Below are 56,660 nucleotides of genomic sequence, written 5' to 3'. Positions count from 1 at the left end.
AGGGTGCGCCGACGGACCCGTCCCAGTCGGGGGCATGGCCATTAGCCAGGCCATGCACCGACCAGACGGATTCGGCAGGCACGATATAGGCGCGATCCCAGGGCGAACCGGTCATTGGCATCCGCCCCACGATCTGATATTCGAAGCCCCCGTGCGCTCCCTCAGCCGCATCGCCCCGCCCGTGCTGGGGCGCAAAACGATCGCCGACGCCAAGCGGCGTTCGTGCGCCCGCGATGGCCTCGGTCTCGGTGGCGAAGACACGGCCATCGGCCAGCCCTTCAGAGAGATACTCAACGAAGGCGGGCGTCGACCCCACGACAGGCGCGTTCTCATAGCTATCGCCAAAGGCCAACGGTGCCACGAGGTCGGCATTGGGATGTTCGGCCACCCGTGCATAGGTCGGCCCATCGATCAGCGGAATCGACGAAGGCTGCAGATAGACAGCGGCCAACATGGCGGTGATCTCGCTCCCCGGCGCGGCGATGATGACTTCAAACTTATCGGCGGCACGCGCACTGCCCTCGCGCAGGCCGCGTTCCTGCGCGATCAACCCGACGCCGATCCCGATGGAGATCGCGATCAGCGCGGTAAACACGACGCTCACCCAGACCTGCCGCCGTAGCAGCGCTGACAGGAGCGGACCCACAGCGAAACCGCGCAGCACCAGCGCCCCGATCACGACCACCGGCAGCAACGCCACCACCAGAAGCAGCGTGTCCTCCATCCACAGCGGCAGACCGGACAGTAAGCCGGCGATGAGGTCAGGCATCGTGCAATTCCTCAGGCGCTTCGACGCGGCCGTCGACCACGTCGATGATGTGATCGGCGCGCTCGTGCAGCGCGGGATCGTGACTGACGGCCACCAGTGTCCGCCCGTCTTCGCGCGCCAGCCGCATCAGGTCGTCCGCCAGCGCATCGGCATTGGGTCGGTCGAGGCTGGCAGTGGGCTCGTCCGCCAATATCACGGGGGCGGCCCCCGCCAGCGCCCGGACAACCGCAATCCGCTGACGCTCACCGCCCGAAAACGTATCGGACCGCCGCGCAGCGCTTTCACTCAGGCCAAGACGGGCGAGCAGGCCGTTAGCGCTTTCGCGGATTCGACGCCGGTCGCGGCGGGGCGCGTAGAGGGCGGTGATCGCCGCGTTGCCCAGCGCCGAAAGTTCCTCGAACAGCAGATGTTCCTGGAAAATGAAGCCAACGCTCGCGCGCCGGAAGGCGGCCCGGCCGCGGTCATCGCGTCCGGCAATGTCCGTATTGCCCCACCAGATGCGACCCTGCGCCGGGGCGATGATCCCGGCCATGGCATATAGCAGCGTCGACTTGCCGGCCCCCGAGGGCCCGCGCACCACCACGGCCGCGCCGGCTGGCACCTCCAGCTGCGGCACAGACAGAATGCGGCGGCCGCCCTGGCCCATGACTTCCAGCCCGGATATAGCCAGTGAGATACCGGTCATCCGTAACTGAACCGCGCGTTTTCAATCCGCACCATGCTCAGGAACCCGGTCTCGGGGTCACGCTTAGGGCCGAGCGCCAGTTCCCCGGTCACCTCGATGCCCCGGTTGAAGGGCACGACGTCGAAGCCGCGGCGGGTGTAGACGGCGAGGATGTCATCCGGCCACTCAGCCTCTGTCTCACAGAACGGGCAGACCGACATGGGCTTTTTGGTCAACACGAAGAATTCGATATCCGCCTTGAGTGGCGGCGCCATGAACCCCTCAACCTTGACCGTTGTGCCCTGCAGCTCTTTGGCGAGTGCACTGAAATCCTGGTTCGCGTCGTAGAGCTCGCGTAGCTTGAGAATGTCTTTTGCGTTGGCGTTATGAGCCAGGCCCGCGACAAAACCGGCTGCGAGCCCGATGACAACGCGACGGCGTGTGAAACTGGTCATCGTAATTGCCTCTCGGTTTTTCCCAGGGCCAGAATGGCGGAGGGGGACGCAGCCGTCCCCCTCCGCATCCTCCTGGTCGCCGCGTCACTCAGCGGTGAACGCGTGGTGCATCACGTGGAAGATGTAGTTCTGCTCGAGGGTGCCCTCAAACAGGTGGGCGAAAGGCCCCTTGGCGTAGACGGCGACGTCCTCGGCCGAGTGGCTTTCCGACGACCTCGGCACCAACGCCTGCTGGACGTAGTCGATGTCCTGCGCTTCCTCGTTGGTCACCACCGGACGCGAACCGAAGTACTCGCCACCGGGCTGCTCGAGCAGGACCGAGCTGGAGCCATTGGTGTACATACCAACGGTGTAGGGCTTGCCATCCGCACCAAGCAGCGGCTCATCCGTGTGCTCGACACCCTGGTTGTTGATCCCCATGCACAGGCCAAGAATATCCGAGCCGCGCCCGCAGTAGCCGTTCAGCGCGAAGGAATGCTCATGGTCGGCGGTGACGATGAGCAGCGTATCCTCATCGTTGGTCATCTCGTCGACCATCTCGATGGTGCGGACGAACTCGGCGCCGTCGGTCACGGTTCGGGCCAAGTTGTTGCCATGGTGGGCGTGGTCGACACGGCCCGCCTCGACCTGCATGAAGAAGCCGTCATCACCGGCCTTCGCCTGCAAATTGCGGAGCGCGATCTCGGTCATTTCCGAAAGCGATGGCTCGTCGCCGCGATCGGCTTCGTAGGACATGTGGCTGTCCTCGAAGATGCCGAGGATCGGCGTGGAACCGTCTGTTGGCAGCTGACCAGCCGTATCGGTGTTCCAGGCGTAGGCAACGCCATTTTCCTGAGCCTCCGCGATGAGATTGCGGCCATCCTCGCGGTTGCCCGAATCGCCCTCGTTATCGGTCATGTCGCCGGTGATGAAGTTGCGACGACCGCCGCCCATCGCGACGTCGACACGGCCCTCGTACATCGCGTCGACCAGCTGCTCGGCGATGGTCTTCTGGGTATCGCAACCCTCGGGCAGGGTCGCGGCGAAATTACGGTCGACACTGTGGGCATAGGCGGCACCCGGCGTCGCGTGGGTGATGCGTGCGGTCGAGACGATGCCGACTTCCTTGCCCATCTCGGTGAAGACCTCGGAAGCATTGGCCACCTCGTTACCCGGGAGGGTCGAGCAATCGCCGCGGTCGACGTTGGCATTAACGCCCAGAACACCGATGTCAGTCTTCACGCCGCTCATCATGGCGGTGCCGGTGCCCGCCGAATCGGGCGTCTGCGAGTTGACGTTGTAGGTCTTGACCAGGCCCAGGGACGGAAAGGTTTCGTGATGCATCACATGGTCGTCGCCGAAACCGCCGGCCTTCTGGCCCATGAACATGCGCGTCGCGTAGTTGGTGCCGACGCCGTTGCCATCAGCGATCAGAATCACGACGTTCTTGGCGGTGTTGGTATTGGGGGCCTTGGCCAGTTCGGCCTGCAGGCGCTCCTGCCCGGCGGTGAACCAGTCACTGTTGGCCTGCGGTAGATCCTGGGCCATCGCAGCGGTCCCGATGAAACCGGCGGCGATGGCAAGCATTGAACGTTTCATATGGCCTCCTGAATAACTTGAGCACTTGAACCTACCCGCGCCGGATTACAACGCCTTTACAGCGAACCCGCGATTCTGGTTCTCCGATGCTTGGGCGTTACACTGGCGTAACAGCCACAAGGGAAATCCATGCCGGCACGACAAGCCTCACCAACACGTCGCGAACCCCGGCTGCCGGCCACGCCATGATTGTCCCGGCGCTACCGGCTGCCGTGCTCGGCCTGGTCACCTTTGCCGCCGTCGCCCTGATCTATCATCACCACCTGCGCGACCGGCTCCATAGCGATAACAAGCGCTCGATTGCGCTGGGCGCCATGCTGGGTGCAGGCACTGTCCTGCTGATGGTCCAACCGGTGGAAGTCCGGCCCGGCGTGCTGATCGATGCCCGCATCCTGCTAATGGGATTCGCCGGGTTGCTGGGCGGCTGGCGGGGTGCCGGCGCGGCGCTGGTCGTGACACTGCCCGCGCGGATCATGCTCGGTGGCACCGGCATGTTCGTGGGTATGGCGACCCTCACGCTCGCCGCACTCGTCGGACTGATCTGGCGGGTCATCGAGTCGCGGATCGACCTGCGGCCACCGTGGAATTATTTTGGCTTTGGCGCATTCCTGTCACTGGCGCTTGTGACGATCCTCCTGTTCCCGGCCGAAGCCCGCGCCGACGCGCTGGCGACCGTCCCGGCGCTGATCGGGGTCAACCTCGTCGGGGCCGCTCTGGCGCGCTGGATGGAGGTGGGCGTCGGCCAGTCCATCCAGCAGAAGGAGCGCCTCAGGCGCCTGTCCATGACCGACACGCTGACCGGCGTCGGCAGCCGCCTCAGCCTGACCGAGGCCGTCGAGGCCCGCCTCGCCAACGCGCAGCAGAGCGGCCAGTCGTTCGCCCTCATTTCGATGGACATCGACAATCTGAAAAACATCAACGGCACGCTCGGCTATGCCGCGGGGGATGCCGTACTGCGCTCGCTGGCGCGGCGCCTGTCATCGGCCACCCGGCCGTCCGAGGTCATGGCCCGTGTGGCCGGGGACGAATTCGTGATCGTGCTGCCGCCGGCCGGCCGGGCCGATGTCATGTCCCGGGCGGATGAGTTGCTCAAGGCGGCCAGGGAACCCCACGGCATCGACTCCTACGTGGTGTTGACCACGGTGAGTGCCGGCGTGGTGTGGGCGCCCGGCGATGGGGTGACGCCGCGGGAGCTGATCCAGAACGCGGAGATCGCCGTGGAGTCGGCCAAGCATCAGGGGCGCAATCAGGCAATCAGCTTCGATACGCAGATGCGCGACATCTTCAGCCGCCGGGCTGGACTGACCCAGGCCCTGCACCGCGAGCTTGATACGCCCACCGGCCTCTCGCTCGCCTACCAGCCCCAGTGCCGGCTCAGCGATGGCCGCCTGTGGGGGGCCGAGGTGCTGTTGCGCTGGGACCACCCCGAGTTCGGCCGCATCAGCCCCGGTGAATTCGTCCCCGTCGCCGAGGCCGCCGGACTGGTGCGCAAGCTCGATGGCTGGGTGTTTGACCAGGCGGCGGCGCAGCTCGCCGCCTGGCAGCGTCAGGGCCACGATCTGAAGCTCTCGGTCAATCTCTCGGTCCTCAGCCTGATGATGGAGGGCACGGCCCGGGAGATCCTCGACCGGCTCGCAGCCCATGACGCCGATCCGTCCATGATGACCGTGGAGATCACCGAGTCCGAGGCGCTCGAGGACTCGGAAACGGGCCTCGAGAACCTGCAGATTCTGGATGCCGCGGGCATCTCGCTGGCCCTGGACGACTTTGGCACCGGCCACTCATCGCTGCGGTATGTGCAGAACCTGCCGCTCAGCACCCTGAAGATCGATAAGAGTTTCATCGGCGCGATCGACGGCGACGCCGCGAAGGCGCGCGCCATCCTGCGCGCCACGCTTGAGCTGGCGCGCCAGCTCGACCTGACGGTGGTGGCCGAGGGGGTCGAGACCCAGTCGCAGTTCGACTGGCTGCGTGACCGCCGCTGCCAGGTGGCGCAGGGATTCCTGCTGGCCCGGCCGATGATCGCCAGCGACTTCCAGACCGACTGGCTGGAACAACGCCTCGAGGCGACATGAGCGGCGTCATCCGTTGCATCGCACTCGCCTTGGGCGCTGTCATCGCGCAGACCACGGATGCCGACATGCGCCTGACGCCCGAGGCCATCATTGACTGGCAGGCGCATTCGTTCGCCGGCGAAACCGACTATGCGCTGACAGAAACCCGTCATGGCACAGCGGTGCGGGCGGTCTGCGAAAACGGTACGGCCTCGGGCCTTGTCTACACGGACGGCGTCGACCTGAGTGAAACCCCGGTCATTGAGTGGCGCTGGCGGGTGGTTGATGCGGTGGAAACCGGCGATCCGCGCCGCAAGTCCGGCGACGACTATGCCGCCCGACTCTACGCCGTCGACGAACATGCCATCCTTCGCTGGCGGACCCGCGCCATCAACTATGTCAGCAGCACCCGCGCCCGGCCCGACGCACAGTGGCCCAACGCCTTCGCCGGCCAGGCGCAGATGGTGGTCGTCGACTCACTCGATGGCTCGCGCACCGGCGAGGACGGCTGGCGCGTCCACCGCCGCAACCTTCGCGAGGATTTCCAACAGCTGCATGGTCGTTCCGTCAAGCGTATTAATGCACTGGCACTGATGACCGACTGTGATAACACTGGAAACCGCGCGGAAGCGCTTTACGGCACCATCCGACTACTACCGGAGTCATGAATCATGCGTAACGCCCACGATCTGGTGATCATCGGCGGCGGCGTCGGTGGACTGGTCACCGCCAGCGTCGCCGGCCAACTGGGGCTGGATGTGGTGCTGATCGAGCGCGAACCCGCACTCGGCGGTGACTGCCTGCACGCGGGCTGCGTGCCCAGCAAGGCCCTGATCCGCAGCGCCTCCATCGCCCACGCCGTGCGTCACGCGGAGGCGTTCGGCATCAAGGCGACAGCGTCATCCACCGATCTGAGCGCGGTCATGGATCGGGTGCGCAGCGTCATCGACCGCATCCAGCAACATGACGACCCGGCGCGCTTCCGCGGTTACGGGGTCGATGTGCGCTTCGGTGAGGCGGCCTTTCGCGATCGGCAGACCGTCGTCGTCAAGGGCCAGGCGGTCCGCGGCCGTCGATTCGTGATCGCCACCGGCTCGAGCCCCGCGATTCCTCCCATCCCCGGGCTGGAGACAATCGACTACCTGACCCATCACAATGTGTTTGATGTCCGTGATCTGCCCCAACGTCTCGCCGTGATCGGCGGCGGGCCCATCGGCACCGAACTCGCGCAGGCCTTCGCCCGACTCGGCAGCCGGGTGACCCTGATCGAGGCCGGTCCCCGTATCCTGCCCCGTGACGAGCCGGCGCTTGCCGATAAGCTGGGCGCCCACCTGCGCGACGAGGGGGCCGACCTGCGTCTGGAAACCAACGTGACCGGGGCGCGGCGGGATCAGGACGGCGGCGCGCTGCTCGACCTCGTGGCCGATACCGGGCCCGAGACACTGGCTTTTGATCGGGTGCTCGTGGCCACCGGGCGACGCGCGAATACCGCGTCCCTCAACCCTGAGGCGGCGGGCCTCGCGATCAACGCCGATGGCACCCTCGAAGTGGATCGACGCCTGCGGACGCGCCAGCGACACATCTACGCCATCGGCGACTGCGCCGGGCCCTACCCGTTCACCCATATGGCCGAGTACCAGGCCGGGATCATCATCAGCAACGCGATCTTTCGGCTGCCACGAAAGGTCGATTACACCGCTGTGCCGTGGGTGACCTATACCGACCCGGCGCTCGCTCAGGTCGGGATGACCCGGGCCGCGGCCGATGCCGCGGGCCTGCGCTACGAGCGCGCCTGTTTTGCCTTGGCCGATGTCGATCGCGCCATCGCCGATGGTGAATCCACCGGTGAACTGCAGCTGCTGATCCATCGCGGGCGGATCATCGGCGCCAGCCTGCTCGCTCCCCACGCCGGCGAGATCATCCACGAGCTGGGCCTCGCCATTGCCGAGAAGGTGCCGCTGCGGCGTCTCGCCGGGATGGTGCATGCCTATCCCACGCTGGCCCAGATCATCAAACGCGCGGCGGGCGCTTACTACGCCCCGTCATTGTTTTCGCCGCGCACCCGGCGGGCGGTGCGATGGATTCACCGGGTGCTGCCATGACCCGGCGCTGGCTTCTGGTGGGTGCGGTCGTCGCGGCTATCGCCATCGGGCTGAGCGTCCGCGACCAGATCAGTCGCGAGGCCATTGCGGCCTGGGTCAATGGAATGGGGCCCTGGGCGGGCCTCGGTTTTGTCGCCGCCTATGCGCTGGGGACCGTCGCGTTTCTGCCGGGCCTGGTTTTTACCATCAGTGGCGGCGCGCTGTTCGGGCCGCTCTGGGGCACGCTCTACAGCCTGATGGGTGCCACTGTCGGGGCAACCCTCGCCTTTGCGGCCGCCCGTCACGGCCTGGGGCCTGCCATCGAGCGGCGCAGCGGCGCCCGGCTCAACCGCCTGCAGGCCGGGATTGATCGGGAGGGCTGGCGTTTTGTGGCGCTCATGCGGCTGGTGCCGCTGGTCCCCTTCAACCTCCTCAACTATATGCTCGGGCTGACCCGCATCAGGCTGCGCGTCTATGTTTTGACCTCAATGGTCGCGATGGCCCCCGGCGCGCTGGCCTATGTATGGATCGGGCATGCCGGCCGCCAGGCACTGATTGGGGGTGGCAATGTCGTGCAGGCAGCGCTGATCGCCATCGCGCTGGTCGCGGGACTGGCCTTCGTTCCCCGCCTGGTGCGCAGCCTGCGGGGCGGCCTGCCCGACGTTGATGATCCACCATCGAATGATTCGCACTGACCGGGAGCATCACTGATGAGCACACAGAAAGTCACCTTCACCGGCCATGACGGTACCCGCCTGAACGCCCGGCTCGACTGGCCGGATGGACCGGTGCGGGCGGTGGCGCTGTTCGCGCACTGCTTTACCTGCTCCAAGGACATCCCCGCCGCGCGACGCATCGCCGGTCGCCTCGCCGCCCAGGGCATCGCGGTACTGCGCTTTGATTTCACCGGCCTCGGCCACTCCGACGGGGAGTTCGAGAACACCAACTTCACCTCCAATGTCGACGACCTGCGCTATGCCGCCGACTACCTCCGCGAGGCGGTGGGTGTCCCGCAGCTGCTCATCGGCCATTCACTGGGCGGCGCCGCCGTGATCAAGGCCGCTCCACAGATCGAAGGCGTACGCGCGGTGGTCACCATTGGCGCGCCGGCCGATCCCAGCCATGTCTCCAGACTTTTCGCCGAGCAGCTCGAGACCATCCGCGAGACCGGCGAAGCCGAAGTCGACCTGGCGGGGCGCGCGTTCACCATCCGGCGGCAGTTTCTCGATGACATCACCGAGGCGAAGATCGACGATGCGCTCAAGCATCTGGACGCGGCCCTGCTGGTACTGCACTCCCCCCGTGACACCACGGTGGGCATCCGCAATGCCGCGGAGATCTTCCAGGGCGCGATGCATCCGAAAAGCTTCATCACACTGGATCATGCCGACCATCTGATCACCGACGCCAACGACGCGGAATACGCCGCCGATGTCATCGGGGCCTGGGCCGTCCGCTATCTGTCACTGACCGAGGAGCGCCCGCCTGCCGGAGCGCCCGAGGGAGTGACGCGTGTTTCGGAGGTCAGTACGAAGGGCTTTCGCCAGTCCATCAGTGTCTCCGGCAAGCATCTGCTGACCGCCGACGAGCCCACCAACCTGGGTGGCACCGATCGCGGTCCCTCGCCCTATCAGCTGGTGGCCGCCGGCCTTGGCGCCTGCACCAGCATGACCCTGCGGATGTATGCCCGGCGCAAGAACCTGCCACTCACGCATGTCTACACGGATGTCACCCACGACAAATCCCATCGCACCGACTGCGAACACTGCAGCGAGAGCGGCTCACGCGTCGACGTGTTCCATCGGCGCATCCACCTGACTGGCGACCTCAGCGACGAACAGCGTCAGCGATTACTTGAAATCGCCGATAAATGCCCCGTTCATCAAACGCTCGAATCAGATATCGTAGTGGAGACAGCATTGATGGACCGGCAGGGAGAGCCTGACTGAGCGCATGGACCAATCGCGACTGATCCTCAAGGATGCGGCGGATGAGCTGCCCAGCCCCAATGGGGTGGCGCTGGCGATCATGCAGCTGTGGAATACCGACACGCCGACGATCACTCAGATCGCCAGGCTGGTCGAGACCGATCCCGCTCTCAGTGGGCGCCTGCTGCGCCTGGCCAATGCGGCCTCCAGGGCCGGGCGCCCGGTGGTCTCCATCCGCGAGGCCGTCGCCCGCCTGGGGCTCGAGACGGTCAAACAGGTGGCGGTGGCCTTTTCCCTGGTCGACCCCGAGCAGGAGCGACAGTGCGAAGCCTTTGACTATGCGGGCTTCGCCTCGCACTCGCTGCTGGTGGCGATGCTCGCCCGCCAGCTCGCCAGTCAATCCAACACCGCACCTCCCGAGGATCTGTTCGCCTGCGCGTTGCTGGCGCGCGTCGGCTGCCTGGCGCTCGCAACGGTCTATCCGCAGGAATACACACAGATCCTGACCGGCTCAAGCCCGAGCCTAGTTGCCGAGGAGCGCCACCGCTTCGGCTTTGATCACAACGACCTGTCCTACGAGCTGATGCGTGATTACGGCGTGCCCGAGCCGCTGGCCCGGCCCGCCGTGCACCACGAGTCACTGGATCGAGTCGACGACGTCGCTGACGGCCGGCGGTTTCGGATTGCCGCACTGCTTCATATCGCCTACCGACTGGCCAATCAGGGGTTTCAGACCCGTGATGCCGAACTCGATGACGAGACGCTTGATCGCGTGACGGCGCTGGCACATGACGCCCTGGATATGGATGACCAGAGACTCCGCGCCCGGTTCGCCGACGCCATCAACGAATGGCTCAACTGGTCGCAGGTATTCAGCCTGCCCGAATCGCACCCGGTCGGGCCTGATTCCGCCCCCGAGACACCGGCCGCCGATCGCCAGGACGACCCCCATGGGGATGGGCGCAAACGGGCACTGGTCCTGCAGACGCCCTCGGATCCGCCACTGACCGAACCGCTGGAGGCAGCGGGGTTCGGCACCTGTCACCGCGATGATCAGGAGCAGATGCTGCGTACCGCCGTTGAACACCAGCCCGATCTGCTGGTGATCGACCAGGCGGCGATTACCGGATCCGCGGAGAGACTGCTGCGCCTGATCCGCTCCACCGAATGGGGACGCGCCGTTTATATCGTGCTGATCGGCGATCATCTTGGTGAGCCGGCACAGGCGCCGTTTTATGCAGCCGGCATCGATATGTACCTCGAAAAGGAAATGGCCGCTGAGTCTCTGGCAGACCGGCTGGCCCCGGCGCACCGGCTGGCCGAGCTTAAGTCGCTCTGGCTCTCAGACCGGCGTGATCTGCGGCGCACGGCGAACCAGCTGGTGATCAGCCGCCGCAAGTTCGAGACCCTGTCCATGACCGATACGCTGACCGGTCTGCCCAATCGCCGCGCCGGAATGGCCGAGCTGGAGCGGGCCTGGGCGCAGTGGTCCCGCGGTGGCCCGGCGGTAGGGATCATTGCCCTCGATCTTGACCATTTCAAGCGCATCAACGACTACCATGGCCACGCCGCCGGCGACCGCCTGCTCGCTGAAGTCGCGAGCGTCTGGTCGGGCGTCACCCGTCAGGGCGAAACGCTCTGCCGCTCCGGGGGCGAGGAGTTCCTGGTGATCACCACCGGTATCGACCTCGCCGCCATGAAGCGCATCGCCGTCCGCCTGCAACAGGCGACCCGGGAGATCGCCGTGCCCTGGCGGGACTCGGTCATTGGCATCAGTGTCAGCATGGGCCTCGCCCACAGCAGCGACGCCACTGATCAGGAAGCGCTGCTCAATCGCGCCGACAAGGCGCTGTATGCCGCCAAGGAAGGCGGTCGCAACCGCATCTGCTTTCGTGATAACGACACCTACCTGACAGTTTGAGAGCACGCCTTGGAACCGAAAGCCCAGACCAGTGAGCGGCTCAGTGAGGGATTGCGACTCAGTATGGAGATCGTCAACGATCTCCTGAGCGCGCGTCCCGACGAACTTGACGCCGCCATCCACGATGCACTGGGGCGACTCGGCCGGTTTACCGACTCCGACCGCACCTACATCTTCCGCATTCGTGACGGTCACGCGCTGGATAACACCCACGAGTGGTGCGCGGCGGGCGTCGATCCGGTCATTCATATGCTCCAGGACCTGCCCGTCGACATTGCAGAGGACTGGTGGTCGGCTTTTGATGAACACGGGGTGGTGGAGATCCCTGACGTCGACGCCCTGCCCGATCGCCGTCCCGAAAAGGCCACGCTGCAGGCCCAGGGCATCCGGTCACTGCTGGCGGTGCCCATGGTCATGAATGGCGAGGTGGCGGGGTTCATGGGCTACGACTCGGTGCATTCCCATCGCCATTTCCTGACCGGCGAGATTGATCTGATCCGCAATGTCGCCAATGTAGTCGCGTTCACCCTCGATAAACGCGACCTCGACCGGCAGGCGCGCCGCGCCCTGTACGACCCGGTCACCCAGATGCCCAACCGCCACAGCCTGCACATGACCATGGCGCGGACCACCGGACCGGGACGCGGCAACAACGGCTATCAGCCCCCACATGTCGCCCTCATCTTCATTGATCTGAACCACTTCAAGGAGATCAATGACAGCCACGGGCATCCCGTGGGCGACCGCGTACTGTCACGGCTCGGCGAGCGCATCAACAGCCTCCAGCGCCCCGATGATGCAGGCTACCGTTACGGTGGCGACGAGTTTGTCGTCATCACCCGCGACCTCGACAGCGATGCGGACACGGCACGTGAGGAGGCCGGCATTATCGCCAACCGGCTGATTGAGGGCATCAGCCAGCCCATGACGGTGAGCAGCGGCCACCGGCAACTGACCTTTCGGGTCGGCGCCAGTGCCGGGATCGTCGTCACCCCCAGCGAGGACAGGGACTGGGATGCGCTCGTGCGCCGCGCCGATCTGGCCATGTACAAGGCCAAGGAGGCCGGTCAGGCCTACGGGTTCGGCTGACTCTCAACGGCTCTCCACCAGACGCCCATCACAGAACACCCGCAGGTGGCGATCCATCACGCGCAGCTCGATGTCATCGCCGACCGTCCCACGCCAGTCGTCGAGCCGCGCCCGAAACCGGGTGCCGCCGCTGTCCAGCTCGAGGACCTGATCCAGCCCCTCGAACCAGACCCGCTCCACGCGGGCCCTCACGCGATGCCCTTCGCCACCGAGGTTGACATGCTCGGGGCGGAAGGCGATTTTCAGATCATCACTGCCCGCCATGGCCGGCGTCATCGGTACCTGCAGGTGACCATCCAGCACGCCCAGCGCATCGGCTCGCCTCACCGCGGGGAGGAAGTTCATCGCCGGCGAACCGATGAAGTAGCCGACATGCTCGGTGCGCGGATTATCAAACAGGGTCTGCGGATCGCCCTGCTGCACGATCTCGCCATGGTTCATCACAATGATGCTGCGCGCGAAGGTCAGCGCCTCGTTCTGGTCGTGGGTGACCAGGACCATGGTGATGTTGAAGGCCTGATTGACGGCCTTGAGCTTGCGGCGCAGCTCGAACTTAAGCTGCGGATCGATGACCGTGAGCGGCTCATCGAGCAGCAATGCACTGACATCGTCACGCACCAGCCCCCGCCCCAACGAGACGAGCTGCTTCTGATCGGCGGTGAGCGCCACCGCCGGGCGGTTGAGCACATGCTCCAGCCCCAGCAGCTCAGCCACATCGCTCACCCGCCGATCAATCTCCGCGCGTTGACGACGCCGGCAGACCAGTGGAAACGCCAGGTTCTGGCGCACCGTCATGGACCGATAGATGACCGGCACCTGAAAGACCTGTGCGATGTTGCGGGCCGCTGTGCCGCGCCGGGTGACATCCTCACCGTCGAACAGCACCCGGCCGTGGCTGGGCTGGATCAGGCCGGAGATGATGTTGAGCATGGTGCTCTTGCCGCAGCCCGAGGGGCCAAGCAGCGCGTAGGTCTCGCCATTGCGCCAGGTCATATCGAGCGGTTTGAGTGCGTACTCCGGCGACGCCGCCGCCGGGTCGTAGGAATGCGCAAGGGATTCGAGGTGAATATCCGCCATGGGTGTTACTGCCTTGAGTCCGCGCGCCGACCGGGGTGCGCGACATGCACGCGCCGGCCATTGCGATCGAATACGAATACCGTCGAGAGGCGCGGCCGGATGTGGATCTGACTGCCCACCGGGTGATTGACCACCGCCCGCTCGTGCAGCACCAGATGACAACCGGCCATGTCCAGATGGGTGACAGTCTCCGAGCCGCTGACCTCGGTGAGCGTCACCACCGCCGGGCGGCCTTCGGGCGCCAGCGCCAGATCGCTGGCGCGCAGGCCCAGATAGTACTGTCCCGGGGACAGCCCCTGATCCCCCAGCAGCCCGAGGCGTTCGACACCGAACAGGGTTTCGAGGGAGAACCAGCCCAGGCTTTCCACCTCCGCGGCGTCGCTATCCAGGGTCATTGATAGGATATTGACCGGTGGGTCGTTGACGACCCGCGCGGCGCCCACGCTTGCCGGCGCGTCAAAGACGGCGCGGGGCGGGCCCTCCTGGACGACCCGCCCCTCTTCCATGACCAGCAGCCGGGCGCTCATCTGCAGCGCCTCGGACGGCTCGGTACTGGCATAGATCACGATGGTCGAGCGTCGCCCCTCGAGCAGCTCGACCAGATCCTCACGCATCTGCTCGCGCAGCTTGTAGTCAAGGTTGACCAGCGGCTCGTCGAGCAACAGCACCGGGGCATCCTTGGTCAGCGCCCGGGCGATGGCGACCCGCTGCTGCTGCCCGCCGGACAGCGCACCCGGACGGCGGTCCGCCATGGCCGCAAGCCCCACCCGCTCGATGGTCTGCCAGGCCCGCTCACGCGCGGGCGCGGCGGCGACACCGGCACGACGCAGCGGGAACGCCACGTTGTCGAGCACCGATAGATGCGGGTAGTTGATGAACTGCTGATAGACCATGGCCACCGGGCGGCGCCAGGGGGCCAGACCGTCCCAGCGCCTCCCGCCATGCTCGATGTGCCCCGCATCCAGCGTCTCGAGACCGGCAATGGCCCGTATCAGGCTGGTCTTGCCGGCCCCCGTGCGCCCCAGCAGGGTGTAGAGCGCGCCCGGTTCAAGATGCAGCGAGATGTCATCCAGCCAGGTCTCGTCCCTGACGCTTAAGTTGATGTTCTGCAACGTCAATGCCGACATGGGACTACCTCACAGCACCGGCCAGGCCGCCCCGCGAGAGGAAACGCTCGACCACGAAGGCCAAGAGGATCAGCGGAGCGACGGAGATGAGAGCGGACGCCGACAGCGACCACCACGGCGTGACCGACGAGTTGAGCGCGACGATCGCCACCGGCAGCAGCTGGGTGTCGGTGAACGTGAGCGTGAAGGCGAAAAAGAAGTCATTCCAGCCAAAGATCAGGCAGAACATGCCGGCGACGATCAGCCCCGGTACGGAATTGGGCAGGATCACCCGATAGAACGTCGTCAGCGGCGTACAGCCGTCCAGCCATGCCATCTCATCGAGCTGGCGCGGCACGTTGTTGAAAAAATCCACCATCACCCAGACCGCGATGGGCAGCAGCAGCGCGATGTACACCAGAATCAGCCCGGCCAGCGTATCCAGCAGGCCCAGCTGGCGCAGCAGCAGAAAGAACGGAATCGCCAGGACGATCGGCGGCATGATCCGCTGCGAGATGAAAAAGAAGGTGATATCGGCATTGCGGATGAAGCCGGCCCGGAAGGTGAACCGCGACAGGCCGTAGGCGGCGAGCGTGCCCAGGACAATGCTGATCAATGACGCCGAACCGGTGACGATGATGCTGTTCAGATACGGTCCGCTGATATCCGTGCCGCCCGAGCCGCCAAACAGCGACTGCCAGCCCTGCAGGCTCGGCTTGTACTGCAGCCAGGGGATCCAGGTCGCGCCGCCGGTCACGCCGTTGGCGGTCTTGAACGAGGTCGTCACCGCCCAGAGAAACGGGAACAGGACAAAACACGACCACAACAGGATCGCGAGGTACTTGATCGCCAGATAGAGGGTTTTCATGTTCGATCCTTCACGAAGAGCCTCACGAGCACCTTGGCGATGATCGTCAGGCTGATGATCATGATCACCAGATAGGTCACTGACAGCGCCGACGCGTATCCCAGCTGGAAGTCGCGCAACCCGCGGATGTAGATGTAGTAGGTGGAGGTCTCGGTCGCGGTGCCCGGCCCGCCCGAGGTCATGACATACACCGACTCCATGATCTTCGAGGCCTCGATCAGCCGGATCAGGATGGCTGCGATGGAAATGCCCGCCATGGCCGGGAAGGTCACGGCAAAAAATGTCCGGATCGGGCCTGCACCATCGATCCTGGCCGCCAGATACGGCTCGCGCGGCAACGACACCAAACCCGCCAGCAACAGCAGGAACATGAACGGCGTCCACTGCCAGATCTCGACCATCATCACGCTGGCAAATGCCAGCGCCGGCTCGGACAGCCAGGGCACGCCCTGCAGCCCCAGCGCCTGGAGCAGGCCATTGAGCGGACCGATGCTTTCATGGAACACGGTGCGCCAGATCACCGACATGACCACTGGCGTTGTCATCATCGGCACCAGAAACAGCACCCGGAAAAACCGCCGTGCCTTCAGATCGCCCCAGACCAGCAGGGCCAGGCCAAAACCGAGGACGTACTGGATCAGCACCGTCCCCACCGCCATGACCATCAGGCGTCCCAGCGCACCCCAGTAGCGCGCGTCCTCGAGCAGCCGGCCATAGTTGCCACCGGCGATCCAGTCCAGCTCGGGCTGGAAGACGTCCCAGCTGGAAAAACTGACCCGGATGGTGAACAGCAGCGGAAAGATGATGATCGCCACCAGCACCAGCAGACCGGGCAGGAGAAAAAGATGTTTCTGTCGGTACATGGGCCCCCGCTCCGCACGTCGAAACCGTCATCGACTCGGTCAGAAGGGGCGGCCCGACCGCGCCGGACCGCCCCTGGAATGACGAGCTAGCGCGCGTCCTCGATCTCGACCACGTTGGCGTAGGCCTCGCGGACACGGTCCTTGCCGATCCGATCGACAATCCGCGACCACTCCTCGGCAACCCCATCCAGCGCCGCCTGCGGCGTCGCCTGACCGGCGACCGCCTCGGCCACACCGGCCGCGAGTGAGGTCATGAACTGGCCGACACCCGGGACACGCAGGTCGAAGACCCGATTGTCGTAGCTGTCGATGCGCTCGAGCGTTTCCACATACTGCTCGGCCATGTCCCGATCCCAGCCCAGATCGTCCGCCCAGAAGTCGGCGTCGAAGTGATCGGCGCGGTAGGGATTGACGCCGAATCGCCCGATCTGCAGATCGTGACGGGTATTGGCCTCATTGGAGAAAAAGCACAGATAGTCGAACGCCATGTCCTTGTTCTCACTCGACTGCGCCACGGCGCTGGTCCAGCCCCAGGTGATGTAGGCCGCGCGGTTGGGTTCCTCGAAGGTGTCCCACTCGCCGGTCTCACGGTTCCATACCTCGCGGGCTCCCGGCAGCATCTGGGTACGGACATCGTTACGGATGGGGCTGTCGGCCTGCTGCGCCTGGATGAGTGCGTCATCCCAGCTGTAGCTCATCAGCGTCTCGCCACCGCCGAACGAGAAGATCTCGTCACCCAGGCCAAAGTTGGTGCCGCCCGGGGGGAATGACTCCTGCGCCTCGACAAACAGCTCAAGCCCGCGGACCCAGCCCGGGTTGTTGATGAGCGGTTCCATGGTCTCGAGATCAAAGAAGAACCCGCCGCCGACATCGGGATGCTTGGCGTACGGCGCCGCACGGCTGATGAACGCCGAGAACATCAGATCGTCACGCTTGACCACCTCGGCCGAGCCATAATTGGGATCGCCGTCGCCATCCCAGTCCCAGCCGGTGAACACGCGCGCGACTTCGTTGTACTCCTCCCAGGTCTCGGGCACGGTCAGCTCACGGCCGGTCTCCTCGAGAAACCGCGCCTGCATGTCCGGATCACTGAAGATATCCTCGCGATATTTCAGGTAATGGCGGTCACCATCCATGATGTACTGCTTCATCTCACCGCCCCACATCCCCACATCGCGAGTGGTGTCGGTGAGGCCCTGCATGCCCGCCGTGGACTGGTACTCCTCGGGCACATTGGCCAGATAGGGGTTGTAGTCACCCAGCCAGAGCGAGGCGTAGAACAGCACGTCATAGGCGTCCTGCCCGGTCTGGAACGGGATCATGATGCGCTGGAACAGGTCCCCGAACGGCACATGCACCACTTCGACGTCGGCGCCGGTCAGCTCCGAGAACTGCTCGGCGTGGAGTTTGGTGGGCTCACCGATGACCGGAATCGCATGGGTGATCACGGTCAATTCGCGACCGCTGTAGTCCTTGGCATCAATGGACTCGTAGCTGCACATCCCGGGGACGTCCTGCTCGATGCCGAACCGGGTGTAGTCCTCGGCCGACGCCATGCCGGCCGCAAGCCCCAGTGCCGACGCCGCGGTCAGGACCTTGGCTGAACGCAACAGTTTTTCACTGTGCATGATTCTCTCCTCTTTTCTCTCTTTTTTTAGACTGCTCCGCGATCAGAGCATGACTTCGCCACCGTTGGGCGAGATGCAGGTGCCGTGGAAAAAGCTGCCGTCATCCGAGGCGAGCAGCAGCGCCGAGGGCGCGATCTCCTCGACCTCGCCGAACCGGCCGATCGGAATCGCCGCTTTCAGGCCGTCGAGGACCTCCTGCGCGAGCGGTGTCAGCAGGTCGGTGTGGGTGACCCCGGGGGCGACCGCATTGACCCGCACGCCGGTGTCGGCGCACTCCAGCGCCAGCGCCCGGGTGAAGGTCATGTTCGCGCCCTTGGCCGAGCAGTAATGGGTCAGGGCCGGGGCGCCCTTGTAGGCAAGCTGCGAGGTCACGTTGATGATCCGCCCCTCGCCGCGGGGCTTCATGTCGCGATACACCGCCTGGGTCATGAAGTAGGTGCCCTTCACATGCACCGACCACATGCGGTCGAAGCTCGCCTCGCTGATGTCCTCAAACGGCTCGGTGATGTTGTGACCGGCGTTATTGACCAGGATGTCGATCTGGCCCAGCGCGTTCTTGGCATCGGCATAGAATGCCTGCACGTTGGCGGGCTGGCTGACATCACACTCGGCGGAGTAGACCCGACGCCCCATCGCCTCGATCTCGCGGGCGGTCTCGCTGGCGCGCTCCGCATCGTTGTAATGGCAGAACGCCACATCCGCACCATGCTCGGCGAAAAGCGTGGCGATGCCCTTGCCGATGCCCCGTGAGCCACCGGTGATCAAGGCGCGTTTGCCCGCTAGTTTCTGTGCACTCATTGTCGATCTCCTCCTGTTTTTGTCGCGATCGCCATCATCAATACAGGAGCCTGAGATGCAATTGCAAGTACCTGATTATAAACGTTTTTTGTGTCCAAAAACTGAACACTCCAAAGCGACTGTCCAATCTCTGGACACTCCTGTGCGTTCCGGTCGCGATGACTTGATCGCCCCCGTAAAGCGGGGTAATTTCAAAGTCGTTACGCCAGAACCCCATGGCCTTTGCGTTCACTAAAAATCGGGGTCGGCGCGAGGAGGACAATATGGCTATCCAGTCGCGGGAGATCTCGAGGGCCCGGCAATCCCTCGAGCGGCGGGGGCGTGTCTCCACCGCGTCGCTGCCGCCGGATATCGCCGAGAGCTGGCAGCGTTGCGTTGACCTTGGACTCGATCCCCTCGGCCCGGCCCGCCTCGCGGATCTTGATGCCGACGCACTGCGCGATGCCTGCGAATCCCACGACGACCTCATCCGCTTTGCGCGGCCCGAGATCGAGCTGCTCTACGACCAGATCGCCGGGTCCAACTTCATGATCGCGCTGGGCAGCTCAGATGGTCTGATTCTGCAGACACTGGTGGACCATCAGTTCGCCGATAATGCCGCCGCCCATACGGTGGTGCCCGGATCGGACTGGACCGAGGTGGTGCGCGGCACCAACGCCCTCGGTATCGCGCTCAAGACCGGCCGGCCCGCGCACGTCTATGGGGAGGAACACTACCTGCGTGCCAACGCCGGGGTCTCGTGCATCTGCACGCCGATCTTTGACGGGCGCGGCGCCATCGCCGGGCTGCTTGACGCCTCCACCACGGCCGCCCACCGCCAGGAGCACACCGCCGCGCTGCTGCAGATGTCCGCCGGCAATATTGAAAACTGCCTGATCCGCTCGCGTTGCGAGGATCAACTGATCCTGCTGTTCCACCCCCGCCCGGAATATCTGGACACCCTGAGCGTCGGGGTACTGGTGCTGGACCGGGACTACCGCATCGTCGCGTTCAATCGCCGCGGCGGTATTTTTCTGGCTGGGCTGAGCGATCTGATCGGCCGCTCATTTTCAGCGGTCTTCGAGGAACCCCTCGAGAGTCTGGCGAGCCGCCTGGGCCGCGGCGAGACGGTCCGGGTGCGCGACCGCTTCGGCTCCGCCGCCTCGATGCGCTGCCTGTCAAACCGCGCCAGTTTCGCCCTGTCCGCCCGGGCGGTCCCCGTGGCCACCCGGCCTGTCACCGCTGACGGCGCCGCGCAGGCGGCGACCCCCGCACTAATCCTCGAGGACCCGGTCCTCGCCGAGCGCCTCACGGGATTGCCCCAGGCCGCTCACCGTGGCCTCTGCATCAGCATTGACGGCGAGACCGGCACCGGCAAGACCGCCCTCGCCGGCTTCATCCACGCCAGCACCGGCCGTCAGGGCGCCTGGCACTGCCTGCGCCCCGGCGACTCGCCCGAGGCGATCACCCCCGCGATGCTCGAAGGCGGCACCCTGTGCATCGACGCCCCCGGCGAATTCGATCCCACCACCCAGGCCGCCCTGCTGCGACTGGTCGAGCGGCTGCAGGACAACGATGTGCTGCTCATCAGTACCGGACTGGAGGGCCCCGCCCAGGAAGCCAGCCAGGGACGACTGCGCACCGATCTGGCCTATCGGCTGGCGGGCTTTCGCGTCGCCGTGCCGCCACTGCGCGAGCGCGATGACCTGGATGAACTGATCGAACACTGCCTGGCGGAGATCCAGCCCGATCTGCGCCTTACGGCCGCCGCCCTTAAAGCGCTGCACGGGCATCACTGGCCGGGCAATCTGCACGAACTCAGATCCCAGCTGCAGCATGCCAGCGTGCGCACGGCGGGATTCGAGCTGAGCGTCGAGGACTTCCCCGATCTTGCCACCACCGCCGGTTCGCCGGTCTCCGCCGGCCGGATCGGTGAGGCGTTGCTGCAGCTCACCGACAATGGCTTGAAGTGGCGGGATGTCCACGGCCAGACCATCGCCCTCATGGTCGAACAGTGCGAGGGCAACGTCGCGGATGCGGCCCGGCGTCTGGGCCTGTCCCGCACCACCGTCTACAAATACCTGCAATAGCCACCGGAGTGCGCCTGAATGCCCGCCCCCCATCATCTGACCGCCACGCCGGATACAGTTGCCTGGGGCTATCTGGACGCCGCCCGCCCAGCGGTCCTGCATGTCCAATCGGGCGACGAGGTCGTCATCGACACCCTCTCGGGTGAGCCCGAAAACCTGCCCGCCGACCCGGCGCGCGTCCTGCCCGATCACCGCGCGGTGCTCGAGGCGCAGCGCAAGGAACGGGGTGAAGGCGTGCATCACCTCACCGGCCCGATCCACGTCGACGGCGCGCGACCCGGGGATTGCCTGCAGATCGACATCCTCGCGGCCACCCCCCGCCAGGACTGGGGCTTCTGCGAGATCCTGCCCCTCAAGGGGATCCTGCCGGCCGAGTTCACCGACTATCAGCAGATACTGATCGACATCGACCGCGTTCGGAATCAGGCCACCCTGCCGTGGGGACAGTCCATCGCGCTCGACCCGTTCTTTGGCATCATGGCAGTCGCGCCACCGCCGGAGTGGGGTCGGCTCGCCTCGCCCGTGCCCTCGGCGTTTGGCGGCAATATCGATAACCGGGCCCTGGTCCCGGGGACCACGCTCTACCTGCCGGTATTCAACGACGGCGCGCTGTTCAGCGTCGGCGATGGGCATGGCCGCCAGGGCGACGGCGAGGTCTGCATCGATGCGCTGGAGACCGCACTGCAGGGACGCTTCCGTCTGACGGTCCGCCGCGACATCCCTGAATCCGCACCCTTCGCAGAGACCCCCAGCCATTGGATCAGCATGGGCCTGCATCCCAGCCTCGATCAGGCGGCGGAGCAGGCGGTCCGGCAGATGGTGCAGCTACTGACCACACGGACCGGGCTCGATCGCAGTCAGGCTTACATGATGACCAGCATGCTGGGCGACCTACGCATCACCCAGGTGGTCGACGGCAACAAAGGCGTCCACATGCTCTATCCGAAGGACATATAACGTCCTATCATCGCCGCCGCCATGGACGCGATTAAGCCCTCTCGACGCCAAGTTCTCATTGCCTGCGCCGGGCTGACCGGCACCGCATTTTTCTGGGCCACCAATGCCGTATTGAGCCGCGCCATGGTGGGCGAGATCCCACCCATTTCGCTGGCTTTCTGGCGCTGGGTCACGGCACTGATCATTCTCGCCCCGCTCGGCCTGCCGGCGGTCATCCGGCAATGGCCCACTGTCAGGCGGCACTGGCGGGCGATGGTTGTCCTCGCGGCATTCAGTGTGGGGTTGTTCAACACCCTGCTCTATGTGGCGGCGCAGACCACCACCGCCCTGAATATCGGACTGATGAACGCCAGTCTGCCCATCGCCCTCGGACTGGCCGCGCATTTCGCTCTCGGCGAGCGCCTGGATGCAGTGCGTAGCCTCGGTATCGCCCTGGGTTTTCTCGGCCTGCTGACGATCATCACCGAGGCCGAGCCCATGCGACTGCTCCGCCTCGAGTTTCTGCCGGGCGATCTCGTGATGCTCGCGGCCGTGGCCTCGTGGAGCCTCTTTTCAGTCGTGCTGCGGCGTCAGGCCGTGCCACTTACGGCAACCGCTTTCCTGACCGTGCAGATTGCACTGGGGATCCCGGTGGTTGCGCCGTTCTATCTGATCGAAATCAGTCAGGTCGGCCTGCAGCTCCCCACCCTACAGAACGCCTGGGTGTTCCTCACCGTCGCCGTGGGGCCCGGACTTCTGGCCTACGCTTTCTGGAACAATGGCGTGCGCACCATCGGTGCGTCCCCGGCCGCGCTGTTCCTCTACCTCATCCCGGTGTTTGCGGCGATCCTCGGTGGGATATTCCTTGGCGAGCGCCTGGCGGCGTTTCACGTGTTTGGCGGCGCCCTCATCCTCGCTGGTCTGCTGCTGGCCAGCCGAAGCCGCCGCGGCGGGTCAGGAACGCGCCCCTAACGCCACGCACTCACTCTGAAGCGTCGCCACACGCTCTGCCAGCCGACTGGTAAAACCATGCAGCGCATCCCGATAGCCCGTCCGGCCGGAGGGCTTGTTGGGGTCCGAGGTGATCACGACTGTCATGGCCAACTTGGGGATCACATAGAGCATCTGCCCGCCATAGCCCCAGCCGTAGTAACCGGGATGGCCGGCGAACGAGCGGATGAACCAGCCGTAGCCGTACCCATCGTTGGTCCAGCGTGAGCGACCGCGCACCTGCCAGCTTGCCCTCACCCAGCCCTCGGGGAGCAGCCGCTCGCCGTCGGCGGTGACGCCACCGCGCCGATAGAGCTCCCCCAGGGACAGCAGCGCCGCCGGCCGCATGGCCACCTGATTGCCACCCAGTGCGACGCCCTGCGGGTCGGTGATCCAGTCGGTCACCTGGACACCCGCCGGGGCGAGCCAGCGGTTGGCGAGCGCGTACGCCGAGGTACCGGTACGCCGCTGGAGAATGGCCGACAACAGATGAGTGTTGCCGGTGGAGTAGCGCATCTCTCCGCCTGGCTCGCCTTTCATGGGTTGGTCGAGGACGGCCTTCACCCAGTGGTCACTGGCCACCCAGGCCCCATAATGCTCGCCGGAAGTGCGCTCCAGCCCCGCCTGCATGGACAACAGATGTTCAAGCGTGAGTTGGCTGAGGGGCTCGGGCGCCTGGGCCGGCATCGCCTCCGGCAACGCGTCGGCGACCCGTTCGTCCACGCCGCGGATCACGCCCTGCTGGATCGCCGCGCCGACCAGCGCCGCCATCAGGGTCTTGGACGCCGACTTGACATTGGTGGCCGCCTGCGGCGACGCCCCACGAAAACCTCGGCCAACCACCGGCTCACCCGCCACCGCCACATGCAACGTGCGTAGCGTTTTGAACCGGTCAGCCGACGCTGTCAGCGCGCTCAGGCCACTGTCTTCGATGCGACAGTCGGCGGCGCCGATGGCCGGGATGAGCAGCACCGCCACGAGCAGTGCCAGCAGATTACGACGGCGGTTTAACCCCATCACCCGACGATAGCAGACAATGCGGCTGGAACGCGGCTCAACTTCTGCGCCACCGCACTGTCTCAGCCGCAGGCACCTAAACGCGCGACCACACCGGGGACTCGGCATGATCACTCTTCTCGACGGCGGTATGGGACAGGAACTGCGCAAGCGCAGTCAGAAGCGGGCCTCGGCACTGTGGTCGGCCCAGGTCATGATGGACGAGCCCGCGCTTGTCACCGCCGCCCACCGCGATTACATCGATGCCGGGGCGGACCTCATCATCACCAATAACTATGCCGCAACGCCCCTGCGTCTTGCCCGGGACGGTGACCCGACATGGTTCGAGCCCCTGCATCAAGCCGCCCTTGACGCGGCGCATCGGGCGCGGCGTGACAGCGGTCGGGCGGTGCGCATCGCCGGCTGCCTGCCGCCCCTCGTGGCGAGCTACCACGCGGACGTCGTCCCGGATGACGCCACCTGCCGGCGCGATTACGAGCGCCTCGCCGCGACCCAGGCGCAGGGCGTGGACCTTTTCATCGCCGAGACCATGACACTGACCCGCGAGGCGGTAGCGGCCACGCGAGCCGCCAGGGCGCACGGCCATGCCGTCTGGGTCGCCTTTACGGTGGATGACGCGGACGGCGGCAGGCTTCGATCCGGTGAGCGACTGGCCGACGCCGCGCAGGCGGTGGTCGCCGAGGGGGCGGAAGCCATTCTGGTCAATTGCTCGGCACCCGAGGCACTGACGCAGGCCATGGCCGAACTCGCCGGTCACGATGTGCCGTTTGGCGGTTATGCCAATGGCTTTGAGGCGGCCGCCGAGCTCAGGCCCGGCGGCACGGTTGAGTCATTGGCCGCCCGCGAGGGCCTGACACCCGAAGCCTACGCCCGGCATGTCCAGCAGTGGATTGCTGCGGGCGCCACGCTGGTGGGCGGATGCTGCGAGATCGGCCCGGCCCATATTCAGCGGATCGATGCCCTGCGCCGGGGATTCCGCACCCCGGATGACTGATCACGCGTGGCTCATTGATTTTACGCCTCGCTCACGGGCTCCAGCGTTCCATGAGCGACGTTATAGACAAATCCACTGATGGCCTCGCCATTGGGCAGATAGGGGACGGCCTTCAACCGGCGGATCGACTGGCGAACATCGGCATAGGGGTCGTCGAACGCATCGAGCGCGAACGCCGGCCGATGGCCCGTCTCCTTTTCGACATCGGCTTTGACCGCATCATCCTTGAAGGTCAGCATGCCGCAGTCGGTGTGGTGGATCAGGACGATTTCCGTGGTCCCTAGCAGGCGCTGCGAAATAAGCAACGAGCGCACCACATCGTCGGTGACGACGCCGCCGGCATTACGGATGACGTGCGCCTCGCCGAGACCAAGACCCAACAGGCGATAGACATCCAGCCGGGCATCCATGCAGGCCACCACGGCCACCTGACGCGCGGGGGGCATGGGCAGGTCGCCCTGCGTGAACTGGCTGGCGTACTGTCGGTTGGCGTCAATAAACTCGTCGGCTCGACTCATGGTGATCTGCTCCTGCAATAGTTCGGAGCCGGAGCGTATCAGCCAGCCTGTCAGGCCAGTAATACCGAGTATTCATGGGCTTATTCCAGACTCATCTAAGGAGATGGATCATGCAAAACCTTCGAATCGATCTGGTTTCAGACATCGCCTGCCCCTGGTGTGCGATTGGCTACCGACGCCTTGAACACGCGCTGGAGACGCTCGCCGGCGAGATCGAAGTCGAGCTCGCATGGCAGCCGTTCGAGCTGAATCCGGACATGCCGCCCGAGGGTGAGCCGATACTCGAGCATCTATGCAATAAATACGGCCAGGATGCCGAGCGTGTTGAGCGCACCCAGGGCGAAATGATCAAGCTCGCCAGCGACCTGGGGCTGAATTTCGATGGTGCGAGGGCGCGACGTGCGCACAATACGTTCGATGCCCACCGCGTGCTCGCCTGGGCCGCCGAACAGAGCCGCGAGACCGCGCTGCAGCAGGCGCTGTTCGATGCCTACTTCGGTGAGGCGAAGCGTCCATCAGATCCGGTGGTCCTGCGCGAGGCGGCGCAGCAGGTTGGCCTGGACGGTGAAGCGGCGGAGGCGGTCGCCCGATCCGATCGCTATGCGGAGACCGTCCGGGCGGCCGAGCAACGATTCATGCAGGCGGGCGTCAGTGCCGTGCCGGGTTTCGTGATCGACGGACGCTATCTGATCTCGGGCGCTCAGCCGGCCAGCAGCCTCGTCGATGCGATCCGAGAGATTGCCGATGAGACCCGCGATCGTGCACCCGAGCACGCCTGATATCGTTAGGGTCAGGCGATTTTTTTACTGGGCCGCACCCGGTAGCGACTCGATCGGCAGATGACAATGCACCACCCGACCCGGTGACGGTTCACGGACCGGGGGCGGCGTTTCAGCGCAGTGCGGCATCACATAGGGACACCGGGCGGCAAACGGACAGCCCGACGGCCGTGCCTCCGCACCGGGATTCTCGCGTTGCGGCTGAGTGACCGGCGGGCCATCACCCACCCCGGGAATCGCGGCCAGCAGCTGGTCGGTATACGGATGACGCGGGCCCTCGAACACCCCTTCCACGGGTCCCGACTCCATGATGCGACCGAGGTAGAGCACCGCAATGCGATCGGCGAGATAGCGCACCACCGCAAGGTCATGGGAGATGAACAGATAGGCGGTGCCACGGCGCTGCTGCAGGTCGATCAACAGATCAAGGACTGCCGACTGAACCGAAACATCCAGCGCCGAAGTGGGCTCATCGAGGATGATCGCTCGCGGGTCCCCGGCGAAGGCGCGGGCAATCGCGATCCGTTGGCGCTGCCCGCCGGACAACTGCCCGGGGCGACGGTCGGCCGTATCGACTTCCAGCGCAACCTGACGCAATCGGTCGGGCACCGCCGCCCGTGCCTCGGCCCGACTCAGTCCACCCAGCCCCCGTATGGCCCGGGCAAGCGCAGGGCCGATGCGGTGACTCGCATTTAGGGTGTTCTCGGGGGACTGGAACACCATCTGCAGCGAGCGACGCGCGTTAAGGCCGCGTTGGCGCTGCTGTGGCGACAGCGGATGACCTTCAAGCAGCGCTTTACCCGCCACCGGCTCGGTCAGTCCCGTCAGCCCTCTTGCCAGCGTGCTTTTGCCACTCCCTGATTCACCCACCAACGCCACCGTCTCCCCCTCGCGCACATCGAGGCTGACCCGGTCGAGGATGCGAACGCCGCCGTATTCCATCACCAGGTCTTCACAGGCCAGAACGGGCCCGCCAATGGATCGCCTGATGGGCTCGGCGGGCGGCCGGTTACCGCCCGGTGGCGCGGTTTCCTCCGGGAAAAGACAGCGGCTGCGATGCGTTTGATCAAGCCTGCGCAGCGGAATCGCCTGATGCCGACAGGCATCGCGGGCGATCGGGCAGCGGGGCGCGAAGGCACAACCCATGGGTCGATCATCCAGAGCCGGCGGATTACCCGGGATCCACGCCAACCGCCCGGATTGCCAATGCGCCTCACCCCTCGGGATACAGTCCATCAGCGATGCGGTATACGGATGTCGCGGTTGCTCGAACAACTGCCTGACCGGTGCCGACTCAACGATTTCACCGGCATACATCACGGCCACTCGATCGCACACCGAACGAACGACGGCCAGGTCATGGCTGATCAGCAGCATGGCCAGCCCCAGTTCCGCGCGCAGCGTCTCGAACAGCGCGAGAACCTCCGCCTGGATACTGGCATCAAGCGCCGTTGTCGGCTCATCGAGCACCAGCAGATCCGGCGAACCCGCCAGAGCCATCGCAATCACCACCCGCTGCTGCATACCACCGGAGATCTGATGGGGATAGGCATCGAGTAGCTGTGTCGGCTCGGCGATGCGCACCTGCTCGAGCAGGCGAACGCTTGCGCGCCGTGCCTCTTTGACGGATTGTCCCTGCTGGTACTCAAAAATCTCGGTCAACTGGCGGCCGATCGTCAGTGCGGGATTAAGTGCGGTTGCCGGGTTCTGGTAGACCACCGCGACCTGGTTGCCGCGTCGATCCTGCAGAGCCGCCGGGGTCAGCTCGGCGAGATCCTCGCCCGCAAGGCGGACACGGCCCCGGGGTATCCGAGCGTTTTCCGGTAGATACCCGAGCGCTGCCATGGCGAGGGTCGATTTACCGCACCCGGACTCCCCGACCAGGCCGACCGTTTCGCCGACGCCGATGACCAGATCCACGCCGCTGACCGCCTCAAGCCACTGCCCCTTGCGACGGAACGACACACACAGATCTTCAAAGGCAAGCAGAGGAGTGCTCATTGCGTTTCCAGATCCCGCAGGCCATCAGAGATCAGGGAAAACCCGATGACGACAAAGGCAATCGCCATCGCCGGCGCCAGAACCGCCCAGGGTGCCGTCGTGAGCAGGGATCGGCTACTCGCGACCATCAATCCCCAATCCGGCGCGGGCGGCTGGACGCCCAGCCCCAGAAACCCGAGCGTCGCCGATGTAAAGACCGCATAGCCAAGACGAATGGTTCCCTCCACCATCAGGGGACCACGGATATTGGGGGCGACCTCGACCATCAGCACCCGAAAATAACCCTCGCCGCGAAGCCTTGCGGCCTCGACATACTCCTTGCGGACCTCAGTCAGTGCGGCGGCCCGGGCGGTCCGGGCGATCAGCGGTGCGAACACCAGTCCGATCACCAGGATGACATTCAGCGTTGAGCTACCCAGCGCTGTCAGCGCCAGCAACGCGAGCACCACGATCGGGAACGCCATGACCGCATCCAGAAGGCGCATGATGAGCTCATCAAGCCAGCGGCCATTATAGGCGGAGATCAGTCCCAACAGCGTCCCAATGACAAGCCCCAGCAGGGTCGATGCCGGTGCGATCGCAAGCACATAACGGCCACCGTAGATAACGCGGCTGAGGATATCCCGCCCATACTCATCCGTGCCCAACCAGTGCGCCAGGGACGGCGGCGCCGTGGTTGGCCCGATGCCCATCGCGGTCGGCGCATGAGGGGCCACCCAGGGCGCCAGTGCCGCGGTGACGACCCAGAGCCCCACCATGACGAGCCCCACGGTGAGCCCCGGCGAGCGGCGCCAGAGACTACTCAGCGACGGCATCGCGCACCCGCGGGTTGAGCAGGCCATAGACAAGGTCCGCGGTCAGGTTGGCGAGGGAAAACACCAGCGTCACCAGCAGCGTGCAGCCTGCAAGCAATGGCACGTCCTTGTTGGAGGCCGCGTTGTGGAGCAGACTCCCGATACCCGGATACCGGAACAGGCTCTCGACAACAACCAGTCCGCCCACCAGCCAGCCGAGCTGCGCGCCGATCACGGTCACCGTCGGCAGGAGCGCGTTGCGAAGGACGTGGCGTCGAAGCACGATCCGCTCGGGCAGACCCTTCAGCCGTGCCGTGCGCGTGTAGTCCGCCTCGAGCGCGGCGATCATGCCAGCCCGGGTCATTCGAAAGAGGTAGGCAAACAGCAGCAGCACGAGGCACATCGCCGGTAGCACCAGGCCGTGGAGCATCGCCCAGAACCCGCCATCCGGCCCGGTCACGGCCTGCACCGGGAACCACGGGAGCGCGATACCAAAGGCCACGATCAGCACAACGCCCGTGACGAACTCCGGCATGGCCCCCAGCGCCAGACCCAGAATGGAAGCCACCCGATCGAGGCCCCCACCGGGGCGGCGCCCGGCCGCGACCCCAACGCCAATGGCCAGCGGGATCAGGATGCCGATCGCCAGGGCGGCGAGCACCAGCGAGCGGCCGAGCCGCTCCAACGCGAGCGGCAGCACCGGCGTATTCAACGACAGCGACTCACCCCAATCGCCCTGCAGCACGCCCCCTATCCACTGGAGATACCGCACGACGATGGGTTGATTCAGTCCCAACTCCACATTCAGCGCCTCAACGGCGCTCTCCTGGGCGAAGGGACCCAGAATGATCCGGCCGACGTCGCCCGGCAGCACCGTCGTCATCGTGAAGATGAGCACCGATGCAACGAGCAGCGTCAGGCCAAGCAGCATCAGCCGCCGGGCGGTATAGCGCAGCATGGACGCGTTCAGGTCACCCAGGTACGAGTCAGATCAAGGAAGTTCGACATATTACCGGGCAGATTCATCACCCGTTTATTGACCGGTCGGAAGCCGTCCTTGAAATAACCGATCACCGCCGGGACCTCTTCCTGCAGGATTGCCGCAAGTGAGTCAGCAATCTCGGCACGCGCCGCCGGATCCGGCTCGCGCTCGAAATCATCGAGCAGTGCGTCGAAACGGGCATTCGTCCATTTCGGTGCGTTCCAATCCGCGCCGCCGCGGAATGCCGCATTGAGGATCTGCCCCGGCGTCGCCCGACTCGCCCAGTCCGTCACACCAAACGTCACCTCGGTCCAATGATCGTAATAGACATTCAACGGCTCGATTTTCAGATCAGCCTGAATACCGACCTGACTCAACATCTGCTGGAGCATCTCGGCGTACTGCGGGAGCTCGGCAAGACGACCGACGTGGAGATCGATCGGGAAGCCATCGGGATAGCCCGCCTCGGCGAGTAGCGCCCTCGCCCGTTCAATGTCCTTGCGGCGCTGATCCAGCTCGACACCCACCGGATAGATCGGCGCGAGCGGATGATCATTGCCGATCGCCGCATTGCCGCCCAGCAGGACCTCCATCGCCCTCGGTCGATCAACCGCCAGGGCGACGGCCTGCCGGACCCGCACGTCATCAAAGGGTTTCTGATCCGTGCGCATGGTGACCTGCGCGTGCGTCGCGGTGGGCTGGGTGACCATGCGCACGTTGTCGGCCTCGAAAAGGGGCCGGATATCGATATAGCCCGCAGAGAGCATGGCATCCGCCTCGCCGCCCTGCATGGCGAGCACCTGCGGCTGTGAGCCGTCGTAGAAGTCCATCTCGACGCGGTCCAGGTAAGGCAGCGGATCATTCCAGTAACGCGGATTGCGCTCGAGGCTGGCGCCCTCCTGCGGGCGATAATCGGTCAGCCGGAAGGGGCCGGTGCCAATCGGATTATTCGCAAAGTCACCGTCGTAATCGGCCGGCAGGATCACTGCGTTGTACACGTGTGTGTAGTACGGGAAGGCGCCCACTGGACGATCCAGGGCAAAGCGCACCCCATAGCGTCCATCCGCGGTGACGTTCTCGGGCTTGAGGAAGTCGAGCTGTGCCGCACCGGAGGAGCCACTGTCGGGCTGGACCATGCGCCGGAAGCTGGCCACGACATCCGCGCTCGTCATCTCCTGGCCGTTATGAAACTCAACGCCTTCCCGAAGCTTGAAGTGCCAGATCCGGGCGTTGTCCTGCGATGACCAGTCGGTCGCGAGCACCGGGCGAAGGCTGAGGTCATCCTCGGCCCAGACCAGATACTCCGCGACCTGCTGGACGATGGCGATGACACCGCCACCACTCATGGTCACCGGCTCGAGATTCTCGGCGAGCGGCAGTGCCATGCGGAGTGTTCCCCCGCGAGTCGGGTTCTGTGCATGACCAAGCATCGGCCAGGTCCCGGTCGCGGTCACCGCACCGGCAACCCCCAATCCCTGCATGAGTCGCCGACGGCGACGATCGATCAAATCCATGGCGTCGTCTCTTCTGAAATTTTAACGGGTATTGTGCGCGAGATAGCGATCCAGTGCATCCGCGAAGCGCTTACGATCGGCGGCCGTCAGGCCCGACGGGCCCCCGGTATGGATACCGCTGCCGCGCAGCGTTTCCATGAAATCCCGCATCTGCAGCCGGGCGCGGATATTCTCACGCGTCTGCGCCTCGCCCCGGGGCGTCAGAACCAACGCATCCCGATCGATGACCTCTGCAGCCAGTGGGACATCACTCGTCACCACTAGATCCCCGGCCCCCACCCGACGGACAATCTCGTCATCGGCCACATCAAAGCCTGAAGCGACCTGTACCGTGTCGATAAGGGGCGACGGGGGCACGGGGATCGGTTGGTTGGCGATCAGGGTGAGCCGCACGCCGGTTCGCTGCGCCGCCCGAAACAGGATTTCCCGAACGGCGACCGGACAGGCATCGGCATCAACCCAGAGACGCATTCAGGCGGCGACCAACGTTGCGACCAGCGTCTCGAGATCATCGGCGGCAAAGTCGGGTCGAGGGAGATCCGCGAGCCGGATTTCGGCGTTGCCCGCGCGCTTGATAAACGCGGCCTGACAGCCCGCCGCCTGAGCGCCGATGGTATCCCAGCCGTGGCAGGCCACCAGCAATAGATCCCGCAGCGGCACCCCCAGTGCCGATGCCACCTGGCGGTAGCAGGCCGGCGCGGGCTTGAACTGGCCCACTGGATGGACGCTGTAATGCGCTTCAAAGTACTCGGCGATCCCCGCCCGCTCGAGCGGTGTCGGGGATGCGGACGGCGGCGAGTTGGTCAGCGTCACCAGCCGGTAACCGCTGGCCCGCAGACGCTCGAGTGCCGGGACGACATCTGCATGGGCCGGCATGGAGCGGATCAACTCACCCAGTGCCTGCTCATCCGCGGCTGTAAGCCGAGCGCCCATCACCTCGGCGCGCATGCGCAGCGTCGCGATGGCCAGCTCGCTGAATGGCACATAGCGCCCGGCGAGCGTGACGGTCTGGGAGTAGAGAATCAGCTCGGCAAACCAGTCCCGCATGGCGCGGCGGTCACCCAGGCAGCGCGCGAACAGCGGTTCGAGCGTTGTCAGATCCAGTAGCGTCTCATTGACGTCGAAAACGATGATCGGCTTCATGACGAGCACGTTATCACTCAACAACCGCCACCGGTCGGACACTGTTGATGGTCCCGCTCGTACTGGATGGTGGTGTGCTGGATATTGAAGTCCTCGGCCAGCATGGCTGAAGCCTCGCTGATGAGGCTGTCGTCGCCCTCGGGATCGGGTTTGACGAGATGGACGGTCAGCGCGTTCTCGGTCGTGCTCAGCGCCCAGATGTGCAAATGATGGGCGGAGCTCACACCGGGCAGCGCCTCAAGACGGGCCCGCACCGCGGCTGGATCAATGCCCCGGGGCACGGCGTCGGTGGCGAGCGCCAGCGAATCCTTGAGCAGCTGCCAGGTGCCGATGAAGATCACCGCCGCAATGACAAGGCTCACCACGGGGTCGATCCAGGCGAGCCCGGTCAGCACCAGCATCGTGCCGGAGACCACGACACCAACCGATACCGCCGTATCGGCGGCCATGTGCAGAAACGCCCCGCGGATATTGATGTCGCCCCGCTGGCCCTTGAGGAACAGCAGCATGGTGATCGCGTTGATCACTACCCCGATCGCCGCCACGCCGATCACGGTGAGACCGGCGACATCAGCCGGATCAGCCAGCCTTCGGACGGCCTCCCAGGTGATCCCGCCGACCGCGGCGATGAGGATCAGCGCATTGAACAGCGCCGCCAGAATCGTGGTCTTTTTCAGGCCATAGGTCCGGGCGTCGGTGGCGGCCCTGCCCGCCATCCAGCTGGCCGCCCAGGCCATGATGAGCCCCAGGACATCACTGAGGTTATGACCGGCATCGGCGATGAGCGCGAGCGACCCCGCCATCACGCCGTAAACCGCCTCAATCACCACGAACAGCGTATTGAGCACCACGGCGATGGCGAATGAGCGGTTATGGGCAGCGAAATGCGCGCTATGGTCGTGGCTATGATCGTGTGTCATCGACTGGACAGGGTAACGTTGCCACCCGAAGCCCGTCACCCACCGCCTCCAGTATTCCCCCATCGAGCAGGGCCGCCAGTGGTCCCTGTAGCCGATCGCGCGCGTTGTCCGTCAGCCGCGTGAATCCGATGGCGTGGATGCCCGCATTCATCGCGGTCTCAGCATCGTTGGCGTTGCCGTCGAGTACCGCGCGGAAGAGCGCGAGCATGAGCTCCTCATCACTGACGGCTTCCAGCCGCCGGGTTTTCTCCGGCGCCTCACGCCAGTCGCGATAGGGCGGCTTGAGAAACTGCGCGGGACGGGCGACGAACCCGCCCCGCTGGCTTAGATCGGGGGTTGCCGACAGGGCCTGGAGGCGTGCCTCGATCCGCTCGCGGATGCGCGAGCCGAGCCGGCCCACGTCGGCGGCCGCCAGCAGGCGGTCGGCCAGGGTATCGAAATGCACCGGCCCCTCGGCGTCGACAACCCCTCCGATTGCCGCGTCAAGGGACGCGTCCGGAATGGCATGAAAGTCGTCATACCCCGCCAGCGACAGCCGGGTCGGGTCGATCGCCTGATAGGCGCGTATCGGATGAAGATCGGCTGTCCACCGGGTTGGCGGATCGAGCCGGCCGGGGCACAGCTGCGCCGCAGCGGCCTCCGGGTCGGGTCGTCTCAGGAGCTGCTCATGGAGGCGAACCGCCGCCTCAAAGCCGCCGAGGTCGTCGGTCATTCCCGCTCTCCGATCAACTGGAGTTCGACACCGAGGGATTCCACCAGCCGGTCGAGCAGCGCATCCTGCAGGATGGTGCGCGGCCCCAGGGCCAGGCAGGCGTCATCGATGGCGAACACCGCCTCGGTGCGGAGGGCCTCATCGACGCGCGCGGCGAAAGCACCCGCCAGATGGTGGATCACGCCGAGGATCGCCGCGGGGTCTTCGGCGGCCGGGCGATCCGCGAGGGCCTCCTCGAGGACCCCACCCGCCGCATTGACATCCGTCACCAGCACCGCGGTGAACGGGTTGTCGGGGACATGGGCGTCAACAATTGCCGCATCAAGCGCCCGATCGCCCCGCCCCATGACGGCGGTCAGGTAAACGAGTGCGGCGAACAGATCGCGGACCGGTTCGGCGGATGGGACGATGCCATGTGCCCCGAGCACGGCCTCGCCGGCGGCTGCCGCGGTGTCGGTATCCACGGCAATGCGCTCCCGGGCCTGGCGGGCCTGCTGCCAGCGCCCGACGGCCCATTGCAGGGCACCGGCCAGCAACCGCACGCTCCACCCCGCGAGCCGGAAAAGCGCCCCGGTCAGGCGCGCCAACCCCATCAGCGTCAGATAGATTGCATTGGCGGCCGCCGCTTTCTGACCACGGAACTGCACGCCGGCGAACTTTGCCGACGAGGCGCCCGGGCGCAGCCAGTTGATGGTGCCGAGCCCCACCTTGCTCGAAACGCTCACGCCGCTTTTCGAGAGGTTCACCTTGGCGATATCGGATCCGTAGCGACCCCGGAGCACGAACCGGCCGTTCTGCATGGCGACCTGGGTGTTCTTCGCCAACCGGGTGGAGACACGAAAGCCATGGCTGGTGTTGCCGGTCAGGTTGATGCCGGCGGCCTTGACATGGGCGCGCAGCGCCACCCCACCGGTGCGGCTCGCCCGCAGGTAGCGGCCTGAGTAGTCAATGCGCTTCTGCCGCCCATCGCGGTCCTTTTCACCGACCTTGAAGGTTGTCACAGGGGCCGACTTACAAGCGCTGGCAACTGCGCCTCGATGGTGGCGCGCATCGGCTCATGCGCCGGCGGTAGCTTGAGGTCACTGCCCAGTGATTCCACCGGCTCATCCACGTCAAACCCCGGATCATCCGTGGCAATCTCAAACAGCATGCCACCGGGTTCGCGAAAGTACACCGAGCGGAAATAATACCGATCGACCTCACCGGAACACGGCAGCTGCCAGGCGCGGATGCGCTCGAGCCGCTCGAGCAGCGCCGGACGATCCGCGACCCGGAACGCGACATGATGGACGGTGCCGTAGCCCGCCTGCCCCGGTGCAACGTCCTCCACCAGGTCGATGTGTCGGGCGAGCGGCGCGTCAACGCTGACAAACCGCGTGCCGCCCACGCCGGCGCCCGACTCGACATAATCCAGCAGCCCGGTCAGCACTCGCGCAGTGGCGACCGGCCGGTGACTGGCAAGACTCATGCCCGAAAACCCTCGAATGGCGGTTTCGCCGCGCGTGTCAGCGGCGATGGACGAGGGAGCATCACCGATCAGCGCCAGCGGCAGACCATCGGGATCGTGAAACTGCAGCATCGGGACATCGGTATGACCCGGCGTGACCGTGATACCGGCGTCGGCGAGCTGTGACTGCCAGGCGGCAATGGCATCAGCCGGCACCGAAAAACGCGTCTCGAGGGGCTGACCGCGGCCCGCTTGGCCCGCCGGCACTCCCGGAAACGGGAAGAACGTCATCGCCGTGCCGGGACGGCCGCGATCATCCCCGTAGTAGAGGTGATAGCTGGACGGATCGTCCTGATTGACGGTCTTTTTGACCAGGCGAAGCCCCAGGACCCGCGTGTAAAAATCAGCGTTGCGCTGCGGATCCGCGGCGACGGCGGTGATGTGGTGCAGGCCCTGAACGGTCGTCATACCGTCACGATATCAGAGCGCTCTGGTCAGTGTTCGCGCGGTTGCCAGTGGGCGCCGAACTCATCCAGCGGGATCTTGAGATAGCGCAGCCCATTGGATTCCGCCGGCGGGAAATGCCCGGCGCGGATATTGACCTGCACCGCCGGCAGGATCAGCACGGGCATGGGCAGTGTGGCGTCCCGGGCCTCGCGCATCGCCACATAGTCATCCTCGCTAACGCCTTCCGCCACATGGATATTCGCCTGGCGCTGCTCGCCAATAGTGGTCTGGCAAGCCGGCTCGCGGGTGTCGGTGCCGTAGTCATGGAGCAGAAACACGCGCTGGTCATCATCGAGCGCGGCAAACAGACGGTGGATCGAGCGATACAGGTCCCGCGCCGAGCCGGCCGGGAAGTCGCAACGCGCTGTCCCGGCATCGGGCATGAAAAGCGTATCGCCAACAAACACGGCGTCCCCGATCACATAGGTAATGTGATCGCTGGTGTGCCCGGGCGTATGGAAGACCTGCGCAGGGAGATCGCCCAGCGCAAAAGTCTCCTCGTCGGCAAAGCAATGATCGAACTGTCGGCCGTCGGTTGCAAAATCCTCACCCAGATTGAAGAGCCGGGCAAAGCGGGCCTGCACCTCGGTAATGCGCTCGCCGATGGCGGTGGGGGCGTCAAAGCGGGCTTTAAGAAAGGCGAGCGCACTCATGTGATCGGCATGGGCGTGGGTCTCGAGCAGCCAGTCCACGCGCAACCCTTCGGCCTCGACCACTGCGATGAGCTGCTCGGCGGTCTGCGTGCCGCTGCGGCCCGAGTGCGGATCGTAATCGAGCACAGGGTCGATGATCGCCGCCCGGCGGGTTGCCGCGTCCCAGACCACGTACGAAAAGGTATGGCTGGGCGCATGAAAAACCGATCGAACGATGGGCTGCACGACTGGACCTCTCCTTTTGACGAGGGACTGAGTCTATCAGTCTCCCAAAGCGTGGCGCCCACCACCCACCGCGTGCGAGGGCTTGATATAATTGCCCCATGGCGAAAGGATTTGGCAGCGAAGACGCCGCACAGGACGAGATCGAGGGGGCCGTCAACGACGCAGTCCGGCGCGCCCAGGACGCCCTGCCCCACGGCGAGAGCCTGACCCACTGCGAGGACTGCGACAGCGTCATCCCCGAGGGCCGTCGCAAGGCGCTGCCCGGCGTGCGCCTGTGCGTAGAGTGCCAGCAAGCCCACGATCAGGCCCGCACCCACCCATCGGCCTATAACCGCCGTGGCAGCAAAGACAGTCAGCTACGCTGAGTCGTCTTATATACTTAATCAGCATTAACGTATCTCTATAAATTCTTTCCAGTTTTAAGAGGCGCTGTCTAGACTCCGATAATCCGCAGCGACAATTCATCGGAGGCTTGACATGATTTCCACCCCAACCATCCGCCATATCGCCGGGGGCATCGCCTTCGCCCTTTTCACCGGGCTGGCGGCCGCCAACCCCAATACCGACGCGCTCGTGACCACCGACTGGCTGGCCGACAACCTGGATCGTGACGACCTCACCGTCATCGAGGTCAGCGTCAATCCGGGCAAGTTCGAGCGCGGCCATATTCCGGGTGCGGTCAATTTCCGCTGGCACACGGACCTGGTCGACACGGTCCGCCGCGACATCGTTGACCGGGCATCATTCCAGACCCTGCTGCGCGATGCCGGCGTCTCCGGTGACGACGAAATCGTTCTCTACGGCGACACCAACAACTGGTTTGCCGCCTGGGGCGCGTGGATCTTTGATATCTACGGGGTCGACAGTGTCCGCCTGCTGGATGGCGGTCGGGACAAGTGGGAGGCCGAGGGCCGCCCCTTGAGCCTGCGCCCGGCAAGCCACCCACAGGGTGACATCGAGGTGAGCGAGGCCGATGAGTCCATCCGTGCATTCCTGCCGGAAGTGGTCGAGGTCGCGAGTAACGAGGCCGCCAACACCCAACTGGTGGATATCCGCTCGGCTGCCGAATACGAGGGCCGCATCATCGCCCCGGACGGCGTCGATGAGCTCTCGGTGCGCGCCGGGCATATCCCGGGGGCGGTCAATGTGGGCTGGGGCAACGCCGTCAACGAGGATGGCACCTTCAAGTCAGCCGACGAACTGCGCGCGATCTATGCCCAAGCCGGCGTTGATGGCAGCAAGCCGGTCATCACCTACTGCCGCATCGGTGAGCGTTCGAGCCACACCTGGTTCGCGCTCTCGAAGATCCTCGGCTACGACGTGAAAAACTACGATGGCTCCTGGACCGAGTATGGCAACTCGGTGGGCGTCCCGGTCACCAACCTGGCCGGCACGGTCTGGGGTGGTCAGTAACACCGGGCCATAAGATGGAGAACATCACTGCCACGGATACAGCGCCGGCCTTACGCCGGCGCCTCCTGTTCTCTACGGTGCTGCCTACGCTCATAGCCGCCGGGCTCATCGCCGGGTCCTGGCAGCTCAGCGTGAGCAATGGCGATCCGCTGGCGCTCAGTCTGCTGCTCGGCGCGACATTCGGTGTACTCCTCCAACGCGCCCGATTCTGCTTTTTCTGCGTGACCCGGGACTTTCTGGACCATCGCGACGCCCGCGGACTGCTGGGTATTCTTGCCGCCTTGGCGGTGGGCACACTCGGCTATCACCTGATCTTTGGCCTGTTTGTCCCCGACCCCGCGGGTGGACGCCTCCCGCCCGATGCGCATATCGGGCCCGTAAGCTGGGTACTCGCCCTGGCAGCGTTCACCTTCGGCAGCGGTATGACCCTGTCGGGTTCCTGCATCAGTGCCCACCTGTATCGGCTGGGCGAAGGCGCCATCGGGTCGGTGGCTGCGCTCGGCGGTGTGCTGATCGGATTCGGGCTTGGCTTTGCCACGTGGAACACGCTTTATCTGGCGGGTATCGATCAGGCACCGGTCATCTGGCTGCCCGACCTCGCGGGCTATGGCGGATCGATTCTGATACAGCTCGGCGGGCTCGGCCTGCTGGCCCTCGCGCTCATGCGCTGGCATCGACCGGCGGGTCCTGCCAAAGGGGCAGCGCCAGCCAGCTTTCGCGGGCGACTGATAGGGCAGCGCTGGCCCACATATGTGGGCGGTCTGTTGATCGGCGCGCTTGCCGTGATGGCCTACCTGCGAGTCGCGCCATTGGGCGTCACCGCCGAGCTTGGCAGTCTGGCGCGCACGGCCGGTAACGGCCTCGGAGTGCTACCCGATCGATTGCAGGGACTCGATGGCTTCTCCGGCTGCGCGACCGCGGTCAAGAACGTCCTCCTGTCAGAGAATGGTGCCTTCATCATCGGTTTGATCCTTGCCTCTCTGGCGTCGGCGCTCGCGGCCGGCGACTTTCGCCCGCAGCGGGTGACGGTCGGTAAGGCTGCAGGCAGTCTTGCCGGCGGCGTCCTCATGGGCTGGGGGGCCATGACCGCGCTTGGCTGCACCGTCGGCACGCTGCTCTCGGGCATCATGGCTGCCGCCGTCTCGGGGTGGGTGTTCGCGCTTTTCTGCCTGCTCGGCCTTTGGGTGACCTGGAGGATCAGGAATTGACTGACCCCGCCTGAGCAGGAAAACTCAGGCGCGCAGTCAACTGGAGGAGAGATTGATGGCGAATTTTCGTAGCATGCTGCGGGCGATGGTGCTCGGGCTCGGATTGGTTCCACTCGTCGCGGGTGCCCAGAGCGAGGCCGATTTCAGCGAAATCGAGCCGATTGAGCTGCGCCTTGCACATGTCGTCAACGAGCAGGACGGCTTCCATATCGCCGCGGAGAAATTCAAAGCGCTCGTCGAAGAACGCACCGATGGGGCTGTCTCGGTGGAGATATTCCCCAACGCTCAGCTCGGCGACGAGCGAACGCTACTCGAGAGCATGCAGATCGGCACGGTCGATATGGGCGTAATCACGAACGGCCCGGTTGCCAACTTCGTCGAAGAGATCGCGGTTTTCGAGCTGCCTTTCCTGTTCCCCTCCCGCGAGGCGGCCTACCAGGTCCTTGACGGTCCGGTTGGTCAGGATCTTCTGGATGAGCTCGAGCGCGTCAATCTCAAGGGCCTGGCCTACGCGGAGCGCGGTTTCCGTAATCTGACCAACAGTCGCGGCCCGGTGACCGAGCCGTCTGATCTGGATGGCCTGAAGCTGCGCGTCATGGAAAACCCGGTCTACGTCGATACGTTCCGGGAGCTCGGGGCCAATGCCGTGCCCATGGCCTGGACGGAGGCGCTGACCGCCATGCAGCAGGGCACCATCGATGGTCAGGAGAACCCGGTCAACGTCATCCACTCCTTCGAGCTGAACGAGACGCAGACGCACATGACGCTCAGCCGTCATACCTACGCGCCGGCGATCTTCGTCATGGGGATGCCGGTCTGGAGCGAGCTCCCGGAGCCGGTCCAGGGCGTGATCGAGGCGGCGGCCCAGGAGGCGGCCGAGTATGAGCGCCAGGTCAACGAGGAAATGGAGGCCGAACAGCTCGCCGAACTCAAGGCCTCTGGCATGGAAGTCGTCGAAGATCCTGATCTCGAGGCCTTCCGCGGGGCGGTCGATCCGGTCTACGACGAATACAGCGACCGCTTCGGTGAGTATCTGAGCCGTATCCGCGAGCAGCTGGACTAGGCCTTGCTCCGGTCACTGCGGGCGATCGAAGGCGCCATTGATGCCGTGCTGCAACGCGTTGCCGTCGCCGGCATCGTGGCGCTTATCGCCGTCATGTCCCTACAGATCGTCTCGCGGGTCCTCTTCACGGCGACAAGCTGGAGCGAGGAGACCGCCCGCTACCTGCTCATCTGGCTGACCTTCCTCGGCGCCTGTCTGGCCTACCACCGTGGCCGGCATATCGCCGTATCGGTTCTTGCCGATGCCCTGCCCCCGCGCGGGCGGCGACTCTGCCAGGGTCTGATCGCTCTGGTCACGATTGCTTTCATGGCGGTACTGCTCCAGGTCGGGCTGGAGTACATGGCGTTGCAGTCATTCCAGCAATCGGCGGCTCTGCGCATTCCCATGTCGGTGGTCTACGCCGTCATGCCGCTCAGCGCTGCCATCATGGCCTACATGGCGCTGACCGACCTGCTTGAAGCCATCCTCGGTCAGCCCGGCGATGCGACCGGCGGGCGCCGGCCGTGACGCTGCTGCTGTTCGGGGTTTTCTTCGCCCTGCTCATCCTCGGCGTGCCGGTGGCGATCGCCATCGGCGCAAGCACCACCGCCGCGCTGTGGGCCGACGGGCTGTCCCTGATGGTCCTGCCCCAGCGGCTTTTCGCCGGCATCGACTCATTCGCACTGATCGCCGTTCCGCTGTTCATTCTCGCGGGCGACATCATGGCCGGCGGGCGCGTCAGCGAGAAGCTCGTGGCATTCGCCGACGCCCTGTTCGGCTTTCTCAAGGGCGGGCTTTCCATTGTCTCGGTGCTCGCCGGCATGTTCTTCGCGGCCATCTCCGGCTCCGGTGCCGCGACCACCGCGGCCATCGGATCCGCCCTGGTACCGGAACTGCGCCGCAAGGGCTACGAACCGGCGTCGGCGGCCAGCCTGATCGCCGCCAGCGGTACCATCGGGGTTGTCATCCCGCCCTCGGTGCCGCTGATCATCTATGCAGTGATCGCCCAGGAGTCCGTCACGGAGCTGTTCGTGAACGGTCTCCTCCCGGGCGTCGTGATGGGCGTCGGGCTGATGGCCGTCGCCATCACCGAGGCCTATCGGCGTAACTACCCGCGCGGCTCGACGTTCAGTATCGGCAATGTACTGCGCACGCTAAGGGATGCGTTCTGGGGGCTGATGACGCCAGTGATCATCCTCGGCGGCATCTTCTCAGGCGTATTCACGCCCAGCGAGGCGGCGGTGGTGGCGGTCAATTACGCCTTGCTGGTATCGCTTTTCGTCTACCGGGACCTCGGCCTGCGCGACATCTACCGGATCATGCTGCGCTCCGTGATCACCACGGCAGTAATCATGTTCGTGATCGCGACATCGGCGGTCCTCAGCTGGACACTGGCGAACTGGAGCATCCCCGGGACCCTTGCCGAGGCGACCCTGTCGCTGTCCACCAACCCGTACGTGATCATGCTGCTCGTGGTGGCGGTCATTCTGCTCACAGGCGTGTTCATCGAGACGGCCAGCGCGCTGATCATCCTCACCCCCGTGCTCCTGCCGCTGGTGACACAGCTTGGCATTGACCCGATCCACTTCGGGTTGATCATCGTGGTGGGCCTTGCCATTGGCATGATCACCCCACCGGTGGCGATCAATCTGTATGTGGCGTCCTCGGTCACGGAGCAGCCGCTCGAGCGCATTGCCCGCGCCGTTCTACCCTATCTGGCATGCCTCATCACGGTTTTACTGGGCGTGGTCTATCTGCCCATGCTGCTGGGCGGTTGATTCATCGTATGTTGAGGCTGACGGCTCTTGTACTGCTGCTGGCCGGCTGCAGCACCGCCCCGTCGCCGACGCCACCCGCCGTTTCAGCGAGCCCGGCGGCGAGCGAGGAGGGCCTGCCGTCACTCCCGGATGGCCGGCGCTATATCGTTGATCCCGCCGCCTCGCACCTGCGGATCATTCTGGGCGCCGAGGGGCCGCTCGCCGCGCTCGGCCATCCCCACGTCATTGGCGGGCCGTCGAGGGGCTCGAGCCGGATGTTCCGGAGAGTGCCATCCGCGCCACCCGGCAGAACATGCTCGGCGAGTCCCAGCTCGATGCCGCCTCGCATCCGCTCATCCGACTCTCGAGTCTCGAGATCACCGGCCCCGAGTGGCAGCCGGATGTGCGCTTTCGCGTGACCATCGCCGGCGAGACGTCGGTTCACACCGTACCCATTTCGCTGGACCGGGATGACAGCGAGCTCACCGCCACCGGCGCACTGAGCACGCGCTTCAGCGAGCTGGGCCTTGTCCCCTACTCTGCGCTGGGCGGCGGGTTGCGCGTCGCGGATGAACTGCGCATCCGCTTCCAGGTCAAAGCATTCACCGATGAGTCGCCCTAACCGCGCCATTCGCCGCTATCTCGCGGTCATCATTGTCAGCCTGACCGTGGTGGCCTGCAGCCGTGTCGAGCTGGCCTACGAAAACGCGGACTGGGTCGGTGCGTGGCAGGTGAGTGACTATCTCGACCTCACCGGCGAGCAGCGTAGCCGGCTGCGCGATGGGCTTGCCGTCTATCAGCAATATCACCGGCAGAACCGCCTACCCGATATCAATGCTTATCTGGACCGGGTGGATACCGTGCTCGCCACGCCAGAACCGCAAAAGGCCGATGTGGACGCACTTTTCATCGACGGCGAGCAGCTCGTCCGGACCAACGTCACTGACGTGATACCGCTCGCCGCAGAGCTGCTGAGAGAACTGGACGGCGATCAGATCGAGGCCTTACGGACGACGCTGGCCGAGGGCCGGGATGCCTATATCGAGCGTCTGCTGGTTGATCAGGAGCAGCGCGCCATCGAGCGCACCGAGAACTGGGTCGGTCGGCTGAATACGCGGCAACGCACCGAATTAACCCAGTGCGTCGCGGCGATGCCAGATGTCAGCGAGGAATGGCAGACCTGGCGCCGGCAGACCGAAGCGGATCTGATCAATCTGCTAGGCAACGACGCACCGCAGGCCGAGGTGGAGGCGTTCCTCCAGGGCTGGCTGCTGGAAGACGCCGCCCGACCACCCGTGCTGCAGGACTACCGGCAGACCAGCCGCGCGCTCTGGCGACGCTGCACCCACCGGCTTCTGACCACCCTCACCCCGGCGCAGCGCGCCCAGGCCCGGGAGCGGCTCGCCGGCTATCGTGGCGACCTGGAGACCGTGGCATCGCGCTAGAGACTTTGCGTGGCGAGTCAGTCATTCGGCGTGTGGCTCGGTTGCGCCGGGGCAAGCAGGTGCATGACCAGCCGCAGCAAGCAGGGTCAGTGCCGTCAGGCCGTTTTCATCAAACGTCAGCGGCATGCCTTCCTGGCGCAGGTACATAAGAGACAGGAAGGCGCCCGAGCGCTTGTTGCCATCGGAGAAGGGGTGATTTTTGATCACGAAATACAATAGATGGGCGGCGCGTTCTTCGCGCGTCTTGTACAGCGGCTCGCCGAACATGGTCTGCTCGATGCCACCGAGGATCGCGGCCAGTCCCTCACCCCGGTCACGAGCAAATAGTTCGTTGGCCTCGCCACGGCTTTTCAACTCGTCCGCCAGCGCATCGAGCGCCCCACGTGCTTCGTCCAGATTCAGCACGCCGCGTGGCGGCTGACCTCCGGCCAGTTCACCGAGCTGGTCTTCGTCGTAATCGAGCAGCAAGCGCCAGGTACGGGCATACCCGAGCACCAGACCGATCACATCGCGCCCGATGTCGCCCACCAACTCCTGGCGCACCCGCGTTTCGCCCAGCAGATGGACGGCCTGCTCCAGTTCGGTCAGGCCGCGTTGCGCCAACCGATGCTCATTGAGGCTGTAGCCCTGAGTGAGATGCTCGCGAAGGACGCGGGTGGCCCACTGCCGGAAGCGGGTGGCTCGAGTTGAATTGACGCGGTATCCGACTGAGATAATAGCGTCTAGGTTGTAGTGGTCCACCTGGTAGGTCTTGCCATCAGCAGCAGTTGTTGCACTTTTTGCAACAACTGCTTCCCGCTCAAGTTCTCCAGAGGAACAGACGTTCCGAAGGTGCCGGGAGATGACCGATTTATCCCTCCCGAACAGATCGGCCAACTGTTGCAGGCTCAACCATAAGGTTTCACCTTCCAGACGCACTTCAACCGTATTGGCTTCATCCTTGAAGATGACGATTTCACTCATACAGCCCCATGCTGTCAGATATCAGGTTCATGATCGGGTCTCTTGTACCTTATATCGTCTTGCGAGGACGTGCCCGAGGGTCACGATCCGGAAATGTGGCGTAAGCATCAGGGGTGCGATTGAGCGCGACGAGGCTGTCACTGAGGCCCATCCCCATCGTCATCTAACGGTCGATTCAGCAACCGGTCGACGGACTCGTTATGGCGGCGGACGGTGTGATCGCCCCAGATGATCGCCGCGATCCAGCACAGCACCGGGCCAATGACCGTGCCCGCGCTTGAAAGCGCCACCAGAATCAGCACGATGGCCCCTGCCGCGCTGGAGTAAAAAACGCCCAGAGGCCCGAACAGGAATGTCAGGATCGCAGAGGTGATGCGGGATTTCTGGCGTAGGTTCATAGAGGCTCCGGGTGTTCTTAAACGTCTAACCGACTGTCGCCACGTACTCGGCCAGCACCCGCAGATCCCCGGCCTCATCCGCCGACTCGAAGACGATGTCCTCATAACCCGGGGTCGTGGTTTCACACGCAAGGACGATTCGCTGGTGCCGCCAGCCTTCCCCGTCATCAGCCGGTGCCTTTTCACTATGATAGCGCTTGACGGTCAGTCCGGAACCGGTGTCCGGGTCCTGGATATCGCGATGCTGGACGAGGACGATTTTGCCCTCTCGAGTGCCACCGGGGCTGGCGCGGAACAGGCAGAGAGAACCATTGGGAATGCGCTGGTTCATCGACTCACCCACCACGCGCATGACGAAGTGATCCGCCCGGGCGTTAAACGACTCCGGCAATTCGACCCAGGTCTGTGAGTCGATTGGGCTGCTCTGGCGCACCGGTGAGTCGGCAAAGGCCCCGGCCGCGGCAGTCATTTCCACGAATGGCACAGCGTTATCCGCGGGAGTGACGTCCGGTGCCTCAAGGAAAATCGCATTGTCCCCGTCAGTCCCTTCAGGGTGGACTCTTGATATCGCGGGCGCGGCAATGGCCTCTGCCGCGCGGGCCTGGAACCAGGCCTGCGTCTCGGCATCGGTGCAATAGACAAGGCAACCCTTCATTCCGCGACTCATGAGCGTGCGGTAGGTGTTGCGGATGATGCGATCCGCCCGCGCCGTCGCCTCGGCCCGATCCGTATTAAACAGGGTCTTATAACCCCGCAGGGAGCGATCGGTTTTTGCCCGCTCGGCCGGTTGTGTGACGATTTCACCGTTTCGCACCACCAGGTCGGGGCCGATGATCACCCCGACATAGTCCATCTCCAGCCCCTGGACGGTGTGAATACAGCCAACCTGGTCAATGGAGTGTGCCCGCTCGAGATATCGCCCCTCGTCCTCATCAAGATTCCATGCCATGGCAAAGCCGGCATCGGCGAATTCGATGTCAGCGACGCCCGGCGTCTTTTTGCTCACCCAGTCCCAGCAATAGCCGGCCACCACCCGCGCCTTGCTCCCGGCGCGATCCAGTTCCACTACCCGCCGCTGTAGCTCATCCGGGGCGTCCACCACTTCGAAGTGATAGGGCACGCCCTCGAGATCATCCTGAGCGGTCGGCCGAATCCCCAACAGCTGATCGAGCCAGGCCAGATACCCGTCCGAGCCATTACAGCGGAACTGCGACTGCAGCACCATGCGCTGCACCGTGGCGCCGGCCTGCGCCGCCCAGCGCTGAATCTCGGCAATGGACCCGGCGTCCTGCCAGGTGACCTGCTGGTCCTCGTCGATAAAGAAAATGCTCGCCTTCGCCGCGCGGATGATGTCGCGGGTCTGATTGGTGCCGGCTTTCTGGTATTGCGAGCGCTCCTTGATGCGGTGGCCTTCGTCGACCACCAGGGCATCCATCTCATCGTCGTCCGCCCCTGCATAGGTGCCCGAGCCCTTGAACAGGTTATCGAAACGACTTCTCTTGAGTGTCCCCGTCAGGCGGGCCTGATAGACCTGGCGGGGCGCGCGATTGGGCGTGACATAATGGCCGGTCAGGCCCCGGTTGATTAGCTCCACCAACAGGTTGATGGCCACTACCGACTTACCCGTACCCGGACCACCCTCCACGATCAGTACCTGCTTGTGCCCGGCATTGGCGAGGCTGACGACCTCAAGCGCCGTCTCATAGGCGAGCTTCTGATCATCGATCATCAGGAAATCGCGCTTGCCACGCATCAGATCGGAGAGCGAGGCAGCCAGATCCCGTGACGGGCGGATGCGGCCATGCTCGATGCGGTAGAGCGTGCGATTGAGATCACCGGCTTTGACGTACCGCGCAATGAATGCGCGCAGCTTCTGCGGATCGTGCTTGAGAAAAACCGGGGCCCGTTCGAGATCGTCGCTATACCGCTCGTCACCAACCCCGGTGCGGTCCACGCAATTATGCAGATAGGCGCAGGGAATCAGGCGGATGGCGTCGTCCTGCACCGTGGCGTTGAAGTCCTGCAGCAGCGAGGCGTAACTCCAGGCCTGGTACGAGGGGTGTGTCGTCTCTCTATCGCTGCCGCCGAGCCAGGTGCGGACAATCGCCTCCTTCGATGTCGCCGTCACATCACTCCACTGCTTGAGCTCAATGATCACGCAGACGTCCTGACCGCTGTCATCGGTGCCGGAGACAATAAGGTCGACGCGCCTGGAGGTCTGCGGGATCCGATACTCGACCGCGATGCCGGCGTCATCGGGGACGATCCTGTCCTCGAGGACGTTTTTCATGCGCAGCAGTGATTCCTCCCAGGACCTGCGCTCGCCATCACTGACGCTGCCCTGCCCCGACTTTTGCATTGCGTCGAGAACGCGGTCGGCGATGCGATTATCCCCGACGTCCCTCAGAAACCCCGGCTTATCACTGGTGTAGACGAGCATCCTGCTCCTCCGGCTCGGCGCCTGACTTGGCCTGTACGCCCTCAACGATACATCCTGTGCACACGCGAATCAGGGAAGAAGCCATGGCGGACTATTACTCGGATAATGCCGAGACCCTCTTCGAGCGCTACAACGCGCTCGATTTCGAGGGGGTGCATGCTGCGCTAATCCCAATGCTGCCGGGCACACCGAGGGCGGCGCTAGATATCGGTGCGGGTTCCGGCCGTGATGCCCAAGCGCTCGCAGAAAGAGGCTGGGAAGTGGTGGCAGTGGAACCTGCCAAGCGCCTGCGGGAGCTCGGGCAGAAACACACACAACGCACGCCAGTATGGTGGATAGATGACTGCCTGCCAGACCTAATTCGGACACGGGCATTGTCCGAGCGTTTCAACCTAATCCTGCTATCCGCGGTGTGGATGCACGTGCCGCCCGGCGAGCGGCAGAGGTCGCTCAGGACGCTAGTCGATCTACTAACGCCAGGAGGCGTTCTTTACCTCACATTGCGGCATGGCCCCGGTGATGGAGAGCGGACTTTCTATCCAGTCAGTCACAATGAAGTGATCCATCTCGGCCTCCGCGAAGGCCTGGTCGACATAACGCCCGCGCCCCAGAGACCGCAAGCGCTTGACTTGCAGGGCCGCGCTGCGGTCACTTGGGAGGCGGTTTGCTTACAGCGACGCCACGAGGCCGATTACGATACTGATCCGGCATAAGGAACTAGAACGCTCATGGCCGATCATGCCCCGTCTGCAGCGATGCCTCTCCCCCGGCTGATCCACGGCGGCGCCGATGATCCGCTGCTGCCGCAGCTACTGACTTCAATTCGCCAAGCCTCAGAGATTGAGCTGGCAGTATCCTTTATTAAAAGTACTGGTCTTGCCCTAATCTTCGACGCCCTAAGCGAGCGTTGCAATCAGCAACGCCCCGTCCGAATCCGCATCATTACGAGTGATTATCTCGGCGTCACCGATCCTCAGGCCCTCCGCAGCCTAATGCTGCTGAGCGAGCGCGGCGCTGATGTTCGGGTATTCGAGACCCACGGCAGGAGCTTCCACCTCAAGGCCTATATTTTTACCCGCGAGGGTGGCAATCGCGGTGAGGCATTCATTGGTTCAAGCAATATAAGCCGCGAGGCGCTTACCGCTGGTCTCGAATGGAACTACCGGGTGGAGGGGTTCGATTCCACTGGGGAGAAGCGGCTTGCCGAAATCCGCAATGCGTTCGAAGCGATCTTTACCGCCGACGAGGCCCGCGCCTTGGATTACGCGTGGATCGAGGCCTATGAGCGGCGGCGGCCGATGACTCGTCCTGTAATTTCGCCCGGTAGCGACGATCATGAACTGCCCACCCCTGATCCAACCACGACTCAACTCGAGGCCCTAACCGCCCTGAAGAACTCCCGTAAGGCAGGCTATTCTCGGGGCCTGGTCGTGATGGCGACAGGCCTCGGCAAGACCTACCTGGCTGCATTCGATGCCGAGCAGGCCGGCGCCGACCGTGTGCTGTTCGTTGCTCACCGCGCCGAAATACTGTTACAGGCAGAGGCTACATTCCAGCGGGTTTTCCCGAAGGCGCAGATCGGTCGCTATCAGGGCGACGAGCGCGACACCCATGCCGATATGCTGTTCGCCTCAGTGCAGACACTGCACCAGGCGCGCCACCTAGCTCGGTTCGATCCCGACGCCTTCGAATACATCATTATCGACGAATTTCATCATGCCGCCGCCGGCACCTATCGCCGTTTGCTGCAGCATTTCATGCCGAACTTCCTGTTGGGTCTGACCGCAACTCCCGATCGCGCCGACCAGGCCAATATCCTGTCGCTTTGCGACGACAACCTGGTCTATAGCGCTGACCTATTCGATGGTATTCGGGCCTCACTGCTCTGCCCATTCCACTACTACGGTATCTTAGACGAGACTATCGACTACCAGTCGTTGCCTTGGCGTAATCGCCGATTCGAGGAACACGCCCTCGAAAACCAGTTAGCCACACGAAGCCGTGCTCGCCATGCTCTGCGTGAATGGCGGGATAAAGCTGCTCTGCGTACTCTCGCCTTTTGTGGATCACGCCGGCACGCGGACTTTATGGCTGACTATTTCCAACATGCAGGAATATCGGCGACTTCTGTCCATGGCAGTTCAACCACCAGCCGTGACGAGGCCATTGAGCGACTCACTGATGGCCGAATTTCGGTAGTCTTCTCAGTGGACCTTTTCAGCGAGGGCGTGGATATCCCGGCGGTGGATACCATCCTGCTACTACGACCCACCGAATCGCCGGTGCTTTTTCTGCAACAAATCGGCCGTGGGCTCCGCCAGGCGGATGGAAAAGACCACCTGGTCGTCCTGGACTTTGTGGGTAATCATCGGGCATTCCTAAATCGGCCTCAGGCCTTGTTTGAGCGCGAAGCTACCGGTGACGGATTGCGGAAGTTTACTCAGGCCTATCGAAGCAGCACGCTCGAACTGCCGCCTGGGTGCTTCGCCAACTATGACCTGCAGTTCATTGAATTCCTTGAAAGCCTGATTCCGGGCAATGCCGGAGCAGAATTCGAAAACCTGCGTGCCGCCCTTGGCCGTCGTCCTACCGCGACCGAAGCTTATCGAGCCGGCCTCAGCCTGAGGAAACTGCGCGATGACGCCGGGCACTGGTGGGCGTTCGTCGGCGCTAAAGATGAGCTGAGCGACGCAGAGGCAGATTGCGTCACCGCGCACGGTGATTTTCTGCGGGAGGTTGAGACTACAGCGATGACCAAGTCGTACAAGATGGTGCTTCTGGAGGCTTTCCTAGAGATCGATGGGTTCACTGCACCGCCAACGCTGGAGGCGCTCACTGCGGCGTCCGCGCAAATCTTCCACCGACGCCCTGCCCTTTTTGACGATTTGCCACGGCCCCTACAGTCGAACGATGCGCTTGATTCTGAAACCCTAAGTAAGGAATGGAGAAAGAATCCAATTCACTTTTGGACAAAAGGAGACAAAGGCCCGGAGGTTAATCGATGGTTTGTTGTCGAGGGGAACCACTTCCGACCCACCTTTACATTGAGTGACCAGATCGATCAGACAACTTTTACAAATATGGTCCAAGAATTAGTAGACTATCGGCTAGCGCAGTATCGGCCTAAGGAAGGTGGCACTGGCAGTACGACGGTCCTCCCATTCCCAGGCGGACAGGGGCGGCCAACGATTCCCTACTACTCGGATCTGAAAATAGCCTGCGGGCACTTTCGCACAAGTAATCCTGAGGAACCTGAGCACATAGGCATACCCGCGGACGTTGGTCGCATTGATCCTGAGCGCCACTTCGTCGCTCGGGCGCGTGGTGACTCGATGAATGGCGGTAAGCGTCCAATTCAGAACGGTGATTACCTGCTGATGGAATGGGCAACACCGACATCTGCTGGCTCGATTACCGGGTCAACGATGGCGATTGAGCGTGCTGATGAGGCTGGTGATACGCAGTACCTGCTTCGTGAGGTTATTAAGGACGCCGATGGGCATTATCGGTTGCGTGCTAAGAATCCAGAGTACGAGGATCTCGCCGCTGATGAATCTATGCGCACCTTCGCGCGATTGAAAGAGCTCCTCGATCCCCTCGCGATGGCCAGGGGCCAAAGCTTTTACCGAAAAGAGATCCCGCCGCTATTCGGTGAGGTCTTTAATGCAGCTATCTGGGAGACAGGCCATGTGGTGCTGGCTGATCGGACCCATGTTCTGCTGGTAACGCTCAACAAACAGGGCAAGCAGACGAAGCATCGCTATCTCGATCACTTCATGGATGACCACACGTTTTATTGGCAGAGTCAGAATCAGACCAAAGCCACTAGCAAGCGTGGACGGGAGATCATTGAGCAAGCCAAACGCGGCACGCGGATCCACCTTTTTGTTCGTGAAAATCGGCTGAAATCTGACGGCCGAGCTGCACCGTTCCGCTATATGGGGGAGTTGGAATATTTGTCGCATGAGGGAGAGGAACCGATGGGAGTAAAGTTCTCAGTATCGTAATAACCGACAGGCAGATCCATGCGGGATTGGTCGTCGAATGTGCCCCACCAGTTCTGCTGGGAGGCGCTGTTGAGTGGTGAGAAAGCGCTATACAAATGGTCAAGTCCCGCTCTTCTCGAGCGTAGTGACCACATGCGCCCGCCGTTATTCGCAATACGCCTGCGTGCCATGCTCGAGGCACATCTCGTCAGATTCTCTTAAGTCGAATAAAGCGCTGGAGGCGATGGCCATCACAAATCAGTCCTAATCGCCTCGTGATTCTGTGGGACGGCGACTGCCACCCGCGCACCGCCGATTCCGTCATGATCGATCCACCGCGGTAACTTTAGCCTCGCGGATAAATTCTGTTTGAGCAGAGATACCTGCAAGGAGGGCGACCGTGGCAGCCAATATCAGGCCAGGAAACGGGAATGATCGGCGCCGTGCAAAATGGCGCGCTGAAGTGGCTTTGTCCTTCGGACGGCGGGTACCGGTTAATTTGTAAACGCCGGTTGCGTCTCCATCGGTATTAAGTTTCGGGCATGTGAACCTAGGACATCTCAGCCGGGGGCTCGGATCAAGTGCAGTATGTGGTCGCTCCTTGTTTGAGAGGTCGATATAACTGCCGAGCCCACACTCCAGGACAGTCGCGCTCTCGTAGCCACGCACGCAGATGTCCTAGAGGCCTCCTGTTCAAATCCCGAACCTTTTCGGTTGATGCATTGAACGGCGGTGCCCCAGTTCTATACCCGTCGCGTCGGTGACAGACCGGGGGAAGTGGCTCGCATCAGTCTGCGAGGCGAATGAAAAACCCAGCCCCAACCCGATCGAAAGGGCCATCCTTCTGGATGAGTCGGACTCGGTCTTCAAGCGGTGCGTCGTAAAGCAGATACGCACGGCCATCCACTTCCGCCGCCGGTGCAAGCAGACTACTCGATTCGCCATCGACCCGGAATTTTGTCGGATGGTGGGCATCTGGACTCAGCATAAAGCTGATCGCGGACATCTCCCCTTCCATGGCCGTGAAATCATCACCCGTCTGTAACGCAACGCGATGGTATCCGGGCAGGCTGGCCGATTCGCTCACGGCAATGAAGTAGGCATGATCGGCACGTTGCGCATCAATAACGGGGATCTCGCCCTCGATCGTGACCTCAAAGCCGGTATCTGTCGTCTCCAGCTCAAAATCGTCAATCGCCATGTACTGCTCGAGGATGTCGCGGACAGCATCGACCTGCGCCCGCTGCTCGTTGTCGAGCTCTCCGAGGTTGGAGAATACGGCCTCGAACTCTGCCATCATTTCAGCACCATCCGCTGCCGACTGGAGCTGCTGGACATCGAGCTCGACTTCCACCTCGTCGGCTTTACAGGCGACGAGCACGATCGCTGCACCCCCGAGAATGAGCGCCCGCCTGACGTATCGAGCTAAAGAGGACTTCATGGCTACTGCTCCATTCAGGTGAGTTCAATCTAGACGCTACCCGGGTCGAGTAACATTGAACAGAAGAAGGTGGCCTTCCCTGGCCAAATCCGGCCTCACAGCCCGATCGCGTTCCCTGCGGAAAAGACTCTAATGGCATGAGACGTCATATCGTGTCGCAGGTGATGCTAGCCCCGTCCAGCGGCATACCGCGCATAGTCTCCGTCCGCAATCCAGGCATGTTCGGGCACTGGGCGGTTATAGTGATAGGCCTGGGCTGTGATCGCCTCGCCGCTGGCCACAAGCCAGGCAATTACCGTCGTGCGAATATAGAGCGAGCCGGCGGGATCGGCGGGGTTGTAATCCTCGAAGGCGTCGAGCGCGGGTAGACGGGTATCATCAACCGCGCAGACCTCGCCGTGGACAACGCCATCGCCGGGTACCAGGCCCGGATAGCCGCCAAGGTCGTAGAGCAGACCCGACGTTGTCGCTGCCCCGAGCGGCTCGGCATCACCCAGCAACCCGGCGCCCTCAAAACCCGGTCGCAACAGCCCGTAGACAAAAATGCGTTTCACGGATCACTCATGATGAGGCGTATATTCCGACGTCATGGATACCATCGAGTTTGAGGACTTCGCCCGCGTTGAGCTGCGCGTCGGCACGGTGATCGAGGTTGAGGCATTTCCCGAAGCCCGGCAGCCCGCCTGGCGACTGCGCATTGATTTCGGCCCGGAGATCGGCGAGCGCAAGTCCAGCGCGCAGATCACTGACCTCTACGATCGCCAGAGCCTGCTTGGCCGCCAGGTGGTGGCCGTCATCAACTTCCCGCCCAAACAGATTGGACCATTCCTGTCGGAATGCCTCGTCACCGGTTTTCACCGGGCGGATGGGGCCGTTGTGTTATGTGCCCCTGATGGCGCCGTCCCCAACGGCAGCCGGCTGGCGTGATTACACCCCAGGCAGCTTACCTCCACCACAACTGTAGGTTATATCTTCCCATGGGCCCGCAAGTCATCCAGAAGGGCTTCATAGGACATGGTCGGTTCGGCGACCCGGTCCTTAAAAGCGGCGAGGTCCTCCTGGTCCTCCGCTAGAGAGGATCGCTCGGCCGTGCGGCGGATGGCGTCGGCGACCCGTTCGGGATCGGCGTGGTGGGGCATATGACCCATCCCCTCGACACGGGTGAGGTTGACGCTATCGACGGCCGCGGCAAGGCGCTCGGCGTGGTATTGGAGGCCGACGGTTCGATCGGCCCGTCCATGCACCACCTCAATGGGAATGCTCAGGTCGGGATACTCCGGGACCATTGCCTCAAGATAACCCTCGAGCTGGTCGATCTGAAGTGCATTGATCTGCATCTGGCGGGTCCTGAGCGTGAGCTCGAGCCCAAGATGATCCAGATACCCGTCGGGCACCTCATTGGGCTGGAAGACACGCTCAACCGAGGCATTCACCAGCTGCCGGGGCGCGATGTGCGAGATCGTCGGCAGGACAATATGCTGTCCGAGGGGTGAGGCGGAGAGCTGACGCCAGAACCCAAGCCCTCCGGGCCATGGGTGAGAAGCCGGCGCGAGCAGCGTCAGACCCGCCACGTCATCACCGGCGCGCAACGCCCAGGCAAGGGCCACGGCGCCGCCGTAGGAATGCCCGAGCACAATGGGCTGATCAACCCCGAGCTGCCCGGCCGCTCGGCGCAGGATCTCGGCCTGCTCCATTGGGCTGAGCGGCTCGCCGAGGCTGTCCGAATAGCCGAACCCCGGCCGGTCAAAGGCGATCACCCGGAATTCATCAGCCATCCGGTCGATCAGATCAAAGCTGAAATCCCGCGCGTTGCTGCTCGCGCCGTGGATCATCACCAGGTCCAGGCCCTCGCCCTTCACAATGGCGTGGACCCGCCCTTGCGGCAGCGTGACGAACCGGCCCTCCGGGCCCATCTCTGCATGCGGCATGTGGTCCTCCATTCCAAGCGAACAGGCGGTGATCACCGCCATGCCCAACAGCAGCGCCAGCCTCCTTGGCGCAGGCACCTTTTTGACGTACGTTATAGACCATGTTCTTCATGGAGACCGATCGCATGAGTGCAAACACGGACAAAAAGCAGGAGCGAATTAACCTCAGGCTACAGCCTCAGGCCAAAGCAATGCTGGAGCGTGCCGCGAGCTTTGAAGGCAAGACCGTGAGCAGCTTCATCCTAGCCAGCGCGATCACGCACGCCGAAGAGAAGATCCATGAACATGAGACCATGCAGCTAGCCGCCCAGAATGCCAATGAATTCTTTCAGGCGCTGGACAAGCCTGTTCGATTCAACCCGAGGCTCGTCGCGGCGCTCGAGGAACATCAATATCGCGTCGCGAATCATTAGCACAGGCCTCGAGAGGGATGCACGACCTCGTCATCGAAGCGCTGAGTTCTCGACACGATAGAACCGGCTTTTCCAGCGCTGAGCCCTCTCTCGACGAATATCTCCGTAAGCGTGCACGACAGGATGTCAAACGCCAGACCAGTCGGGTATTCGTGGCAACTACATACGACAACCCGTTGGTCATTCTAGGGTATTACACACTCTCCAGCCTCTCGATAGCGCTGAACGACCTCCCGGAGGACCACGCGCGCAGATTGCCACGCCATCCAATCCCGGCGGCGTTACTTGGCAGATTGGCCGTGCGGAGGGATGTTCAAGGACAAGGCATTGGCCGGCTGCTTTTGGCCGATGCCATCAAACGCACCCTGGGCGTGAGCGAAGAGATCGGCATTTACGCAATGATAGTCGACGCGATCAACGAAAGCGCCCACAACTTTTACGAGCAATACGGTTTCATGCCCCTAGGCCACTCCAGCACCCGATTATTCTTGCCGCTGAAGCGGATTTGATCGCCTGGCGGGCTTGCAAAACCTTTCACTCACCCTGCAACGTCATCACCAGCGTCCGCGGCCCGCCCCGGTCGCGGTGCTCGCAGAAGTAGATGCCCTGCCAGGTGCCGAGGTTAAGCCGCCCCTCGGTAATCGGGATCTGCACGCTCGCACCCATCAGGCTCGCCTTGATGTGCGCGGGCATGTCATCCGGGCCCTCGATGGTATGGGTGTACCCGGCCGGGCCCTCGGGGACGAGTCGGTTCATGCTGGTCTCGTAATCCGCGCGAACCGAAGGATCGGCGTTCTCGTTGATCGTCAGCGATGCCGAGGTGTGCCGCATGAACACGTGCAATAGACCGACACGGAGCTCAGCGATGTCGGGCATCGCCTCGCACACCGCCTCAGTCACCAGATGAAAGCCCCGCGGCCGGGCGAGTTCAATTTCCCGCTGAATCCACATATCGCTTAGGATACAGGATCAACCGGGCAATTATGGATATGACTGTGAACACCCGGCTGCCACCGCCCGTTATCCTACTGTTCGCCGTCGCCGCCGTCTGGGGAATCGACTGGTTGGCACCCGCGACGCGGTTTGAGGCGCCCTGGCTGACCCCGATGACGGTGACGCTCGCCGCGGCCGCCGCTGGCGTCATGC

55 protein-coding genes and 2 pseudogenes (2 of these 57 cut by a window edge) are annotated in these 56,660 nt (G+C 64.0%); 26 read left to right on the top strand and 31 right to left on the bottom strand.

From position 1 onward, the window contains the following. From BBH56_RS03120 to BBH56_RS03105, 4 genes are all read right to left on the bottom strand, one after another. On the bottom strand, positions 1-769 hold the 5' portion of the coding sequence (locus tag BBH56_RS03120; RefSeq protein WP_148121898.1) for an FtsX-like permease family protein. It extends 551 nt beyond the left edge of the window; only the first 769 of its 1,320 coding nucleotides appear in the window; its start codon is at positions 767-769; its stop codon lies off the left edge, out of view. Next, positions 762-1,454 (bottom strand): ABC transporter ATP-binding protein, encoded by a 693-nt coding sequence (locus BBH56_RS03115; RefSeq protein ID WP_148121897.1) that lies wholly within the window; start codon positions 1,452-1,454, stop codon positions 762-764. Before BBH56_RS03115 ends, BBH56_RS03120 begins: the two co-directional genes overlap by 8 nt. Further along, positions 1,451-1,888 carry a hypothetical protein gene (locus tag BBH56_RS03110; RefSeq protein WP_144347544.1) on the bottom strand — a complete coding sequence of 146 codons (438 nt, stop codon included), beginning with the start codon at positions 1,886-1,888 and terminating at the stop codon, positions 1,451-1,453. Before BBH56_RS03110 ends, BBH56_RS03115 begins: the two co-directional genes overlap by 4 nt. An 84-nt stretch (positions 1,889-1,972) precedes the next feature. Next, entirely contained in the window at positions 1,973-3,466 is a 1,494-nt protein-coding gene (locus BBH56_RS03105) for an alkaline phosphatase (RefSeq protein WP_148121896.1), read from the bottom strand. 185 nt (positions 3,467-3,651) lie between these two features. Here BBH56_RS03105 and BBH56_RS03100 point away from each other — a divergent pair, with 185 nt between their 5' ends. Genes BBH56_RS03100 through BBH56_RS03075 form a run of 7 tightly spaced genes read left to right on the top strand, consistent with a single transcriptional unit; the run spans position 3,652 to position 12,539 of the window. Further along, a complete protein-coding gene (locus BBH56_RS03100) occupies positions 3,652-5,541 on the top strand; it encodes a putative bifunctional diguanylate cyclase/phosphodiesterase (RefSeq protein WP_198515247.1) in 1,890 nt (629 codons plus the stop codon). Continuing rightward, on the top strand, positions 5,538-6,188 hold the full coding sequence (locus tag BBH56_RS09635) for a DUF3047 domain-containing protein (RefSeq protein WP_198515246.1): 651 nt from the start codon (positions 5,538-5,540) through the stop codon (positions 6,186-6,188). The genes BBH56_RS03100 and BBH56_RS09635 overlap by 4 nt, the downstream gene beginning before the upstream one ends. Positions 6,189-6,191: 3 nt before the next feature. Then, positions 6,192-7,622, top strand: coding sequence for a dihydrolipoyl dehydrogenase family protein (locus BBH56_RS03095; RefSeq protein WP_159309028.1), 1,431 nt, complete (start codon positions 6,192-6,194; stop codon positions 7,620-7,622). After that, positions 7,619-8,296 carry a TVP38/TMEM64 family protein gene (locus tag BBH56_RS03090; protein ID WP_235012803.1) on the top strand — a complete coding sequence of 226 codons (678 nt, stop codon included), beginning with the start codon at positions 7,619-7,621 and terminating at the stop codon, positions 8,294-8,296. Before BBH56_RS03095 ends, BBH56_RS03090 begins: the two co-directional genes overlap by 4 nt. 15 nt (positions 8,297-8,311) lie before the next feature. Then, a complete protein-coding gene (locus BBH56_RS03085; protein ID WP_148121893.1) occupies positions 8,312-9,550 on the top strand; it encodes a bifunctional alpha/beta hydrolase/OsmC family protein in 1,239 nt (412 codons plus the stop codon). Between the two features lie 4 nt (positions 9,551-9,554). After that, entirely contained in the window at positions 9,555-11,450 is a 1,896-nt protein-coding gene (locus BBH56_RS03080) for a sensor domain-containing diguanylate cyclase (protein WP_148121892.1), read from the top strand. A 9-nt stretch (positions 11,451-11,459) separates the two neighbouring features. Next, on the top strand, positions 11,460-12,539 hold the full coding sequence (locus BBH56_RS03075; protein WP_157809063.1) for a diguanylate cyclase domain-containing protein: 1,080 nt from the start codon (positions 11,460-11,462) through the stop codon (positions 12,537-12,539). A 3-nt stretch (positions 12,540-12,542) separates the two neighbouring features. Here the strand turns inward: BBH56_RS03075 and BBH56_RS03070 are convergent, their stop codons facing one another. The 6 genes from BBH56_RS03070 to BBH56_RS03045 all read right to left on the bottom strand — a co-directional run bounded on the left by BBH56_RS03070 (position 12,543) and on the right by BBH56_RS03045 (position 18,879). After that, positions 12,543-13,616, bottom strand: a complete 1,074-nt coding sequence (locus BBH56_RS03070) for an ABC transporter ATP-binding protein (protein ID WP_148121890.1) — start codon at positions 13,614-13,616, stop codon at positions 12,543-12,545. Positions 13,617-13,621: 5 nt separating this feature from the next. After that, on the bottom strand, positions 13,622-14,743 hold the full coding sequence (locus BBH56_RS03065; protein ID WP_110883345.1) for an ABC transporter ATP-binding protein: 1,122 nt from the start codon (positions 14,741-14,743) through the stop codon (positions 13,622-13,624). Positions 14,744-14,747: 4 nt separating this feature from the next. Further along, entirely contained in the window at positions 14,748-15,590 is an 843-nt protein-coding gene (locus tag BBH56_RS03060) for a carbohydrate ABC transporter permease (RefSeq protein ID WP_110883346.1), read from the bottom strand. Further along, the gene (locus BBH56_RS03055; protein ID WP_144347555.1) at positions 15,587-16,453 is read right to left on the bottom strand and encodes a carbohydrate ABC transporter permease; all 867 of its coding nucleotides are present in this window, start codon (positions 16,451-16,453) and stop codon (positions 15,587-15,589) included. Before BBH56_RS03055 ends, BBH56_RS03060 begins: the two co-directional genes overlap by 4 nt. An 86-nt stretch (positions 16,454-16,539) precedes the next feature. Beyond that, positions 16,540-18,081 carry an ABC transporter substrate-binding protein gene (locus BBH56_RS03050; protein WP_148121889.1) on the bottom strand — a complete coding sequence of 514 codons (1,542 nt, stop codon included), beginning with the start codon at positions 18,079-18,081 and terminating at the stop codon, positions 16,540-16,542. 42 nt (positions 18,082-18,123) lie between these two features. Next, positions 18,124-18,879, bottom strand: a complete 756-nt coding sequence (locus BBH56_RS03045) for an SDR family NAD(P)-dependent oxidoreductase (RefSeq protein WP_148121888.1) — start codon at positions 18,877-18,879, stop codon at positions 18,124-18,126. Positions 18,880-19,142: 263 nt separating this feature from the next. On the opposite strand from BBH56_RS03045, the gene BBH56_RS03040 reads away from it, so the two are divergent. From BBH56_RS03040 to BBH56_RS03030, 3 genes are read left to right on the top strand one after another with little or no spacing between them, the layout of a single operon-like run. Then, positions 19,143-20,948 carry a sigma-54-dependent Fis family transcriptional regulator gene (locus BBH56_RS03040; RefSeq protein WP_198515245.1) on the top strand — a complete coding sequence of 602 codons (1,806 nt, stop codon included), beginning with the start codon at positions 19,143-19,145 and terminating at the stop codon, positions 20,946-20,948. Positions 20,949-20,966: 18 nt separating this feature from the next. Continuing rightward, positions 20,967-21,905, top strand: coding sequence for an acetamidase/formamidase family protein (locus BBH56_RS03035; RefSeq protein ID WP_148121886.1), 939 nt, complete (start codon positions 20,967-20,969; stop codon positions 21,903-21,905). Between the two features lie 21 nt (positions 21,906-21,926). Continuing rightward, the gene (locus tag BBH56_RS03030; protein ID WP_148121885.1) at positions 21,927-22,856 is read left to right on the top strand and encodes a DMT family transporter; all 930 of its coding nucleotides are present in this window, start codon (positions 21,927-21,929) and stop codon (positions 22,854-22,856) included. Here BBH56_RS03030 and BBH56_RS03025 read toward each other — a convergent pair. Continuing rightward, a complete protein-coding gene (locus tag BBH56_RS03025; RefSeq protein WP_148121884.1) occupies positions 22,839-23,891 on the bottom strand; it encodes a serine hydrolase domain-containing protein in 1,053 nt (350 codons plus the stop codon). The two genes, BBH56_RS03030 and BBH56_RS03025, sit on opposite strands and share 18 nt — an antisense overlap. A gap of 106 nt (positions 23,892-23,997) precedes the next feature. On the opposite strand from BBH56_RS03025, the gene BBH56_RS03020 reads away from it, so the two are divergent. Beyond that, positions 23,998-24,885 (top strand): homocysteine S-methyltransferase family protein, encoded by an 888-nt coding sequence (locus BBH56_RS03020; protein WP_148121883.1) that lies wholly within the window; start codon positions 23,998-24,000, stop codon positions 24,883-24,885. Positions 24,886-24,905: 20 nt separating this feature from the next. Here the strand turns inward: BBH56_RS03020 and BBH56_RS03015 are convergent, their stop codons facing one another. Continuing rightward, the gene (locus BBH56_RS03015) at positions 24,906-25,403 is read right to left on the bottom strand and encodes a beta-class carbonic anhydrase (protein WP_110883381.1); all 498 of its coding nucleotides are present in this window, start codon (positions 25,401-25,403) and stop codon (positions 24,906-24,908) included. Between the two features lie 110 nt (positions 25,404-25,513). Between BBH56_RS03015 and BBH56_RS03010 the strand changes: the two genes are divergently transcribed. Continuing rightward, positions 25,514-26,182, top strand: a complete 669-nt coding sequence (locus BBH56_RS03010) for a DsbA family oxidoreductase (RefSeq protein ID WP_148121882.1) — start codon at positions 25,514-25,516, stop codon at positions 26,180-26,182. Between the two features lie 24 nt (positions 26,183-26,206). Here the strand turns inward: BBH56_RS03010 and BBH56_RS03005 are convergent, their stop codons facing one another. The 11 genes from BBH56_RS03005 to BBH56_RS02955 are packed head-to-tail and all read right to left on the bottom strand — an operon-like array spanning position 26,207 to position 37,080. Continuing rightward, a complete protein-coding gene (locus BBH56_RS03005) occupies positions 26,207-28,183 on the bottom strand; it encodes a dipeptide ABC transporter ATP-binding protein (protein WP_148121881.1) in 1,977 nt (658 codons plus the stop codon). Beyond that, positions 28,180-28,998 carry an ABC transporter permease gene (locus tag BBH56_RS03000; RefSeq protein ID WP_144347565.1) on the bottom strand — a complete coding sequence of 273 codons (819 nt, stop codon included), beginning with the start codon at positions 28,996-28,998 and terminating at the stop codon, positions 28,180-28,182. Before BBH56_RS03000 ends, BBH56_RS03005 begins: the two co-directional genes overlap by 4 nt. Next, on the bottom strand, positions 28,982-29,935 hold the full coding sequence (locus tag BBH56_RS02995) for an ABC transporter permease (protein ID WP_148121880.1): 954 nt from the start codon (positions 29,933-29,935) through the stop codon (positions 28,982-28,984). The genes BBH56_RS03000 and BBH56_RS02995 overlap by 17 nt, the downstream gene beginning before the upstream one ends. Positions 29,936-29,943: 8 nt before the next feature. Next, positions 29,944-31,473: an ABC transporter substrate-binding protein gene (locus BBH56_RS02990; protein WP_148121879.1), complete on the bottom strand. Its 1,530-nt coding sequence runs from the start codon at positions 31,471-31,473 to the stop codon at positions 29,944-29,946. Positions 31,474-31,494: 21 nt separating this feature from the next. Continuing rightward, positions 31,495-31,944 carry a YaiI/YqxD family protein gene (locus tag BBH56_RS02985; RefSeq protein ID WP_148121878.1) on the bottom strand — a complete coding sequence of 150 codons (450 nt, stop codon included), beginning with the start codon at positions 31,942-31,944 and terminating at the stop codon, positions 31,495-31,497. Further along, entirely contained in the window at positions 31,945-32,637 is a 693-nt protein-coding gene (locus tag BBH56_RS02980; RefSeq protein ID WP_198515244.1) for a haloacid dehalogenase type II, read from the bottom strand. Further along, complete coding sequence (locus BBH56_RS02975; protein ID WP_144347570.1) at positions 32,634-33,536, bottom strand: cation diffusion facilitator family transporter; 903 nt, start codon at positions 33,534-33,536, stop codon at positions 32,634-32,636. The genes BBH56_RS02980 and BBH56_RS02975 overlap by 4 nt, the downstream gene beginning before the upstream one ends. After that, positions 33,520-34,248: a DUF3320 domain-containing protein gene (locus BBH56_RS02970; RefSeq protein ID WP_148121877.1), complete on the bottom strand. Its 729-nt coding sequence runs from the start codon at positions 34,246-34,248 to the stop codon at positions 33,520-33,522. Before BBH56_RS02970 ends, BBH56_RS02975 begins: the two co-directional genes overlap by 17 nt. Then, positions 34,245-35,249, bottom strand: a complete 1,005-nt coding sequence (locus BBH56_RS02965; RefSeq protein ID WP_148121876.1) for a hypothetical protein — start codon at positions 35,247-35,249, stop codon at positions 34,245-34,247. Before BBH56_RS02965 ends, BBH56_RS02970 begins: the two co-directional genes overlap by 4 nt. Continuing rightward, positions 35,246-36,163 carry a VOC family protein gene (locus tag BBH56_RS02960; RefSeq protein ID WP_148121875.1) on the bottom strand — a complete coding sequence of 306 codons (918 nt, stop codon included), beginning with the start codon at positions 36,161-36,163 and terminating at the stop codon, positions 35,246-35,248. Before BBH56_RS02960 ends, BBH56_RS02965 begins: the two co-directional genes overlap by 4 nt. A gap of 26 nt (positions 36,164-36,189) precedes the next feature. Beyond that, the gene (locus BBH56_RS02955) at positions 36,190-37,080 is read right to left on the bottom strand and encodes an MBL fold metallo-hydrolase (protein WP_148121874.1); all 891 of its coding nucleotides are present in this window, start codon (positions 37,078-37,080) and stop codon (positions 36,190-36,192) included. Between the two features lie 98 nt (positions 37,081-37,178). Here BBH56_RS02955 and BBH56_RS02950 point away from each other — a divergent pair, with 98 nt between their 5' ends. From BBH56_RS02950 to BBH56_RS02915, 8 genes are all read left to right on the top strand, one after another. After that, positions 37,179-37,445, top strand: coding sequence for a DksA/TraR family C4-type zinc finger protein (locus BBH56_RS02950; RefSeq protein WP_144347577.1), 267 nt, complete (start codon positions 37,179-37,181; stop codon positions 37,443-37,445). Between the two features lie 112 nt (positions 37,446-37,557). After that, positions 37,558-38,493: a sulfurtransferase gene (locus BBH56_RS02945; protein WP_148121873.1), complete on the top strand. Its 936-nt coding sequence runs from the start codon at positions 37,558-37,560 to the stop codon at positions 38,491-38,493. Between the two features lie 14 nt (positions 38,494-38,507). After that, complete coding sequence (locus tag BBH56_RS02940) at positions 38,508-39,701, top strand: YeeE/YedE family protein (RefSeq protein WP_148121872.1); 1,194 nt, start codon at positions 38,508-38,510, stop codon at positions 39,699-39,701. A gap of 55 nt (positions 39,702-39,756) precedes the next feature. After that, positions 39,757-40,764 carry a TRAP transporter substrate-binding protein gene (locus BBH56_RS02935; protein ID WP_318262586.1) on the top strand — a complete coding sequence of 336 codons (1,008 nt, stop codon included), beginning with the start codon at positions 39,757-39,759 and terminating at the stop codon, positions 40,762-40,764. Positions 40,765-40,767: 3 nt separating this feature from the next. Continuing rightward, entirely contained in the window at positions 40,768-41,271 is a 504-nt protein-coding gene (locus BBH56_RS02930; protein ID WP_198515243.1) for a TRAP transporter small permease, read from the top strand. Further along, positions 41,268-42,521, top strand: a complete 1,254-nt coding sequence (locus BBH56_RS02925; RefSeq protein ID WP_148121870.1) for a TRAP transporter large permease — start codon at positions 41,268-41,270, stop codon at positions 42,519-42,521. Before BBH56_RS02930 ends, BBH56_RS02925 begins: the two co-directional genes overlap by 4 nt. 292 nt (positions 42,522-42,813) lie before the next feature. Then, positions 42,814-43,122 carry a YceI family protein gene (locus BBH56_RS02920; RefSeq protein WP_148121869.1) on the top strand — a complete coding sequence of 103 codons (309 nt, stop codon included), beginning with the start codon at positions 42,814-42,816 and terminating at the stop codon, positions 43,120-43,122. Further along, the gene (locus tag BBH56_RS02915; RefSeq protein WP_148121868.1) at positions 43,109-43,945 is read left to right on the top strand and encodes a DUF6279 family lipoprotein; all 837 of its coding nucleotides are present in this window, start codon (positions 43,109-43,111) and stop codon (positions 43,943-43,945) included. The genes BBH56_RS02920 and BBH56_RS02915 overlap by 14 nt, the downstream gene beginning before the upstream one ends. A 21-nt stretch (positions 43,946-43,966) precedes the next feature. Here BBH56_RS02915 and rhuM read toward each other — a convergent pair whose 3' ends face one another. From rhuM to BBH56_RS02900, 3 genes are all read right to left on the bottom strand, one after another. Further along, positions 43,967-44,908, bottom strand: coding sequence for a RhuM family protein (rhuM, locus tag BBH56_RS02910; protein ID WP_148121867.1), 942 nt, complete (start codon positions 44,906-44,908; stop codon positions 43,967-43,969). Positions 44,909-45,045: 137 nt separating this feature from the next. After that, positions 45,046-45,306 carry a hypothetical protein gene (locus tag BBH56_RS02905; RefSeq protein ID WP_148121866.1) on the bottom strand — a complete coding sequence of 87 codons (261 nt, stop codon included), beginning with the start codon at positions 45,304-45,306 and terminating at the stop codon, positions 45,046-45,048. Between the two features lie 25 nt (positions 45,307-45,331). Continuing rightward, positions 45,332-47,746, bottom strand: a complete 2,415-nt coding sequence (locus BBH56_RS02900) for a DNA/RNA helicase domain-containing protein (protein ID WP_148121865.1) — start codon at positions 47,744-47,746, stop codon at positions 45,332-45,334. An 83-nt stretch (positions 47,747-47,829) separates the two neighbouring features. Here BBH56_RS02900 and BBH56_RS02895 point away from each other — a divergent pair, with 83 nt between their 5' ends. Together BBH56_RS02895 and BBH56_RS02890 are read left to right on the top strand one after the other, a co-directional pair. Further along, positions 47,830-48,459 carry a class I SAM-dependent methyltransferase gene (locus tag BBH56_RS02895; protein ID WP_148121864.1) on the top strand — a complete coding sequence of 210 codons (630 nt, stop codon included), beginning with the start codon at positions 47,830-47,832 and terminating at the stop codon, positions 48,457-48,459. A gap of 15 nt (positions 48,460-48,474) precedes the next feature. Beyond that, positions 48,475-51,753, top strand: a complete 3,279-nt coding sequence (locus BBH56_RS02890; RefSeq protein WP_198515242.1) for a DUF3427 domain-containing protein — start codon at positions 48,475-48,477, stop codon at positions 51,751-51,753. Positions 51,754-52,519: 766 nt separating this feature from the next. Here BBH56_RS02890 and BBH56_RS02885 read toward each other — a convergent pair. Together BBH56_RS02885 and BBH56_RS02880 are read right to left on the bottom strand one after the other, a co-directional pair. Next, positions 52,520-53,113, bottom strand: a complete 594-nt coding sequence (locus BBH56_RS02885; RefSeq protein ID WP_198515241.1) for a hypothetical protein — start codon at positions 53,111-53,113, stop codon at positions 52,520-52,522. A 227-nt stretch (positions 53,114-53,340) separates the two neighbouring features. Next, a complete protein-coding gene (locus BBH56_RS02880; protein ID WP_148121861.1) occupies positions 53,341-53,727 on the bottom strand; it encodes a gamma-glutamylcyclotransferase family protein in 387 nt (128 codons plus the stop codon). A gap of 34 nt (positions 53,728-53,761) precedes the next feature. Between BBH56_RS02880 and BBH56_RS02875 the strand changes: the two genes are divergently transcribed. After that, on the top strand, positions 53,762-54,100 hold the full coding sequence (locus BBH56_RS02875) for a tRNA-binding protein (RefSeq protein WP_148121860.1): 339 nt from the start codon (positions 53,762-53,764) through the stop codon (positions 54,098-54,100). Positions 54,101-54,138: 38 nt separating this feature from the next. Here BBH56_RS02875 and BBH56_RS09675 read toward each other — a convergent pair. Both BBH56_RS09675 and BBH56_RS02870 read right to left on the bottom strand, forming a co-directional pair. Then, positions 54,139-54,261 (bottom strand): annotated as a pseudogene (locus tag BBH56_RS09675) (CopG family transcriptional regulator); the annotation flags it as partial. A 24-nt stretch (positions 54,262-54,285) separates the two neighbouring features. Next, a pseudogene (locus BBH56_RS02870) lies at positions 54,286-55,005 on the bottom strand (alpha/beta fold hydrolase); the annotation flags it as partial. Positions 55,006-55,226: 221 nt separating this feature from the next. Between BBH56_RS02870 and BBH56_RS02865 the strand changes: the two are divergent. Together BBH56_RS02865 and BBH56_RS02860 are read left to right on the top strand one after the other, a co-directional pair. Continuing rightward, positions 55,227-55,514 (top strand): type II toxin-antitoxin system TacA family antitoxin, encoded by a 288-nt coding sequence (locus BBH56_RS02865; RefSeq protein ID WP_159309328.1) that lies wholly within the window; start codon positions 55,227-55,229, stop codon positions 55,512-55,514. Positions 55,515-55,531: 17 nt separating this feature from the next. Beyond that, entirely contained in the window at positions 55,532-56,023 is a 492-nt protein-coding gene (locus BBH56_RS02860) for a GNAT family N-acetyltransferase (RefSeq protein WP_144347608.1), read from the top strand. 25 nt (positions 56,024-56,048) lie between these two features. On the opposite strand, the gene BBH56_RS02855 is transcribed toward BBH56_RS02860, so the two are convergent. Beyond that, complete coding sequence (locus tag BBH56_RS02855; RefSeq protein ID WP_148121858.1) at positions 56,049-56,465, bottom strand: secondary thiamine-phosphate synthase enzyme YjbQ; 417 nt, start codon at positions 56,463-56,465, stop codon at positions 56,049-56,051. 32 nt (positions 56,466-56,497) lie between these two features. Between BBH56_RS02855 and BBH56_RS02850 the strand changes: the two genes are divergently transcribed. Then, positions 56,498-56,660, top strand: the 5' portion of a protein-coding gene (locus BBH56_RS02850) for a methyltransferase family protein (protein WP_148121857.1). It continues 302 nt past the right edge of the window; only the first 163 of its 465 coding nucleotides appear in the window; the start codon lies at positions 56,498-56,500; the stop codon falls past the right edge of the window.

The organism is Spiribacter roseus (assembly GCF_002813635.1).
In the GTDB taxonomy this organism is placed as follows: Bacteria; Pseudomonadota; Gammaproteobacteria; order Nitrococcales; family Nitrococcaceae; genus Spiribacter; species Spiribacter roseus.
Note: the sequence above shows the minus strand (reverse complement) of the source record. Positions and strands in the feature narration are given on the sequence as shown.

Coding starts and splice junctions, on each gene's coding strand:
- BBH56_RS03110 (WP_144347544.1), bottom strand. CDS start 1,888: ATGACCAGTTTCACACGCCGTCGCGTTGTCATCGGGCTCGCAGCCGGT.
- BBH56_RS09635 (WP_198515246.1), top strand. CDS start 5,538: ATGAGCGGCGTCATCCGTTGCATCGCACTCGCCTTGGGCGCTGTCATC.
- BBH56_RS03000 (WP_144347565.1), bottom strand. CDS start 28,998: ATGCCGTCGCTGAGTAGTCTCTGGCGCCGCTCGCCGGGGCTCACCGTG.
- BBH56_RS03060 (WP_110883346.1), bottom strand. CDS start 15,590: ATGAAAACCCTCTATCTGGCGATCAAGTACCTCGCGATCCTGTTGTGG.
- BBH56_RS03055 (WP_144347555.1), bottom strand. CDS start 16,453: ATGTACCGACAGAAACATCTTTTTCTCCTGCCCGGTCTGCTGGTGCTG.
- BBH56_RS02895 (WP_148121864.1), top strand. CDS start 47,830: ATGGCGGACTATTACTCGGATAATGCCGAGACCCTCTTCGAGCGCTAC.
- BBH56_RS02985 (WP_148121878.1), bottom strand. CDS start 31,944: ATGCGTCTCTGGGTTGATGCCGATGCCTGTCCGGTCGCCGTTCGGGAA.
- BBH56_RS02920 (WP_148121869.1), top strand. CDS start 42,814: ATGCTCGGCGAGTCCCAGCTCGATGCCGCCTCGCATCCGCTCATCCGA.
- BBH56_RS03090 (WP_235012803.1), top strand. CDS start 7,619: ATGACCCGGCGCTGGCTTCTGGTGGGTGCGGTCGTCGCGGCTATCGCC.
- BBH56_RS02995 (WP_148121880.1), bottom strand. CDS start 29,935: ATGCTGCGCTATACCGCCCGGCGGCTGATGCTGCTTGGCCTGACGCTG.
- BBH56_RS02950 (WP_144347577.1), top strand. CDS start 37,179: ATGGCGAAAGGATTTGGCAGCGAAGACGCCGCACAGGACGAGATCGAG.
- BBH56_RS03010 (WP_148121882.1), top strand. CDS start 25,514: ATGCAAAACCTTCGAATCGATCTGGTTTCAGACATCGCCTGCCCCTGG.
- BBH56_RS03025 (WP_148121884.1), bottom strand. CDS start 23,891: ATGGGGTTAAACCGCCGTCGTAATCTGCTGGCACTGCTCGTGGCGGTG.
- BBH56_RS03080 (WP_148121892.1), top strand. CDS start 9,555: ATGGACCAATCGCGACTGATCCTCAAGGATGCGGCGGATGAGCTGCCC.
- BBH56_RS03065 (WP_110883345.1), bottom strand. CDS start 14,743: ATGTCGGCATTGACGTTGCAGAACATCAACTTAAGCGTCAGGGACGAG.
- BBH56_RS03045 (WP_148121888.1), bottom strand. CDS start 18,879: ATGAGTGCACAGAAACTAGCGGGCAAACGCGCCTTGATCACCGGTGGC.
- BBH56_RS02900 (WP_148121865.1), bottom strand. CDS start 47,746: ATGCTCGTCTACACCAGTGATAAGCCGGGGTTTCTGAGGGACGTCGGG.
- BBH56_RS03050 (WP_148121889.1), bottom strand. CDS start 18,081: ATGCACAGTGAAAAACTGTTGCGTTCAGCCAAGGTCCTGACCGCGGCG.
- BBH56_RS02875 (WP_148121860.1), top strand. CDS start 53,762: ATGGATACCATCGAGTTTGAGGACTTCGCCCGCGTTGAGCTGCGCGTC.
- BBH56_RS02865 (WP_159309328.1), top strand. CDS start 55,227: ATGAGTGCAAACACGGACAAAAAGCAGGAGCGAATTAACCTCAGGCTA.
- BBH56_RS03115 (WP_148121897.1), bottom strand. CDS start 1,454: ATGACCGGTATCTCACTGGCTATATCCGGGCTGGAAGTCATGGGCCAG.
- BBH56_RS03085 (WP_148121893.1), top strand. CDS start 8,312: ATGAGCACACAGAAAGTCACCTTCACCGGCCATGACGGTACCCGCCTG.
- BBH56_RS02970 (WP_148121877.1), bottom strand. CDS start 34,248: ATGACCGACGACCTCGGCGGCTTTGAGGCGGCGGTTCGCCTCCATGAG.
- BBH56_RS02945 (WP_148121873.1), top strand. CDS start 37,558: ATGATTTCCACCCCAACCATCCGCCATATCGCCGGGGGCATCGCCTTC.
- BBH56_RS03005 (WP_148121881.1), bottom strand. CDS start 28,183: ATGAGCACTCCTCTGCTTGCCTTTGAAGATCTGTGTGTGTCGTTCCGT.
- BBH56_RS03070 (WP_148121890.1), bottom strand. CDS start 13,616: ATGGCGGATATTCACCTCGAATCCCTTGCGCATTCCTACGACCCGGCG.
- BBH56_RS02935 (WP_318262586.1), top strand. CDS start 39,757: ATGGCGAATTTTCGTAGCATGCTGCGGGCGATGGTGCTCGGGCTCGGA.
- BBH56_RS03020 (WP_148121883.1), top strand. CDS start 23,998: ATGATCACTCTTCTCGACGGCGGTATGGGACAGGAACTGCGCAAGCGC.
- BBH56_RS02860 (WP_144347608.1), top strand. CDS start 55,532: ATGCACGACCTCGTCATCGAAGCGCTGAGTTCTCGACACGATAGAACC.
- BBH56_RS02960 (WP_148121875.1), bottom strand. CDS start 36,163: ATGACGACCGTTCAGGGCCTGCACCACATCACCGCCGTCGCCGCGGAT.
- BBH56_RS02890 (WP_198515242.1), top strand. CDS start 48,475: ATGGCCGATCATGCCCCGTCTGCAGCGATGCCTCTCCCCCGGCTGATC.
- BBH56_RS02905 (WP_148121866.1), bottom strand. CDS start 45,306: ATGAACCTACGCCAGAAATCCCGCATCACCTCTGCGATCCTGACATTC.
- BBH56_RS02915 (WP_148121868.1), top strand. CDS start 43,109: ATGAGTCGCCCTAACCGCGCCATTCGCCGCTATCTCGCGGTCATCATT.
- BBH56_RS02855 (WP_148121858.1), bottom strand. CDS start 56,465: ATGTGGATTCAGCGGGAAATTGAACTCGCCCGGCCGCGGGGCTTTCAT.
- rhuM (WP_148121867.1), bottom strand. CDS start 44,908: ATGAGTGAAATCGTCATCTTCAAGGATGAAGCCAATACGGTTGAAGTG.
- BBH56_RS03030 (WP_148121885.1), top strand. CDS start 21,927: ATGGACGCGATTAAGCCCTCTCGACGCCAAGTTCTCATTGCCTGCGCC.
- BBH56_RS03095 (WP_159309028.1), top strand. CDS start 6,192: ATGCGTAACGCCCACGATCTGGTGATCATCGGCGGCGGCGTCGGTGGA.
- BBH56_RS02940 (WP_148121872.1), top strand. CDS start 38,508: ATGGAGAACATCACTGCCACGGATACAGCGCCGGCCTTACGCCGGCGC.
- BBH56_RS02990 (WP_148121879.1), bottom strand. CDS start 31,473: ATGGATTTGATCGATCGTCGCCGTCGGCGACTCATGCAGGGATTGGGG.
- BBH56_RS02975 (WP_144347570.1), bottom strand. CDS start 33,536: ATGACACACGATCATAGCCACGACCATAGCGCGCATTTCGCTGCCCAT.
- BBH56_RS03040 (WP_198515245.1), top strand. CDS start 19,143: ATGGCTATCCAGTCGCGGGAGATCTCGAGGGCCCGGCAATCCCTCGAG.
- BBH56_RS03015 (WP_110883381.1), bottom strand. CDS start 25,403: ATGAGTCGAGCCGACGAGTTTATTGACGCCAACCGACAGTACGCCAGC.
- BBH56_RS03035 (WP_148121886.1), top strand. CDS start 20,967: ATGCCCGCCCCCCATCATCTGACCGCCACGCCGGATACAGTTGCCTGG.
- BBH56_RS03100 (WP_198515247.1), top strand. CDS start 3,652: ATGATTGTCCCGGCGCTACCGGCTGCCGTGCTCGGCCTGGTCACCTTT.
- BBH56_RS03105 (WP_148121896.1), bottom strand. CDS start 3,466: ATGAAACGTTCAATGCTTGCCATCGCCGCCGGTTTCATCGGGACCGCT.